This window comes from Sinorhizobium terangae (genome assembly GCF_009601505.1).
Lineage (GTDB): Bacteria > Pseudomonadota > Alphaproteobacteria > Rhizobiales > Rhizobiaceae > Sinorhizobium > Sinorhizobium terangae.
Map to the genome: position 1 here is coordinate 111,866 of NZ_WITC01000121.1, position 56,018 is coordinate 167,883.

46 protein-coding genes, 1 tRNA gene and 1 pseudogene (1 of these 48 cut by a window edge) are annotated in these 56,018 nt (G+C 60.6%); 40 read left to right on the forward strand and 8 right to left on the reverse strand.

What is annotated here, in order from left to right; genetic code table 11:
* The 6 genes in view from bamA to lpxB are tightly spaced (at most 46 nt apart) and all read left to right on the forward strand, a layout consistent with a single transcriptional unit that may run on beyond the window.
* Positions 1 to 1,407, forward strand: partial view of an outer membrane protein assembly factor BamA gene (gene bamA, locus GHK62_RS28865; RefSeq protein ID WP_153442371.1) — the 3' portion only. Its footprint begins 924 nt before the window's first position; the window shows 1,407 of its 2,331 coding nt (coding positions 925-2,331); its start codon lies beyond the left edge, outside the window; the stop codon is at positions 1,405 to 1,407.
* Positions 1,408 to 1,453: 46 nt separating this feature from the next.
* Positions 1,454 to 2,518, forward strand: a complete 1,065-nt coding sequence (gene lpxD, locus GHK62_RS28870) for a UDP-3-O-(3-hydroxymyristoyl)glucosamine N-acyltransferase (protein WP_153442372.1) — start codon at positions 1,454 to 1,456, stop codon at positions 2,516 to 2,518.
* Positions 2,511 to 2,975: a 3-hydroxyacyl-ACP dehydratase FabZ gene (gene fabZ / locus GHK62_RS28875; protein WP_153442373.1), complete on the forward strand. Its 465-nt coding sequence runs from the start codon at positions 2,511 to 2,513 to the stop codon at positions 2,973 to 2,975. Before lpxD ends, fabZ begins: the two co-directional genes overlap by 8 nt.
* 2 nt (positions 2,976 to 2,977) lie before the next feature.
* Positions 2,978 to 3,790, forward strand: coding sequence for an acyl-ACP--UDP-N-acetylglucosamine O-acyltransferase (gene lpxA, locus GHK62_RS28880; protein ID WP_153442374.1), 813 nt, complete (start codon positions 2,978 to 2,980; stop codon positions 3,788 to 3,790).
* Positions 3,791 to 3,795: 5 nt separating this feature from the next.
* On the forward strand, positions 3,796 to 4,677 hold the full coding sequence (locus GHK62_RS28885; protein WP_184108819.1) for an LpxI family protein: 882 nt from the start codon (positions 3,796 to 3,798) through the stop codon (positions 4,675 to 4,677).
* Entirely contained in the window at positions 4,674 to 5,858 is a 1,185-nt protein-coding gene (lpxB, locus tag GHK62_RS28890; RefSeq protein ID WP_153442375.1) for a lipid-A-disaccharide synthase, read from the forward strand. The genes GHK62_RS28885 and lpxB overlap by 4 nt, the downstream gene beginning before the upstream one ends.
* A gap of 30 nt (positions 5,859 to 5,888) precedes the next feature.
* On the opposite strand, the gene gltA is transcribed toward lpxB, so the two are convergent.
* Entirely contained in the window at positions 5,889 to 7,178 is a 1,290-nt protein-coding gene (gene gltA / locus GHK62_RS28895; protein ID WP_153442376.1) for a citrate synthase, read from the reverse strand.
* Positions 7,179 to 7,500: 322 nt separating this feature from the next.
* Between gltA and GHK62_RS28900 the strand changes: the two are divergent.
* From GHK62_RS28900 to exoR, 9 genes and pseudogenes are all read left to right on the forward strand, one after another.
* Positions 7,501 to 9,925: pseudogene (locus GHK62_RS28900) on the forward strand (ComEC/Rec2 family competence protein).
* 184 nt (positions 9,926 to 10,109) lie between these two features.
* Entirely contained in the window at positions 10,110 to 11,108 is a 999-nt protein-coding gene (gene exbB / locus GHK62_RS28905) for a tonB-system energizer ExbB (RefSeq protein ID WP_153442377.1), read from the forward strand.
* A gap of 4 nt (positions 11,109 to 11,112) precedes the next feature.
* Entirely contained in the window at positions 11,113 to 11,538 is a 426-nt protein-coding gene (gene exbD, locus GHK62_RS28910; RefSeq protein ID WP_153442378.1) for a TonB system transport protein ExbD, read from the forward strand.
* 301 nt (positions 11,539 to 11,839) lie between these two features.
* The gene (locus GHK62_RS28915; RefSeq protein WP_153442379.1) at positions 11,840 to 12,499 is read left to right on the forward strand and encodes a protein-L-isoaspartate O-methyltransferase family protein; all 660 of its coding nucleotides are present in this window, start codon (positions 11,840 to 11,842) and stop codon (positions 12,497 to 12,499) included.
* Between the two features lie 279 nt (positions 12,500 to 12,778).
* Positions 12,779 to 14,149 carry an outer membrane channel protein TolC gene (tolC, locus tag GHK62_RS28920; RefSeq protein ID WP_153442380.1) on the forward strand — a complete coding sequence of 457 codons (1,371 nt, stop codon included), beginning with the start codon at positions 12,779 to 12,781 and terminating at the stop codon, positions 14,147 to 14,149.
* Between the two features lie 276 nt (positions 14,150 to 14,425).
* Complete coding sequence (locus tag GHK62_RS28925) at positions 14,426 to 15,226, forward strand: PopZ family protein (RefSeq protein ID WP_153442381.1); 801 nt, start codon at positions 14,426 to 14,428, stop codon at positions 15,224 to 15,226.
* A gap of 232 nt (positions 15,227 to 15,458) precedes the next feature.
* The gene (locus tag GHK62_RS28930; RefSeq protein WP_153442382.1) at positions 15,459 to 18,302 is read left to right on the forward strand and encodes a valine--tRNA ligase; all 2,844 of its coding nucleotides are present in this window, start codon (positions 15,459 to 15,461) and stop codon (positions 18,300 to 18,302) included.
* A gap of 461 nt (positions 18,303 to 18,763) precedes the next feature.
* Positions 18,764 to 20,044, forward strand: a complete 1,281-nt coding sequence (locus tag GHK62_RS28935; protein WP_153442383.1) for an OmpP1/FadL family transporter — start codon at positions 18,764 to 18,766, stop codon at positions 20,042 to 20,044.
* Between the two features lie 476 nt (positions 20,045 to 20,520).
* The gene (gene exoR, locus GHK62_RS28940; protein WP_153442384.1) at positions 20,521 to 21,327 is read left to right on the forward strand and encodes an exopolysaccharide production regulator ExoR; all 807 of its coding nucleotides are present in this window, start codon (positions 20,521 to 20,523) and stop codon (positions 21,325 to 21,327) included.
* A gap of 29 nt (positions 21,328 to 21,356) precedes the next feature.
* Here exoR and xth read toward each other — a convergent pair whose 3' ends face one another.
* Positions 21,357 to 22,148, reverse strand: coding sequence for an exodeoxyribonuclease III (xth, locus tag GHK62_RS28945; protein WP_153442385.1), 792 nt, complete (start codon positions 22,146 to 22,148; stop codon positions 21,357 to 21,359).
* A 206-nt stretch (positions 22,149 to 22,354) separates the two neighbouring features.
* On the opposite strand from xth, the gene GHK62_RS28950 reads away from it, so the two are divergent.
* Entirely contained in the window at positions 22,355 to 23,818 is a 1,464-nt protein-coding gene (locus GHK62_RS28950) for a phospholipase D-like domain-containing protein (RefSeq protein ID WP_153442386.1), read from the forward strand.
* A 33-nt stretch (positions 23,819 to 23,851) separates the two neighbouring features.
* Here the strand turns inward: GHK62_RS28950 and erpA are convergent, their stop codons facing one another.
* Positions 23,852 to 24,184 (reverse strand): iron-sulfur cluster insertion protein ErpA, encoded by a 333-nt coding sequence (gene erpA, locus GHK62_RS28955; protein WP_153442387.1) that lies wholly within the window; start codon positions 24,182 to 24,184, stop codon positions 23,852 to 23,854.
* A gap of 215 nt (positions 24,185 to 24,399) precedes the next feature.
* On the opposite strand from erpA, the gene GHK62_RS28960 reads away from it, so the two are divergent.
* The 15 genes from GHK62_RS28960 (at position 24,400) to GHK62_RS29030 (ending at position 41,818) form a co-directional block, all read left to right on the forward strand.
* Positions 24,400 to 25,617: a deoxyguanosinetriphosphate triphosphohydrolase gene (locus tag GHK62_RS28960; RefSeq protein WP_153442388.1), complete on the forward strand. Its 1,218-nt coding sequence runs from the start codon at positions 24,400 to 24,402 to the stop codon at positions 25,615 to 25,617.
* A gap of 97 nt (positions 25,618 to 25,714) precedes the next feature.
* Positions 25,715 to 27,475, forward strand: coding sequence for an arginine--tRNA ligase (gene argS, locus GHK62_RS28965; RefSeq protein WP_153442389.1), 1,761 nt, complete (start codon positions 25,715 to 25,717; stop codon positions 27,473 to 27,475).
* Between the two features lie 63 nt (positions 27,476 to 27,538).
* Positions 27,539 to 30,457 carry an SPOR domain-containing protein gene (locus GHK62_RS28970; RefSeq protein WP_153442390.1) on the forward strand — a complete coding sequence of 973 codons (2,919 nt, stop codon included), beginning with the start codon at positions 27,539 to 27,541 and terminating at the stop codon, positions 30,455 to 30,457.
* Positions 30,458 to 30,598: 141 nt separating this feature from the next.
* Positions 30,599 to 31,615, forward strand: a complete 1,017-nt coding sequence (gene nagZ / locus GHK62_RS28975) for a beta-N-acetylhexosaminidase (protein ID WP_153442391.1) — start codon at positions 30,599 to 30,601, stop codon at positions 31,613 to 31,615.
* 90 nt (positions 31,616 to 31,705) lie between these two features.
* The gene (locus tag GHK62_RS28980; RefSeq protein ID WP_153442421.1) at positions 31,706 to 32,524 is read left to right on the forward strand and encodes a segregation and condensation protein A; all 819 of its coding nucleotides are present in this window, start codon (positions 31,706 to 31,708) and stop codon (positions 32,522 to 32,524) included.
* Positions 32,517 to 33,245 carry an SMC-Scp complex subunit ScpB gene (scpB, locus tag GHK62_RS28985; RefSeq protein WP_184108821.1) on the forward strand — a complete coding sequence of 243 codons (729 nt, stop codon included), beginning with the start codon at positions 32,517 to 32,519 and terminating at the stop codon, positions 33,243 to 33,245. Before GHK62_RS28980 ends, scpB begins: the two co-directional genes overlap by 8 nt.
* Before the next feature lie 80 nt (positions 33,246 to 33,325).
* Complete coding sequence (locus GHK62_RS28990; protein ID WP_153442392.1) at positions 33,326 to 34,435, forward strand: ABC transporter ATP-binding protein; 1,110 nt, start codon at positions 33,326 to 33,328, stop codon at positions 34,433 to 34,435.
* A 92-nt stretch (positions 34,436 to 34,527) separates the two neighbouring features.
* Positions 34,528 to 34,734 carry a twin-arginine translocase TatA/TatE family subunit gene (locus GHK62_RS28995; RefSeq protein WP_153442393.1) on the forward strand — a complete coding sequence of 69 codons (207 nt, stop codon included), beginning with the start codon at positions 34,528 to 34,530 and terminating at the stop codon, positions 34,732 to 34,734.
* A 74-nt stretch (positions 34,735 to 34,808) separates the two neighbouring features.
* On the forward strand, positions 34,809 to 35,435 hold the full coding sequence (gene tatB, locus GHK62_RS29000) for a Sec-independent protein translocase protein TatB (protein WP_153442394.1): 627 nt from the start codon (positions 34,809 to 34,811) through the stop codon (positions 35,433 to 35,435).
* Entirely contained in the window at positions 35,432 to 36,274 is an 843-nt protein-coding gene (gene tatC, locus GHK62_RS29005) for a twin-arginine translocase subunit TatC (protein ID WP_153442395.1), read from the forward strand. Before tatB ends, tatC begins: the two co-directional genes overlap by 4 nt.
* A 152-nt stretch (positions 36,275 to 36,426) precedes the next feature.
* Positions 36,427 to 37,710: a serine--tRNA ligase gene (gene serS, locus GHK62_RS29010; RefSeq protein ID WP_153442396.1), complete on the forward strand. Its 1,284-nt coding sequence runs from the start codon at positions 36,427 to 36,429 to the stop codon at positions 37,708 to 37,710.
* A gap of 26 nt (positions 37,711 to 37,736) precedes the next feature.
* Positions 37,737 to 38,507, forward strand: a complete 771-nt coding sequence (gene surE / locus GHK62_RS29015; RefSeq protein ID WP_153442422.1) for a 5'/3'-nucleotidase SurE — start codon at positions 37,737 to 37,739, stop codon at positions 38,505 to 38,507.
* On the forward strand, positions 38,504 to 39,157 hold the full coding sequence (locus GHK62_RS29020) for a protein-L-isoaspartate(D-aspartate) O-methyltransferase (protein ID WP_153442397.1): 654 nt from the start codon (positions 38,504 to 38,506) through the stop codon (positions 39,155 to 39,157). Before surE ends, GHK62_RS29020 begins: the two co-directional genes overlap by 4 nt.
* 217 nt (positions 39,158 to 39,374) lie before the next feature.
* The gene (locus tag GHK62_RS29025) at positions 39,375 to 40,025 is read left to right on the forward strand and encodes a biotin biosynthesis protein BioC (protein WP_153442398.1); all 651 of its coding nucleotides are present in this window, start codon (positions 39,375 to 39,377) and stop codon (positions 40,023 to 40,025) included.
* Positions 40,026 to 40,279: 254 nt separating this feature from the next.
* On the forward strand, positions 40,280 to 41,818 hold the full coding sequence (locus GHK62_RS29030; RefSeq protein WP_153442399.1) for a LysM peptidoglycan-binding domain-containing M23 family metallopeptidase: 1,539 nt from the start codon (positions 40,280 to 40,282) through the stop codon (positions 41,816 to 41,818).
* Positions 41,819 to 41,850: 32 nt separating this feature from the next.
* Here the strand turns inward: GHK62_RS29030 and GHK62_RS29035 are convergent, their stop codons facing one another.
* On the reverse strand, positions 41,851 to 42,726 hold the full coding sequence (locus tag GHK62_RS29035) for an ATP-binding protein (protein WP_153442400.1): 876 nt from the start codon (positions 42,724 to 42,726) through the stop codon (positions 41,851 to 41,853).
* Between the two features lie 314 nt (positions 42,727 to 43,040).
* Between GHK62_RS29035 and yajC the strand changes: the two genes are divergently transcribed.
* From yajC to GHK62_RS29060, 5 genes are all read left to right on the forward strand, one after another.
* Positions 43,041 to 43,373 (forward strand): preprotein translocase subunit YajC, encoded by a 333-nt coding sequence (yajC, locus tag GHK62_RS29040; protein WP_153442401.1) that lies wholly within the window; start codon positions 43,041 to 43,043, stop codon positions 43,371 to 43,373.
* Positions 43,374 to 43,423: 50 nt separating this feature from the next.
* Positions 43,424 to 45,985, forward strand: a complete 2,562-nt coding sequence (secDF, locus tag GHK62_RS29045; protein ID WP_153442402.1) for a protein translocase subunit SecDF — start codon at positions 43,424 to 43,426, stop codon at positions 45,983 to 45,985.
* Positions 45,986 to 45,987: 2 nt separating this feature from the next.
* Positions 45,988 to 46,374 carry an Mth938-like domain-containing protein gene (locus GHK62_RS29050; RefSeq protein ID WP_153442403.1) on the forward strand — a complete coding sequence of 129 codons (387 nt, stop codon included), beginning with the start codon at positions 45,988 to 45,990 and terminating at the stop codon, positions 46,372 to 46,374.
* Between the two features lie 18 nt (positions 46,375 to 46,392).
* A complete protein-coding gene (locus GHK62_RS29055) occupies positions 46,393 to 47,235 on the forward strand; it encodes a phytoene/squalene synthase family protein (protein WP_184108823.1) in 843 nt (280 codons plus the stop codon).
* Between the two features lie 96 nt (positions 47,236 to 47,331).
* Positions 47,332 to 47,808: a hypothetical protein gene (locus GHK62_RS29060; protein WP_153442404.1), complete on the forward strand. Its 477-nt coding sequence runs from the start codon at positions 47,332 to 47,334 to the stop codon at positions 47,806 to 47,808.
* Positions 47,809 to 47,993: 185 nt separating this feature from the next.
* Here GHK62_RS29060 and trmFO read toward each other — a convergent pair whose 3' ends face one another.
* The 3 genes from trmFO to GHK62_RS29075 all read right to left on the reverse strand — a co-directional run bounded on the left by trmFO (position 47,994) and on the right by GHK62_RS29075 (position 50,225).
* The gene (trmFO, locus tag GHK62_RS29065; RefSeq protein WP_153442405.1) at positions 47,994 to 49,421 is read right to left on the reverse strand and encodes a methylenetetrahydrofolate--tRNA-(uracil(54)-C(5))-methyltransferase (FADH(2)-oxidizing) TrmFO; all 1,428 of its coding nucleotides are present in this window, start codon (positions 49,419 to 49,421) and stop codon (positions 47,994 to 47,996) included.
* Positions 49,422 to 49,519: 98 nt separating this feature from the next.
* Positions 49,520 to 49,663 (reverse strand): DUF1127 domain-containing protein, encoded by a 144-nt coding sequence (locus GHK62_RS35305; RefSeq protein ID WP_136504522.1) that lies wholly within the window; start codon positions 49,661 to 49,663, stop codon positions 49,520 to 49,522.
* Positions 49,664 to 50,081: 418 nt separating this feature from the next.
* A complete protein-coding gene (locus GHK62_RS29075) occupies positions 50,082 to 50,225 on the reverse strand; it encodes a DUF1127 domain-containing protein (RefSeq protein WP_167528387.1) in 144 nt (47 codons plus the stop codon).
* Positions 50,226 to 51,191: 966 nt separating this feature from the next.
* Here GHK62_RS29075 and GHK62_RS29080 point away from each other — a divergent pair.
* The 4 genes from GHK62_RS29080 to tig all read left to right on the forward strand — a co-directional run bounded on the left by GHK62_RS29080 (position 51,192) and on the right by tig (position 54,869).
* Positions 51,192 to 52,295, forward strand: a complete 1,104-nt coding sequence (locus GHK62_RS29080; RefSeq protein ID WP_153442406.1) for a DUF2157 domain-containing protein — start codon at positions 51,192 to 51,194, stop codon at positions 52,293 to 52,295.
* A complete protein-coding gene (locus tag GHK62_RS29085) occupies positions 52,292 to 52,885 on the forward strand; it encodes a GDYXXLXY domain-containing protein (RefSeq protein WP_153442407.1) in 594 nt (197 codons plus the stop codon). The genes GHK62_RS29080 and GHK62_RS29085 overlap by 4 nt, the downstream gene beginning before the upstream one ends.
* Positions 52,886 to 53,126: 241 nt before the next feature.
* Positions 53,127 to 53,211 (forward strand) — tRNA-Leu (locus GHK62_RS29090).
* Positions 53,212 to 53,387: 176 nt separating this feature from the next.
* Positions 53,388 to 54,869: a trigger factor gene (gene tig, locus GHK62_RS29095; RefSeq protein WP_153442408.1), complete on the forward strand. Its 1,482-nt coding sequence runs from the start codon at positions 53,388 to 53,390 to the stop codon at positions 54,867 to 54,869.
* A gap of 143 nt (positions 54,870 to 55,012) precedes the next feature.
* Here the strand turns inward: tig and GHK62_RS29100 are convergent.
* Positions 55,013 to 55,958 (reverse strand): IS630 family transposase gene (locus GHK62_RS29100; RefSeq protein WP_167528167.1). Its coding sequence is split into 2 segments (ribosomal slippage): positions 55,013 to 55,618 and positions 55,620 to 55,958, totalling 945 coding nucleotides; the frame shifts between segments, so codons are not numbered across the junction.
* Between the last annotated feature and the right edge of the window lie 60 nt (positions 55,959 to 56,018).

Below are 56,018 nucleotides of genomic sequence, written 5' to 3' on the forward strand. Positions count from 1 at the left end.
TATAAGGCGAAGGATGTTCAGGACACGATGCGCGAAATTTCGAAGCGTGTTGCTTCGGAGGGCTATCCGTTCGCTCGCGTCACGCCGCGCGGCAACCGTGACCTTGCCAATCACACGATCGCCGTCGACTATCTGGTCGACCAGGGTGAGCGCGCCTACGTTGAGCGCATTGAGATCCGTGGCAACACGCGCACGCGTGACTACGTTATTCGCCGTGAGTTCGATGTCGGCGAAGGCGATGCCTTCAACCAGGAAATGATCGCTCGGGCAAAGCGCCGGCTCGAGGCTCTCGGCTATTTCTCGAGCGTGAATATTTCGACCCAGCCGGGCAGTGCCGCAGACCGGGTTGTGATTGTCGTCGATGTGCAGGACCAGTCGACCGGTTCGTTCGGCATCGGTGGCGGTTATTCCGCCGGCAGTGGTGGCGGCTTCCTCGTCGAGGCCTCGATCGAGGAGAAGAACTTCCTTGGTCGCGGACAATATATTCGCCTTGCCGCCGGCAAGGGTGAAGACAGCCAAACCTATAACGTTTCGTTCACCGAGCCTTATTTCCTCGGTTATCGTCTGGCCGCGGGCTTCGATCTTTTCAAGAACGAAAACGACTTTGACGACGATCACTACAGCTACAACGATCAGGGTTTCAGTCTGCGCGTGACAGCGCCGATCACCGAGGCTCTGTCAACGACGCTGCGCTATAACTACACGGAGTTCGAATACTTCGGCGACAAGGACGAATTGTCGACTCCCTATGACCGTGCAATCGACGGCAGCCCGTGGACCCGCTCGTCGGTCTCTCAGTCGATCACCTACAACACACTGGACGACGCGCAGCTCCCGCACGAGGGCATTCTCGCCTCGGTCACGCAGGAGTTCGCCGGCTTGGGTGGCTCGTCCGATTTCTACAAGCTGACGGGTAAGGCCAAGTGGTACTACACGGTGAACGACGAGGCGGACATCATCGCGTCGCTTGGCGGAAGTGCAGGACACTTGTTCAAGACGTCCGGTTCAATGGAAGTCTTCGACCAGTTCCAGTTGGGGAGCAACGATATCCGTGGCTTTGAGCGCAACGGCCTTGGTCCGCGCGTCAACAACGGCGACGCGCTCGGTGGAACGACCTACTTTACAGCCTCTGCGGAAACGTCGTTCCCGCTGCCGGGTCTCCCGCGTGATAGCGGCTTCCGCGGTGCGCTCTTCGTCGATGCGGGCACGCTTTATGGCAACGATGTCGCCGTTGGCCCCGGAGAGTCCGTTCGCGGCGAGGATGCCTCCTTGCGCGCCTCCGTCGGCGTCGGCCTGATCTGGGCCTCGCCCTTCGGGCCGCTGCGTGTGGATTACGCCGTGCCGGTTGCGAAGGAAGATTTCGACGAAATCCAGAACTTCAAGTTCGGCATTAACTCGTCGTTCTGATAAAGAGCAGTCCAGAACTGCTGTCCAAAATCGTTCTGGAGTGTCTATGGAACAGAACTGGTTTTTTCCGCCCCATCAGGGGATTCGCTTGGGTGACTTGGCGAATCGAATTGGGGCGGAGTTGTCGGATGCCGCTGCGGCGGATCGCTTGATCCACGCGGTCGCACCGGTTTACCGCGCCAAATCGGGCGATGTTTGTTATATGCTCTCGCGTAAGAACCGCGACGAGTTAAATGATTGTCATGCCTCGGCAATCATCTGCGACAAGGCGATTGCGTCAATCGTTCCGGATAACATCCCGGTTCTCTTGACTGCGAAACCGCATACGGCCTTCGCGCTCGTGGGCGCTCTGCTTCACGAAATGGCCATGCGACCATCCTACAATACAAGCGAGCGCGGCATTGCTGCGGGCACGTTTGTCGATCCAACCGCCCGACTTGAGGGTGGTGTCGAGATCGAACCGATGGCTGTCATCGGTGCCGGCGCCGAGATCGGCAGCGGAACGCGGATTGGGGCGGGAGCCGTCATCGGGCCGAATGTCCGAATCGGCCGCGATTGCACGATTTCCGCCGGAGCCAGCATCCTTTGCGCGCTGATAGGCAACAACGTCATCATTCATCCCGGTGCGCGCATTGGCCAGGACGGCTTCGGCTACGCGCCAGGCCCCAAGGGCGGAATGATCAAGATCGTTCAGGTCGGTCGCGTGATCATCCAGGATGACGTCGAGATCGGTGCGAACACGACAATCGATCGCGGCACCATGGATGACACCGTGATCGGCGAGGGCACGAAGATCGACAACCTCGTCCAGATCGGACACAACGTCCGCATCGGTCGCTATTGCGGCATCGTCAGCCAGGTCGGCATCGCCGGCAGTACGAAGATTGGCGACGGCGTGATGATCGGCGGCGGAAGCGGTGTCAATGGCCACATTGCCATCGGAGATGGCGTGCAGATCGCCGCGATGAGCGGTGTGGCGAGCGATGTGCCGGCCGGCGAGCGTTACGGTGGGATCCCCGCACGCCCGATGCGGGATTTTCTGCGCGACATTGCCGAGATGGCGATGCGCGCCAGCGAAAGACAGAAGAAGAAGGGTGGCAAGGATGAATGAGGCTGCAACGGTACTCGGCACGGCGGATATTCAGGAAATCCTGACCCTTCTTCCCCATCGCTACCCGTTCCTGCTTGTCGACCGCATCATAGCGATCGACGCCGACAATTCGGCGATCGGGATCAAGAACGTGACGGCGAACGAACCGCATTTCACGGGACATTTCCCCGGAAAGCCGATTATGCCGGGCGTGTTGCTGATCGAAGGCATGGCGCAGACCGCTGGCGCCATCTGCGCCCGCAAGACCGGGATCGGCGACAATCTCGTCTACTTCATGACCATCGACAATGCCCGATTCCGCAAGCCTGTCGTGCCGGGAGACCGGGTCGAATTCCATGTCGTGAAACAGAAGCAACGTGGCAATATCTGGAAGTTTCACTGTGATGCAAAAGTTGACGGGCAACTTGTCGCGGAAGCTGATATCGGCGCGATGATTGTCAGCAAGGAAGACGCCTGAAAATGATTGCATCGACTGCGAAGATCCACCCGTCATCCGTTATCGAGGATGGGGCGGTGATCGGGGAGAACGCGAAGGTCGGTCCTTTTTGCCATATCGGGCCGAATGTCGTTCTGGGAGGCGACGTCGAACTCCTGAGCCATGTCGTCGTCATCGGGCGCACGACCGTCGGCAAGGGGACGAAGATCTTCCCGTCCGCCGTCATCGGCGGCGATTCGCAAAGCGTGCATCACAGCGCCCTGAATACGACGCTGGTCATCGGCGAGAACTGCACCATCCGCGAAGGTGTGACGATGAACACGGGCACCGTCGAGCATGGGGGCAGCACGATCGTCGGCAACAACAACCTGTTTCTGGCCAATTCCCACGTTGCGCATGATTGCCGGCTCGGAAACAACATCATCCTGTCCAACAACGTGATGCTGGCGGGGCACGTGATCGTTGACGACCGCGCCATTCTCGGCGGCGGTTCGGCGGTTCACCAGTTCACGCGCATTGGCAGGCAGGCCTTTATCGGCGGGCTCTCGGCGGTAAGCTACGACGTCATTCCCTATGGCATGCTCAACGGCAATCCCGGCGTTCTGAGCGGTCTCAATGTCGTCGGCATGACGCGCGCTGGCATCGACCGCGCGACGATCCATGCGGTGCGGCGGGCGTACAAGCAGATTTTCGAGGGACCGGAATCTATCCGCGCCAATGCTGCGGCAATCCGGCCGGAGTATCTCGATTGCCCGCCGGCGCTCGAGATCCTCGATTTCATTGCGGCAGACAGCGACCGCGCGCTGTCGTCGCCCAACCGCGGCAACAGAGGTTGACTGCAGTGGTAGCCCGCAGCCTGCCGGGTACGGGGGGCAGGTTGGCGATCATTGCCGGCGCCGGTGCGCTGCCGCATCACGTCGCGGAGGCCGCGCGGCGACAGGGCGAAGACCCTTTCATCATTGCGCTGTCGCGCGAAGCGGACGCCGATTGGACGGGGTTCGACTACGCCGTTCTGGCCATCGGTGATTTTGCCGCGATCAGCCGAACCTTCGAGAAGGAGGGCATTGACCGTGTTGTGCTCTCCGGCGGAGTTCGGCGTCGACCGGAATGGCGTGATATCCGCCCCACGCTGAGGACGCTCGCCAAGGTACCGAGTGTGCTTCGGACTCTGGTGTCCGGTGGTGACGACGCGGTTTTGAGGATGGCGATGGATCTCATCGAAGCGAGCGGCGCCCGCGTCATCGGCGCACAGGAAGTCGTCCCCAATCTCCTCGCAGACACCGGCCCGCTTGGGGCCCACACGCCAACGGATGACGATCGGCGGGACATTGAAGCTGGGATCGCCGCTGCCAACGCCTTGGGAGCGCTCGATGTCGGGCAGGGCGCCGTCGCGGTCGGCGGCCGGGTGATCGCGCTCGAGGGTGCTGAAGGCACCGACGCCATGCTGGCGCGCGTTGCCGCGCTGAAGGTGGAGGGTCGGGTCTCGACCCGTCGTCGCGGCGTGCTCGTCAAGCTTTGCAAGCCGCAGCAGGACGAACGCGCTGATCTGCCCTCTATCGGTCCTTCCACAGTTGCGGGCGCCGAGGCAGCGGGCCTTGCAGGCATTGCCGTCGAAGCGGGCAGGGCACTTGTGCTCGAGCGGTCGCAGCTTGTCGAAAGGGCCGACAAAAGCGGCCTGTTCATCCTGGGTGTTGAGCGTGGGAGGTATGGCAGCCGCCGATGACGGGCAAGGGCTACAAACTGGCTGTGATAGCCGGGGAGGTCTCGGGTGACTTGCTCGGTGCCGATCTGGTACGCGCCCTTCGCCCGCGTCTCGCAGGCCCGCTTGAACTCGTCGGTGTCGGTGGCGAGGCGCTCGAAGCCGAGGGGCTGGCATCGCTGTTCGACTATTCCGAATTGTCGATCATGGGCTTTTCGCAGGTGCTTGCACGATTGCCGAAGCTCATTCTGCGCATCCGCCAGACAGCGCGCGCAATCATCGCGGCCCGGCCGGACGCATTGCTCATCATCGACAGCCCGGATTTCACCCATCGCGTAGCGCGGCGCGTGCGCGCGGCGCTACCACATCTGCCGGTGATCAATTACGTCTGCCCGAGCGTCTGGGCGTGGAAACCCGAGCGCGCGCCGCGCATGCGTGCCTATGTCGACCATGTGCTTGCGGTTCTGCCGTTCGAGCCGGAGGTGATGCGCACGCTCGATGGTCCGTCGACAACCTATGTCGGGCATCGCCTTGCGTCCGACATCAATGTCTTGTCGGTTCGTGCCCGGCGGCGCGAAAGGCAGCGCGCCGAACGGCCGCTGGAGCCGGCGACCTGTCTCCTGCTTCCGGGATCCCGCGGGAGTGAAGTCAGCCGCTTGCTTCCGATTTTCGGCGAGACCGTCGAGGAACTCGCGGCGCGCCATCAAGGCATGCGCTTTCTTTTGCCGACTGTTCCCCGGCAGGAGCGGCGGGTGAAGGAACTGACGGCGTCGTGGAAGGTGCAGCCCGAGATATCGGTTGCAACCGACAGGAAGTGGGAGGCCTTTGAAAAGGCCGACGCCGCACTTGCAGCTTCAGGGACGGTCATTCTCGAGCTTGCGCTTGCCGGTATCCCCGTCGTTTCAACCTACAAAGCCGATTGGCTCGTCAGCTTCCTGCATTCTCGGATTCGGATATGGACTGCGGCACTTCCGAACCTGATCGCCGATTTTCCAGTCGTACCGGAATATTTCAACAAGATGATCCGGCCGGCGGTGCTGACACGCTGGTTCGAGCGGCTTTCGAGCGACACGCCGCAACGCCGTGCCATGCTTGACGGCTTTGCCATCGTGCAGGAGCGCATGGCGACCGACCGGCCGCCCGGCGAGAAGGCCGCGGAAATCGTCTTCGATTATCTCCAACAGAAAAAGCCCGGCCGTCTCTGACCGGGCTTCTTGATGTGACGGGATGTCCGCTCAGCGCTTTGAGACCGGGACGTAATCGCGCTGCGATGCGCCGACATAGAGCTGACGCGGGCGACCGATGCGCTGCTCCGGATCCTCGATCATTTCGTTCCACTGCGCGATCCAGCCGACAGTGCGGGCAAGCGCGAAGAGCACCGTGAACATGGTGGTGGGGAAGCCCAGCGCCTTCAGCGTGATGCCGGAATAGAAGTCGATATTCGGATAGAGCTTCTTTTCGATGAAATATTCGTCGGTCAGCGCAATGCGCTCGAGTTCCATTGCCACTTCGAGCAGCGGATCGTCCTTGTGGCCGAGCTCGGCGAGAACTTCATGCGTGGTCTTCTGCATGATCTTCGCGCGCGGGTCGTAATGCTTGTAGACGCGATGGCCAAAGCCCATCAGGCGGAACGGATCGTTCTTGTCTTTGGCCCTGGCAATATATTCCGGGATGCGGTCGACCGTGCCGATTTCCGCGAGCATGTTGAGCGCGGCTTCGTTGGCGCCGCCGTGAGCGGGTCCCCAGAGGCAGGCGATGCCGGCCGCGATACATGCAAACGGGTTTGCGCCCGACGAGCCGGCGAGGCGGACGGTCGAGGTCGATGCATTCTGCTCGTGATCGGCGTGCAGGATGAAGATCCGGTCCATCGCGCGCGAGAGAACCGGGTTCACGACATACTCCTCGCAGGGAACTGCAAAGCACATGCGCAGGAAGTTCGACGCGTAGTCGAGGTCGTTCTTCGGGTAAACGAACGGCTGGCCGACATGATATTTATAAGCCATGGCGGCAATCGTCGGCATCTTCGCGATCATGCGCAGCGACGCGACCATGCGCTGATGCGGATCAGTGATATCTGTCGAGTCGTGATAGAAGGCCGACAGCGCGCCGACGCACCCGCACATGACGGCCATCGGGTGGGCGTCGCGGCGGAAACCGGTGAAGAAGCGCGACATCTGTTCATGGACCATCGTGTGGTGGGTCACGCGATAGTCGAAATCGTCCTTCTGAGCCTTGGTCGGCAGTTCGCCGTAGAGGAGCAGATAGCACACTTCGAGGAAGTCGCCGTGTTCGGCCAGTTGCTCGATCGGATAGCCACGATGAAGCAGCACGCCCTCGTCACCATCGATATAGGTGATCTTGGATTCACAAGACGCCGTCGACGTAAAGCCGGGATCGTAGGTGAACATCTTCGTCTGCTTGTAGAGCGATCCGATATCCACGACGTCCGGCCCGATGGATCCCGATCGCACTGGCAGTTCCGCCGATTTTCCATCGAATGTTACAACCGCGCTTTTTTCTGTCATGGGAGCCTCCGTCTTATGGCAACGTGGCATAGAAAAATGCCACGAAATTGAACGTTGCGAATTTGCTATATGATTTATTTTCGACTGCCAAGCTGTACGAAAGGCAAATTGGTGCGATGCGAAAATGTGCATATGGCGACGCAATAATCGCACGATATGGCCAGATGTCCAAGCGGACCAATGATCGTTAATCTGATAATGCGGTACCATTCTATATAGCTCTGCTGATTTTTTGTGCAGTTTATCTTCTGGTTGCAATGCGGCGAAGTTGGTTGCAGGATCGGCCGAGAGCCGCAGAGGGGCAGAGCGGGCAGCAATGGGGATGGAAGAGCGAGGACCGACGACGCTCGATGCGCTGCATCGCGCATCGCCTTTCATCGGCAGCCAAGTCTCCGTTCACGCCGCCGATACCCCGGTAGCGCAGGCCGGGCGCCGGCTGCGACGGCCACTGAATGGTTCGGCGCTGGATCACAGGGTCCCTGCGGCTGCCGCCTCGGTCATCCGGCGATTGCGCGCGGCCGCGGAGGAGGAGGCTGATTTTGGGCACGGCTTCGTACTGATCCCGGTGCTTCTAGCGCTCGGCTCCCTCGTTTGGTTCACACTGGCGTATGACGTCGGAATTGCCAAACTTGCAGCGCTGCTTTGCGTTTTCGGCATATCGGCGCTCCTCTGCCAAGGGCGTTTCGCACCTTGGCGGCCGATAGCGATCGCGCCTTTCATCTTCGTTGCTGGTATGTTGCTGTCCGCGGCGGAGACCGCACGCCTCGGCACGGTCGTTCTCGATGGCCCGGTGACGACGAACCTTCGCGGACGCGTGTTGTCGCGCGAACAGGATGACAAGGGGCGCTGGCGATATCTGGCCGAGATCACCGAAACTTCCAGGCCTCGGCTTCGCAGACCACCCTCCAAAGCAACACTGCTGGCGCGAAGTCAGCACCAAGGATTTCCGGTCGGGGCTATCATCGAGGGCAAGGTGCGCCTTTCCCCGCCTTCGGGACCCGCGCTGCCTGGGTTGAACGACTTTGCCTTCGACGCTTTTTTCAAAGGCGTTGGAGCGGTCGGATTCTTCTACGGCGCTCCACGACTGGTACCATATGCGGACGTTGCCGCATCGCGCACCGATACGTCCCTGTTTGCGCGAGGCAAGGCCTTCCTTGCTGACATGCGTGAAGCCGTTGGAGAGAGGATCCGGACGGTGGTCGGCGGCGATACGGGAGCGATCGCGGCGGCGCTCATCACTGCGGAAGAGCGAGCCATCAGCCGCGAGACAGTCGAAACGCTGCGAGCCGCCGGCCTGTCGCATGTTTTGGCTATTTCGGGGCTGAACATGGTTCTGGCGGCGGGGACCTTTCTTGTCGGAGCGCGGACACTGTTGAGTCTGGTTCCGGGCCTGGCCGAACGGCTGCCGATCAAGAAGATCGCCGCTGCGGGGGCGCTGGTGATGGTCCTGCTCTACATCCTGATCGCCGGTGGCGCAGTCTCGGCGCTTCGTTCCTGGATCATGATCTCCATCATGCTCATAGCCGTCTTTTTCGACAGGGTTTCGATCAGCCTGCGGAATGTCGCTCTGGCGGCAATTATCATTATCGCCTGGACACCGTCGGCGGTTGCCGGGCCAGGATTTCAAATGTCCTTCGCCGCCACCCTGGCTCTGGTCGCAGGCTATGCCCGCTGGCGCGAACATCGAATGCGGGAGCGGGAACGAGCAACTGGCGAGCGCCGCTGGGAGCCGGCGTCCAATTTTGCCATTGGCACCGTCGCCACATCTCTCATTGGTGGCTTGGCGACGGCAGTCTACGCCGCCGCCCATTTTCATCGGCTTCCGGCCTATGGATTGATCGCCAACGTCCTCACCACGCCATTGATCAGCATCCTCATCATGCCGTTCGGCTTGTTCGCCATGCTGCTAATGCCGTTCGGGCTTGAATATTATCCCCTGGTGGTGATGGGGCAGGGGCTCGATTGGATGCTCGCGGTAGCGCGCTACGTGGCTTCGTTCAATGGCGAATGGGTGACGGGTCGGGTGGGTGCGACCGGTTTTGCGCCGGCGGCGTTCGGCGGAATCGTGCTGTGTGTGCTGCGAACGCGGCTGGCGCTCATTGGAGCAGTATTGATCGTGTTCGGCGGCGCGGCGATCGCATGGGAGCGCCAGGCGCAACATCCCTCGGTGGTAATATCCGAAGACGGCCAACTGATTGGGCTGATTACAGAAGACGCCATCGCCACCAACCGGACCCGCCCGCCGGGCTTTATCTTCTCGCAATGGCAGCGGGCGCTTGCCGCCTCCAATCATGTTGCCCCGGTCATCGAACGTGCCTCAAAGATGGAACCACGCGATCTTGCGGCAAGCGCGGTGAATGCGGCTGAAATCCTGTCATCTGTGAAACCTGGAGGCTTTATCTGCCGCAAGGGCGAATGGTGCGCCGGCCGCAGCCGTGAAGGCTGGACCATCGTCATCGTCGACGCCCCCGAATTCTTTCCGTCCTTATGCGAGACCGCTGACCTCGTCATCGCAGCCGGCCGGCGGCCCTTACCGGCGTGCAAATCGAGCCGGGCACTGATTGTGACGGCTGAGACTCTGCGGAGTAGCGGCGCGATCGGAAATTTACGCCGATGAGAAGCAGACTGGAGCGCCGCTCCACATGCGGATCGTGAGGTCGTTCACGTCCACGGGGAGGCCGTGGCAACGTCATCGCCGGTACGACTGGCGTAGCGATGACTTCTCACCCGACGAAGGCAGCTTCTGAATTCGCCTGATAAGTGGTCGTAAGAATGCGACACCGCCCTTATTCTTGATTATTTTACTCCACAAATCCTTGCCATTCGGTCATAGTTCGTCGTAAAGAACCTGCGAAAGCATGCGGGCTTGCTCGTCCCGGGGTTGCATCGCAGTCAGGCGACAAGACAGGCACACAATATGTGAGGAACGAGATGTCACACCGGACCCGGCCGCAATTGAGTGTGTTGTTTGCGGCAACGCTCGCCATTTCACTTGCCGGAGCGGTTTCGGCAGGCTTCGCCCAAACAATACAGCAAGATCCCTCCGCCGCGGTTGCCGGGCAGGCGCAGGGCGCGGCGGCGCCCGCCGTTACGGCACCTACTGCCGGCGAGAGCCAAGCGAATTTCACCGCGCCGCCGGAACTGCCTGCACCTGTCGACGCCCCGACGCCGGGCGCTAGCGGAAACCCAGTCCTTCCGCACGATCTTTCGCCGCTCGGCATGTTTCTCGCCGCCGATATCGTCGTCAAGAGCGTGATGATCGGCCTGGCGCTGGCATCCGTCATCACATGGGCGATCTTCCTGGTGAAGACGATAGAGCTCATTGGCGCAAAATCGCGGTTGAACCGCGCGGTGCGGATGCTCTCCGCAGCGAACGGGCTCGCCGACGTCAAGGCCGCGCTTGACCGCAAGGCGGGCGTTGCCGCGGAAATGGTGGCGGCGGCTGATGACGAAATGGCCCGTTCGGAGGCGGTTCTGGACCACGCCCCGGCTAGCGGTACCAAGGAGCGCGTGTCGTCGCTGCTCGGCCGTATCGAGGTTCGTGCCGGCAAGCGGATGAGCGGTGGCACCGGCATTCTGGCCTCAATCGGCTCGGTTGGTCCCTTCGTCGGGCTGTTTGGCACGGTCTGGGGAATCATGAATTCGTTTATCGGCATCAGCAAAGCGCAGACGACCAACCTCGCCATCGTCGCGCCCGGTATCGCCGAGGCTTTGCTGGCAACGGCCATTGGTCTCGTCGCGGCCATCCCCGCGGTGGTGATCTACAACTACTTCGCCCGGTCTGTAGGCGGCTACAAGCTGATACTGGCGGATGCGGCGGCCGCAGTGGAGCGATTGGTGAGCCGGGACCTCGACCATCGGCACATGCGCAGGACCCAGCCGCACAGGCGCGACGGCCATGTCGACGCTTCGATAGCCAGGATCGGATAAGGCGATGGCGGCAAAGATATCTGAAAGTGGCGGCGATCTCGATGAGAACAGCGAGATCAACGTAACACCCTTCATCGACGTCATGCTCGTCCTGCTGATCATCTTCATGGTTGCTGCACCCTTGGCGACCGTCGACATGAAGGTCGATCTGCCGCAATCCGTGGCCAAGCCCGCGCCAAGAGACGACAAGCCGGTTTTCGTGACGCTGAAGGCAGACTTGACGCTGGCAATCGGCAACGAGAAAACGGCCCGCGAGAGCTTCGTTTCCGAACTCAACCGGATGACGAACGGGAACACGGAAACACGCGTGCTGCTGCGCGCGGATCGTCTGGTCGATTACGGCGAGCTGATGACGGTCATGAATCTCATTCGAGGCGCGGGCTACGGCAAGATCGCGCTTGTCGGTCTCGAGGCGGCGCCCGCGCGGTAGCTGCCTGCAGCCGCTGGTTTGAAGATTTGTCGTGACGCTTTTGCGGGACTGCCTGTCTTGCAGACGACACCCGATCAGCCGGCGCGTCTTTGCCCTCTTCTGTTCTGGAAGTGATGCGGCTCTGTCGTGAGCCGTTGCCACCGTTCCCTTTTTGCTTGCCGAAATGTCGCTGTCGCTTGAAACCGGCGGTGCGGCGATTTATGAGCTTAAGCAACAGGCTGCGCTTCGGCAGCCAGATGCAAGATCGCGCGGATTTCCAGGACACCGGCGCCGCGCCTATCCGGGACACGAGGGCAGTACCATGAACTTCGAAGCAGCGCGCAATAAGATGGTGGACAATCAGGTCCGGACCACGGACGTGACCTCCCATTCGGTCCTGTCCGCCTTCCTTTCCGTGCCTCGCGAGGAGTTCGTGCCCGCGAAATTGAAGGAACTGGCCTACATCGATGCCGACATCGAACTCGTTGGCGGGGCCGAGCCACGCTATCTGATGGAGCCATCGCCGCTCGCGAAGCTGTTGCAGCTCGCCGGAATTTCCAAGTCCGATGTCGTGCTTGAGATCGGCTGCGGGACGGGTTACGCCTCGGCACTGCTATCTCTGATTGCCGGCTCTGTTGTCGCACTGGAGAGCGACGAGGGGCTCGCCGCGACGGCGACGGCAACGCTCGCGCGCCTCGGCTATGACAACATTGCAGTGGTGACCGGCAACCTTGCCGAAGGCTACGCCGCAGAATCGCCCTATGATGTGATTTTCATTAATGGCGCGGTGGAAACGATCCCCGAGGGCCTTTTCGGGCAACTTCGCGACGGCGGGCGTCTCGTGACGGTGGAAGGATTTAGTAACGCATCTCGTGCGAAACTTTATGTGCGCGGATTCGGCAGGGTCTCGGAGCGGTCGGACTTTAACACGGCCGTTAAACCTCTTCCCGGATTTCGCCGCGAGCGTTCTTTTGTTTTCTGAGGCACCTCATATTGGTGGCGCTCAGCATAGAAGCGTTGTTACCAAAATCGCAATGTTGCCAATTGGCAACGTATCCTTTGTTTCTTTTTGAAATGGCTGCTGAGAGCGTCAGTGGACAGTTGTCGCAGGACCGAATCCGGGTTTCAAAGAGCGCAGGGGTAGTGATTTGCTCGCCAACGGGTGGCACGAGCACGTCACCACAGTCGTTGTGCAGGTCGCCAGAGCGGACTTGCTGATAATTGCGGGGCAGCACTGCTGCCTCGGTTGATCGGAGGGAAGATGGTGTCGATTGTCCGCAAAGCAGCCTTGTGGGCGGCTGTCTCGACCAGTGTACTGATCGCGCCGCACGCGGCGCTCGCAGAGACGATCGCCGGCGCAATGGCCAAGGCCTATGCGAACAACCCAGATCTCAATGCCGCACGTGCCGGCCTTCGCGCCACCGATGAAGGAGTTCCGATCGCCAAGTCCGGATTCCGGCCTCAGATTTCGGCCTCTGCGACGGGTACGCTAACCCGCACTGACATCGAGAAAACCGGCACGCGCGATTTTCACAGCGGGCAGATCGGTATCAGCATCACCCAGATGATTTTCGACGGGTTTCAGACACTGAACAACGTCAGAGCCGCTGAATCGAATGTCTTTTCCAGTCGTGAATCGCTGAAGGCGAATGAAATCCAGATCCTTCTTGCGGCAGCGCAGGCCTACGCCAATATCGCGCGCGACCAGCAGGTCGTTTCAATTCGCAGGCAGAACCTGGCGTTCCTGAGGGAACAGTTGAACGCCTCACAAGCTCGCCTCGAGGTAGGTGAAGGAACGCGCACGGACGTGAGCCAGGCGGAGGCCCAACTCGCCGACGCGCAGTCCTTGCTGGTAAGCGCGATCGCTCAGTTGAAGCAGAGCGAAGCGGTCTACGTGCAGATCGTTGGCGCGGCTCCGACAGGAATCAGGCAGCCAGCGCCGGCCAGCAAGAGCATGCCGAGATCCCTCGATCAGGCGGTGGCTACAGGCTTGCGGGAAAATCCGCAGATTCTGGCTGCGCAGTATGCTGTCGACTCGGCAGGCTTCCAGGTGAAGTCGGCCGAAGGCACGATGCTGCCCGGTGTCGTCCTCCAGGGGGCAGTAACCCGCAACACCGGAAATGCCGGGACAGGCCTTGACGATACGACAGCGAGCGTCACCGCTCGGCTGGAAGTGCCGATCTATCAGGGCGGCGTTGAATACGGGCAGATTCGTCAAGCCAAGGAAGTTCTGGGCCAGCAGCGGATCCTCGTCGATTCCGCGCGTGCTTCGGTTCAGCAGACCGTCGTTTCGGCCTACGCCCAGCTTGACTCCGCGCTTGCGCGAATTACCGCAAGCCGGTCGCAGATTTCTGCCGCCAACCTGGCGCTCGAGGGCGTCATCGAGGAGCGCAAGGTCGGTCAGCGCACGACCCTCGACGTTCTCGATTCGCAGCAGGACGTTCTGGACGCGCAGGAGTCGCTCGCCGGCGCACAGCGCGATGCCGTCGTGGCGAGCTATTCGCTGCTTGCCGCCATGGGCCGGCTGACGGTCAAGACGCAGGGTCTCGCCGTTGCCGAATATCGCTCCGAAGAGCACTACGAAGCCGTCAAGGACAAGTGGTTCGGTCTGCGGACCGTCGACGGCCGCTGACCGCGAGAGCTAGAGCCACTGCGCGTCTTATCAGGCGCGCAAAGGACGCTGTAACGCTTTGAACCGCTGCATGATCTTATCCTTGAATCGGCACGATTTAAGGAAGCATGCAGTTGGCGGGGCAGACGGCATCTGCCCCGAAAAACAAATCTGTGCAAGAATCCCCGTGGTTGATTCGTGACGTTTGTTTCGTCCGCGAACTCACTTAAGGTCTGTTTGAAATCGGCACATGGAGGCATCTTAAGCCCGTCTTTGCCGCACCAAACGAGGATGGAAATGGCACAGCTCAATGTCGCGCGTGAACCTTCGATGGACGAGATTCTGGCGTCCATTCGCAAGATCATCGAGAACAACGAGCCTGGGCAGATCGGATCCTCTGTCCGGCAGGAGTTCGAAGACGAAGCCGGTGACGAGATCGAACTGACAATCGACTCGGAAATCGAGGCCGTTGCGTTCCGCGCATCCGAAGAGCCTCGCCTTTCATCAAACACACCGTCATATGTGTCGCCGGCTGAAGCAACCGGCGATGCCGCAGAAACGCAGACTTCGCCGCAGCCACCGCTTTCGCTCGCCGATGTCGCGGCAAGGGTGCGAGCCGCTTCAGAACGTCACGCGGTGAACTATGCGCCAAAGGATCAGGTCGGCCCGGCCCCGATGCCTCCGGTGCAGGATAATCCGGTCGTCACCTCACGAATGGCGGCGATCTCTTCGCCGGCGGCCCCGGTGAACGCAGGCGCCAGAAAAGTGGAAGACGAGGCCGTCCGGGATGTTGCCACAGAACGGATGGTTCCCGAGCCCAGCGCGTCGTCACAGGCAACTGTTAGGGAGAAAGTGGCCGACAGCGAAGAAACGCCGCTGGGCGCTATCGTTTCGCCGGCCGTCAGCCGCCAGGTAGCGCGCTCATTCAAAGACCTTGCCCACGCAGTCGAGCAGGGCCCCAGGCGTTCCTTCGACGAGATTGCGGAAGCGATGCTTCGGCCGATGCTGCAGGAGTGGCTGGATGACAATCTGCCCACCCTGGTCGAGCGCTTGGTGCGCGAGGAAATCGAACGCGTCGCGCGCGGCCCTCGTCGCTGAGGCGCACTTTTGCGGAGAGCTACCGCATGATTCCTTGATCGGAATCGATTTAAGGACAAAATCATGCAGCACTTCAGAGTGCTACAGCGACCTTAGCGCGTCCATAGGACGCGACGCGCTGTAAAGTCGCGAGCGTAATCGCTTGCGGCTTTTTCGCCGTTTGTGTTGACTTGGGCTGGGCCTTCCGGTTTACAAAAACGCTGACATCAATCTCCAAAATACTGGCCGAAAAATGCTTGATAAGACCTACGATTCCGCAGCCGTCGACCCGCGTATCGCCAAGAAGTGGGACGAAGAAAACGCGTTTCGTGCAGGCGCCGGCGCAAAGCCTGGCGCTGACAGCTTCTGCATTGTGATTCCGCCACCGAACGTGACTGGCTCGTTGCATATGGGCCACGCGCTGAACAACACGCTGCAGGACATCATGGTGCGTTTCGAGCGCATGCGCGGCAAGGATGTTCTCTGGCAGCCAGGTATGGACCACGCCGGCATCGCCACGCAGATGGTCGTCGAACGCCAACTCGCGCAGAGACAGCTGCCCGGCCGGCGCGAGATGGGACGCGAGGCCTTCGTCGAGAAGGTCTGGGAGTGGAAAGCCGAATCCGGTGGTCTGATCTTCAACCAGTTGAAGCGGCTGGGGGCATCGTGCGACTGGTCGCGCGAGCGCTTCACGATGGATGAAGGTTTGTCCGAAGCCGTCATTGAGGTTTTTGTCAGCCTGTATAGGGAAGGCCTGATCTATCGCGACAAGCGTCTCGTGAACTGGGACCCGAAGCTGCAGACGGCGATTTCGGATATCGAAGTCGAGCAGGTCGAGGTTAATGGCCATCTCTGGCACCTGCGGTATCCTCTCGAAGAGGGCGTCACCTATCGGCATCCGGTCGCATTCGATGAAGACGGCAACGCAACGGAATGGGAGATCCGCGACTATCTCGTCGTTGCCACGACGCGTCCGGAGACGATGCTCGGCGATACCGGCGTTGCGGTCCATCCGGATGACGTCCGCTACAAGGGTATTGTCGGCAAGCACGCGATCCTGCCGATCGTCGGGCGGCGGATCCCGATCGTTGCGGATGAGTACCCGGATCCGGCGACTGGTACCGGCGCGGTCAAGATGACGCCGGCCCACGACTTCAACGATTTTGATGTCGGCAAGCGGAGAGGGCTTCGCCAGGTCAACGTCCTGACTGCGGATGGACGGATCACGATCAAGAACAACGACGACTTCCTTGAAGGACTCGATCACCCGGCCGCGCTCCACGGCGCCTGGGATGAGCTCGAAGGCAAGGATCGTTTCGAGGCACGCAGGCTGATCGTCGAGATCCTCGAAGAGGCGGGGCTCGTCGATCACATCGAACCGCATAGGCACGCCGTGCCGCATGGCGACCGCGGTGGTGTACCGATCGAGCCGCGCCTGACCGAGCAATGGTATGTCGACGCCAAGACCTTGGCCAAGCCAGCGATCGCCGCGGTCAAGGAGGGCCGGACCAGCTTCGTTCCGAAGAACTGGGAAAAGACCTATTTCGAATGGATGGAGAACATCCAGCCCTGGTGCATTTCACGCCAGCTTTGGTGGGGGCATCAGATACCCGCGTGGTACGGTCCCGACGGCCAGGTCTTCGTCGAGAAGACCGAGGAAGAGGCGCTGCATGCCGCGATCCAGCATTATCTTGCGCATGAAGGGCCGATGAAGGCCTATGTCGAAGACCTTCTCGAAAACTTCAAACCGGGAGAAATCCTGACCCGCGACGAAGACGTTCTCGACACCTGGTTCTCGTCTGCCCTCTGGCCGTTTTCGACGCTCGGCTGGCCGAACGAGACGCCGGAACTCGAAAGATATTATCAGACCGATGTTCTGGTGACGGGCTTCGACATCATCTTCTTCTGGGTCGCCCGCATGATGATGATGGGCCTTCATTTCATGAAGGACGCCGACGGCACGCCTGTCGAGCCGTTCCACACTGTTTACGTCCATGCGCTCGTTCGCGATAAGAACGGCCAGAAGATGTCGAAGTCGAAGGGCAACGTCATCGATCCTTTGGAACTGATGGACGAATATGGCGCCGACGCGCTGCGCTTCACTTTGGCGATCATGGCGGCGCAGGGGCGTGACGTGAAGCTCGACCCGGCCCGCATTGCCGGCTACCGCAATTTCGGCACCAAGCTCTGGAACGCCACGCGTTTCGCCGAAATGAACGGCGTGACGAACAGCGAAGGGTTCATTCCCGAAGCGACGGCGCTGACGATCAACCGCTGGATCTTGACCGAGCTTTCGCGAACGATCCGCGACGTCAGTGAAGCAATCGAGGGCTACCGCTTCAATGAGGCGGCCGGTGGTCTCTATCGTTTTGTCTGGAATCAGTTCTGCGACTGGTATCTCGAACTGCTGAAGCCGGTCTTCAACGGCGACGACCAGGAGGCCAAACGGGAGTCGCAGGCCTGCGTCGCTTACGTGCTGGACGAGATCTACAAGCTCTTGCATCCCTTCATGCCCTTCATGACGGAGGAGCTTTGGGAGAAGACTGCTGGCCCCGGACGCGAGCGTGAGACACTGCTGTGCCACACGGAATGGCCCTCCGCCTTCTACGCGGATGACGCTGCAGCCGATGAAATCAACTGGTTGATCGATCTCGTCTCCGGCATTCGATCGGTGCGCGCCGAAATGAACGTTCCGCCGGCGGCGACGGCACCGCTGGTGATCATCGGTGCAAATGGACTGACGAGCGAGCGGCTCGACCGGCACGCCTCGGCGATAAAGCGCCTGGCAAGAGTGGAAAGCATCGAGCATGCGGCGGTGGCGCCGCGCGGCAGCGCCCAGATCGTCATCGCCGAAGCGACCGCCTGCCTTCCGCTCGGCAACCTTATCGATCTTTCAGCAGAGAAAATCCGGCTGGAGAAAGCAATCGCCAAGGTCGAGGTCGAGCGCGAGAGAATTCTCGGCAAACTCGCCAACGAGAAGTTCGTCGCCAATGCGAAGGCCGAATTGGTCGAGGCAGAGCGCGAAAGATTGATCGAGTTAGATCTGCAAAAGGATTCGCTCGGGGTCGCTCTCAGCCGCGTGTCGGAAGCGGGTTAAAGCAAAGCGAAGGCGCACGCCTTTGCGACGAAGAACAAATTACAATCCGCGGTAGAAATGCCGCGGATTTTTCTATTATGTGGCCCGAAACTTCGAATCAGACGTCGATCCGACGCGATGGAACGACGCAATACACGCTTTGGTTTTATTGGCGAACTGCACAAAGATGCTTGCAGCTAAAGGGCGCAAAAAGCGAAATTGTTGTTCCCCGGTCACACTTCGCCGTAGAAGTGGAATATTATTTTCAACCACCTGGAACGCTTGGCGTTCGTTGGAAAAACGTTCCAGGATTCTGAATTTGTGTCTTAATCTTGAAATTCTTACGTAAATCTTATGGCCGATCCGACGGCCACTCCCGCGAGTCCGCGGTTTGCCATTTCACGCAATCGTGAGGATACTCTCCGCGCCAAGCGCGACATGAGATGGATTGTCGCACACGGAGAGTGCAGGGGAGGAGCTTAATGGCTCAAGGTGGAATGAAGAAGGGCATTTTGGCGGTCGTCGCCGGAATGCTCGTGGTATCGGCTGCGCATGCTGGGGGGCTTGAGCGCAGCGGATATAATATCGATCTGCTGTTCGATCCGTCAGACTATGCCGCCGAAGCGACGGCAATGTATGTTAATCCACAGCGTGAATTGAAGAATGTTAAGGATACGGATACGACAACGGGACTTGCGCCTGTCGGTTCTCCGGCTTTCGGCTCCGGTGGCGGTAACCTGAATAATCGTCCAAATAGCGTCGAGGACACGGAAAGTTATTGGGCGCCCCGCATCGGCGTAAAGGCTGCTTTGGGTGACAGTATTGACTGTATGGCGGACTACTCGCAGCCTTGGGGCGCCCACACCAATCCCGGCCAAAACTGGGCCGGCGCCAACAACAACATCGAAACGAAGGTCGAGAGCGATAACTACGCGGCAACATGCTCCTACAAATGGGACATGGGACCTGGCATAGTTCGCGTTATTGGCGGTGCCTTCTACCAAGAAGTTGGCGGCTTCAAGGAACGGCTTGTGCAGGATTTCAGCGGCGTACCGCCGATCCTGACCGGCGGCCTTTCCGGCGTTGGCAGGCTTGACCTAGACGGTGATGGTTGGGGTTGGCGGACTGGCGTCGCTTACGAAATCCCGGAATACGCAATGCGAGCAAGCCTCGTATATAATAGCGCCGTCGATCTGGACAACCTTGCCGGCACCATTGACCTGCGGGATGTCCGTGGTCCAGCGCCAGTAAACTTTTACGGTGTATCCGGCTCGGCTTCGATGCCGGATTCGTTGGAGTTGAAGGTCCAGTCCGGCATCGCACCTGGTTGGCTGGCATTTGGCTCGGTCAAATGGACGGACTGGAGCCAACTGCAGGTATTGGAATTCTGCCCGGCTGGCGGCGGGAGTGTTGCGCAACCGTGCACGACGCTCGACCTCCTTTATCGCGACGGCTGGACGGTCACCGGCGGTATTGGTCACAAGTTCAACGATCAGTGGAGCGGTGCAGTAAGCGTCACCTGGGATCGCGGGACGAGCCATGGATATGGCTCGCAGACCGACACTTGGACGTTCGGTACGGGGGTCTCCTATGCCCCGACACAGAACGTTGAGCTCCGCCTTGCCGGCGTCGTCGGGATCATGACCAGCGGAAGCTCGGGACCGGTCACATTCGACGGACAGGTCATCGGCGACGACGTGAGCTACGACTTCGACAACGATTTCGTAGGAGCAATCTCAACATCGCTAAAGGTCAAGTTCTGATCCCATCGACGGTGTATTTGAGGCCCGGTTTTCGCCGGGCTTTCCTTTTATCTGCGCTGGTCTCTTCGGCTGACGGCACCATTTTATGAGCATTCATGAATGTGACGATTCAGCAACACATTTGCTGCTATGGTTTGCTAGTATCGTGGCCGGTTCAACTATGTCCATTTCCCGCCACAAAATGAGAGCAGCGATGATAGCAGCAAATGTGCGATCGAGTGCCGTACCTGCGTTTTGAGGTGAATCGAGTTTGTGCGCTGTCATGACATCCCGTCGCAATTGGCATCAAACGCCTGGCCGATCCGTAATCGGCTTTGGGGGAGGAGATGCGCGGGAAAATCTAGCGACAGGTACGCATGGTTCTAGCCTTGCTGGGAAGCTGTGAGCGCTCGAATGGCAAGCGACCGTGCATGGATTGGTGTTTGCAGCGGTGGTGAGTTCGGCGTGGCCGGCTGGAACGGAAGAAATTGGTTGTGATGCTCGCGGGTGAATTCAAGTCGCTTAGGGTTGCGGTGCTCGGTGTGTCGCTGGCGGTTGGTGCCTCCACCGCGGGGCCTGCGCGAGCGTTCGATCCGGGAGCGGGCGTTTCCAAGGAATCAGGCCCGTTCGCCCTCTTCAAGTTCGGCTTTTCCGCTTACAAGAACGGCAGGAAGGACGAGGCCGTCGAGGCCTATCGCTATGCCGCCGAAAAGGGTCATACCGGATCCCGCTGGGCACTGGCCAATATGTACGCCTATGGTGACGGGGTCACCGAAAACGATCTAGAGGCGTTCAAGATCTACAGTGAAATTGCCCAGCAGGGCGTCGAACCCGGGTCTGAAGACACGGGTTATTTCGTCAATGCGCTGATTTCGCTGGCCGGCTACTATCGACGCGGCATTCCCGACAGCCCGGTGAAGGTCGATTTGGCGCAGGCGCGGCAGTTGTATTTCCAGGCGGCATCGACGTTTGGTGTCGCGGAGGCGCAGTTCCAACTGGCGCGGATGCTGCTTTCGGGCGAGGGCGGCACCGTCAATGTTCAACAGGCCAAAAAGTGGTTGAACCGCGCACGCAAGAATGGCCATGCCGGAGCCATGGGCGTCTTCGGAAACGTCATCTTTCAGGAAGGCCAGACCGTTCGTGGCCTCGCCTACATGACCGCGGCGCTCGACCAGTGTTCGCCGAAGGACAGGCCCTGGCTGCAGTCGATGCAGGAGCAGGCTTTCTCGCTGGCGACCGAAGACGATCGCCGCGTGGCGATCACCATGTCGCAGAACATGCACCTGCAGGCTGACGACGACTAGCTACGATTTAACGGAATATGCAGTAACGACTACGCCAGTTCGAAGGCGAATTCGCCCGCGACGGGGACGTGGTCGGACGGTTTTTCCCAAGAGCGCACGTGTTTTTCTATCGACGTGGACACGAGCTTGTCGGCAGCTTCGGGCGACATCATCAGGTGATCGATGCGAATGCCGAAATTTTTCGGCCAGCATCCGGCCTGATAGTCCCAAAATGAATAAAGCGGCACCTCGTCCGAGGTGGCGCGCACTGCGTCCGTGAATCCGAGATTGCGAAGACGCCGGAAAGCCGCCCGCGTTTGCGGCAGGAAGAGCGCGTCGTTCTGCCATACCTTGACGTCCCAGCAATCGTGGGCTTCCGGGATGACGTTGTAGTCGCCGGCGAGGATGAGCGGTTCTTCGAGCCTCAGCCTCTGCTCCGCGAAGGCCGCAAGACGCTGCATCCAGGCAAGCTTGTAGGGATATTTTTCGCTGTCGACGGGATTTCCGTTCGGCAGGTAAAGGCAGCATACGCGGATCGCGCCGTCCTTGACCGAGAAAACGCCCTCGATGAAGCGTGCCTGCTCGTCCATATCGTCTCCCGGCAGGCCGCGAGTGACCTCGTCCGGCCGCAATTTCGAGAGCAGTGCAACGCCGTTGAAGCCCTTCTGGCCGTGCGTTTCGACGTGGTACCCGAGCGCTTCGATCTCACTCCTCGGAAATGCCTCGTCCACTGACTTGATTTCCTGCAGGCAGGCGATGTCCGGGTTCGATTCCTTCAGCCAGGCGACGAGGCCGTCGAGGCGCGCCTTGGCGCCGTTGATGTTCCAGGTGGCAATCTTCATGGGCCGGCATCGCCTTTCTTATCGGTTGATCCTCGCGGACGATTCGTTGTAGCGGCTGCGAATTCTTTTGACAAATCCGATACCTGCAACGTCGGTGGCGTCGAGGGACGCGATCAGACGCGGCGCGATCTCGCTCTCAGCGCAGCACGTTTCCGCTGACGGTTGCAGGAATTGATTCCGCCCTGTCTGGCTCTATAGTCCCCCGCATGATCGAGTTCGTCGAAAACTATTGGCCGCATTTTCTGGCGCTGCTCTCCTTCGCCTTGGGCATACCGGCGATCGTCCACGCGGCAATGACCAAGGACGATGTGCGCGCCGCCGCCGGCTGGGTCGGCGTCGTCCTCCTGTCGCCAGTAATAGGGGCGGTGGTCTACGCGGTCGCCGGCATCAATCGCATTCGTCGCACGTCCATCGGCCTGCAGCGCTCGTTGTTGCGGCCGCGAGGTGCAGATCAATTCGGCCGGTACGACGTGACCCATGACGAAATCGCCATCCGCTTCGGACATCGCTTCGCCGCGATGAAGATGCTTGGCGACAGGGTCGCGCGCCATGCGATGTCGACGGGAAACCACATCACCATGCTGGAAGGTGGTGACACTGTCTACACGTCGATGCTCGAGGAAATTGCCGGCGCGCGCCGCAGCATCCTCATCGAAAGCTACATCTTCGACAGGGACCCGATCGGCCTGCGCTTTGCCGATGCGCTGATTGCCGCAATGAAGCGCGGCGTCAGCGTCAGGGTTTTGATCGATGCGGTCGGGGCACGCTATTCGGTGCCGAGCATTGTCAGCTACCTGAAGGAGGGCGGGGTACCGACGGCGGTCTTCAACGGCAACATCATCATCGGGCTGAGACTACCCTATGCCAACCTCAGAACCCACCGGAAGATTCTGGTGGTCGATGGCGTCGTCGCTTTCGCCGGCGGCATGAACATTCGCGCCGGCTTCACGACCGAAATGGCGGGAAAGGCGGCCTCCTTCGACACGCATTTCCGTGTCACCGGACCGGTCGTTGCCGACATTTTCCAGGTCGCCGCGGAGGACTGGCAATTTTCAAGCGGAGAGAGCCTCGAAGGCGACGAATGGAAGATCGGGGTGCCGGATGAGATCCCGGACGCGCCTCCGGTCCTCATTCGCGCCGTCCCGTCAGGCCCGGACAGCACGAACGAGACCAATCACAAGATGCTGATGGGCGCCTTCTCGGTTGCGCGCAAGCACATCCGCCTGATGTCGCCGTATTTTCTTCCGGACAAGGAACTGGTCAGCGCTTTGGTGACCGCCGCCCGCAGGGGCGTGGACGTGGACATCGTCGTGCCGGCAGTCAACAATCTGACCCTCATCGACCGGGCGATGACGGCCCAGTTCGACCAGGTGCTCAAGGGCCATTGCCGGGTGTGGCGGGCGCAGGGAGCGTTCAATCATTCCAAGCTGATGGTCATTGACGAGCGTTGGGTCTATGTCGGTTCGAGCAATCTCGACCCACGCTCGTTGCGCCTCAATTTCGAGTTCGATCTCGAGGTCCTCGACGATGCTTTTGCGCAGGCGGTCAGCAACAAGATCTGCGCGACGTTGACGTTGGCGGAGGAAGTTACCCTTGCGGGATTGCGCAAGCAGCCCTTCGCAAATCGACTGGCGAACCGCCTTCTCTGGCTGGGGTCACCTTATCTTTAGCGAGAGCTTGCTTGCGAAACGTGAAGCGCTTCGTCAGATCGAAAAGCTCGTGCCGCAGCCGCAGCTTGCAACGGCATTCGGATTCTTGATCTGAAACGACTGGCCGAGCAGGTTGTCGACGAAATCGATTTCCGAGCCGCCCATATAGATGAGGGAGAGGCTGTCGATCAGGACCTTGGCGCTTCCCTTTTCGAGAACCAGATCGTCCTCGTTTTCAGCGTCGACCAGATCGAATTTGTAGGAAAAGCCGGAACAGCCGCCACCTTCGACGGAGACGCGCATCGCGCTTTTGTTCTTCTCCGTCTGGAGGATCGCGGCGATGCGCTTGGCAGCCGCATCGGAAAGGGTGACTGTTTCCTGTGTCATAGGTGCCTCCTGCCGGGGTCAAGAACCGGAGAGATTCGTTCTCGCGCTTGGCATTGCCAGGAATCAAGCCGGAAAATCAGCCTGAAAACCCGCAGCCAAACCATTGATCTGTCTTCAGGACCCTCTCGACAGTTCGCCGCGGCTTTCCTGTAGCGTACACTATAGGTATGAAGGCTTGAATGTCCCGTCAATGGGACGGCCGGCACAGGTGAGAAATGACCTTCGACAGACAGGCCCTCGGTTTCGGTTACGGCCAGCATGCCGCCTTCGCGTCGGACCCGTGGGCTACGCGCGGCAGGCTCCACGCTGAGGCGGGCAGCCCGACACGCTCCGACTTCCAGCGCGACCGCGACCGCATCGTCCACACGACTGCGTTTCGCCGGTTGAAGCACAAGACGCAGGTATTCATCGCTGCGGATGGCGACCACTACCGCACCCGCCTTACCCATACGATCGAGGTCGCGCAGATTGCACGCGCGCTGGCACGCGCCCTGAAGCTGGACGAGGATCTCGCCGAGGGCGTCGCCCTTGTGCACGACTTCGGTCACACGCCCTTCGGACATACCGGCGAGGACGCTCTGCACGAGGTGCTCGAGCCCTATGGCGGTTTCGATCACAACGCGCAGTCGCTGCGCATCGTCACAAAGCTGGAGCGGCGCTACGCGGAATTCGACGGGCTGAACCTCACCTGGGAAAGCCTCGAAGGCCTCGTCAAGCACAATGGCCCGCTGATGACGGCGGCGGGCGAGGGCACGCGCGGTCCTGTCCCGCAACCGATCCTCGATTATTGCGCCATTCACGATCTCGAGCTCGCGAGCTTTGCAAGTCTAGAGGCTCAGGTCGCGGCGATTGCCGACGACATCGCCTATAATACCCATGACATAGACGATGGGTTGCGGGCGGGATATCTCACTTTCCCGATGCTGGAGGAAGTTCCGTTCCTCGCGCGGTTGATGCGCGAGGTCCATGATCGCTATCCCGGACTGGAAAGCAGCCGCTTCACCCACGAGATCATGCGGCGGCAGATCACGGCAATGGTGGAGGACGTCATTGGCGTGGCTCAGGCGCGGCTTCGTGAAATCCGGCCGCAAAGTGTGGGCGAAGTGCGGCAGGCGGGCAGGGTGATCGCCACCTTCTCGGAGGAGATGAGCGAAACCGACCGGCAGATCAAGCACCTTCTGATGACCCGAATCTACCGCCATCCTGAAGTGATGCGGGTGCGGCAGGGTGCAGCCTCGATCGTCACCGATCTCTACCGCGCCTTCATGGCCGATCCGCTTTTGATGAAGGAACACTACTGGATCGACCAGATAGTCGGGATGTCGGAACCGGCCCGGGCGCGCCACGTGGGAGACTATCTCGCCGGGATGACGGACACTTTCGCGATCAGTGCGCATCGGCGCTTGTTTGACCATACGCCTGATTTGCGCTAGTGACGCCCCGCCCGGAGGCTGCAGGTTCACAGGAACCCGGCCTCCTTTTGAGTTTTGCGCCATTCTCCAGTTTGGCTGGAAAAAGCGGACGGATCAGATGAACCTTTTCACAGACTTCGAATCAAGAATTAAGAATATTCTGGAAGCGCTTGATATCGTGCGTGAAAAGCGATCTGAAGTTGATTTCGGACGCATCAATATCGAGCCGCCCCGCGATGCAAGTCACGGCGATGTGGCGACGAATGCGGCGATGGTTCTCGCCAAATCGCTGGGGATGAATCCGCGTGCGCTTGCCGACCTCATCGTCGAGAAGCTGCGGCAGGATCCGGAAATCACAGAGGTTACCGTTGCCGGACCGGGCTTCATCAACGTCCGCCTGTCGGTTGCCTATTGGCAGAAGCTCCTGGCCTCCGTGGTGAGGGCCGGCACCGACTACGGCCGCAGCACGGTCGGCGCGGGACGCAAGGTGAATGTCGAATACGTCTCCGCCAACCCGACCGGGCCGATGCACGTTGGGCATTGCCGCGGCGCGGTCGTCGGCGATGCGCTGGCCAATCTTCTCGCCTTTGCCGGCTACGACGTGACCAAGGAATATTACATCAATGATGCGGGCTCGCAGATCGACGTTCTGGCGCGCTCGGCGTTCCTGCGCTATCGGCAGGCGCTCGGCGAGGACATCGGAGAGATCCCGCCGGGTCTCTATCCCGGTGATTATCTCGTGCCGGTGGGCGAGGCGCTGGCGGATGAATTCGGCACAAGCCTCCGGATCATGCCAGACGACAAGTGGATGCCGCTCGTCAAGGAGCGCGTGATCGACGCGATGATGGCGATGATCCGCGAGGATCTGGCTGCGCTGAACGTCCATCACGATGTCTTCTTCTCCGAACGGACGCTGCACGACAACAACGCAACGCGTATCCGTACGGCGATCAACGACCTGACTTTCAAGGGGCATGTCTACAAGGGCACGCTGCCGCCTCCGAAGGGGCAGTTGCCGGAGGACTGGGAAGACCGCGAGCAGACGCTGTTTCGTTCGACGGAAGTCGGCGACGACATCGACCGCCCGCTGATCAAGTCAGACGGCAGTTATACCTATTTCGCGGCCGACGTTGCTTACTTCAAGGACAAGTTCGACCGCGGCTTCAACGAGATGATCTATGTGCTTGGCGCCGACCACGGCGGCTATGTCAAGCGGCTGGAAGCACTGGCGCGCGCCGTGTCAGGTGGGACGGCGAAGCTGACGGTGCTGCTTTGCCAGCTCGTCAAGCTCTACCGCGGCGGCGAGCCGGTCAAGATGTCCAAGCGGTCCGGCGACTTCGTGACGCTGCGCGACGTCGTCGATGAGGTCGGCCGGGATCCCGTTCGCTTCATGATGATCTATCGGAAGAACACCGAGCCCCTCGACTTCGACTTTGCCAAGGTGACCGAACAGTCGAAGGATAACCCGGTCTTCTACGTACAATATGCGCATGCTCGTTGCAGCTCCGTGTTCCGGCAGGCGGCGGAAGCGTTCCCTGATCTTGATTTCTCGTCGCTTGATCTTGCCGCGGCAGTGACGGGAGCGATCGTTGATCCTGCCGAGATGCAGATTGTCGCGAAGCTCGCAGAATATCCCCGCGTCGTCGAGGCTGCGGCACTCTCGCAGGAACCTCACCGAATCGCTTTTTATCTGTATGATCTTGCCGCAGCCTTCCATGGACACTGGAACAAAGGTAAAGAAAATCCGGCATTACGTTTTGTTAACGATAAGAACAGAGAATTAAGCATTGCCAGACTCGGGCTGGTGCATGCTGTCGCCTCGGTACTGAAGTCGGGCCTGTCTATTACGGGCACCTCAGCGCCGGAAGAGATGCGGTAAGTATTGTCACCATTTCCCCACAATGCACTGGCAAACGAACGCAGGCAATTGTGAGTGGAGAGTATGGCAGACAAACAATTCGCACGAAGCGGGCCGGCAGAATTCGATGTATTGGCCGACGATGATCCGTTGAGCGAACTTGCCCGCATTGTCGGTTACGATGCTCGGCCAGCCGTTCAGCAATTGCAAGAACTGCAGCGGCATCAGGAAGCCGTCCGGCGGGATCCTGCCTTCGATCTCGAGGAAGAACTCCTTCGCGAGTTCGATAGCTACGATGCTCCGCGTGCCGTTGCGGTTCACCCGGACAGTGGGCTTGTCGAGCATCCGGTCGCCGGCGGCGCGACGGAGGAGTATGAATCCGACGCTTCTCCTGCCGTCGAGCCGGTTGCCGAGTCCGCCGTCGCCGCTGTCGAAGATCGCGTTTCTCCAATTCCCGAACCAGCCGAAGACGGGCATAGCGACATTGCTGCTCCGATTGCGGATGCGGTGGCGCCGGCCGATCTCGATGCCGCCAATGTCGCCGAGTTCGCCGAAAACGATCCGGCAGCCGATCTGGAGCGCGAGCTCGAACTCTCGCTCGGCTACGAGGATCTGTCGCTTCCGCAGGATTCGGGCGCTTCCGAAGCCAGCCACGCGGGCGGTGGCTCTCAGTTGCACTCGTTCGAAGCGCCGGCCTTTGACTCCATGCACGTGCCGCTTACGCTTCACGCGGCCGTCGCTCGGGCCGCCGAACCTCCAGCGAGCTCGGATGCGCTCTTTATCGACATGGCGGATGAGCTCGCCAGCCGCAGTGAGGAAACGGTCAAGCCAGTCGACAAAAAAGTCGTAGCACCGGCTGCGGCCTCCTCCGCTTCCCAGGGCGGGGTCGACCAACTGCTTGCTGACGTCGAGCGTTTTCCCGTGCCGGTCGCGACAGGTCTGGTCGCTGCGGCCATTGAGGCCCACCCGGCGATCCAGGCGGTCCCGGGGGCGCCGGTCAAGAAGAGCAGTTATCCTTTCAAGCCCACCTTCAGCCGGGCGACGCCGGTTGCGTCTCCCTCCGGCGCATCGCAGCAGCGCGCCTTCGCCGCGCCGATCGCCGAACCCGTCGTCGCAAAAATTCCTGCCGCGCCAGCCGTTTCGCCAGTGCCAACGCCGGAGCCCATTCAGGACGTGGCAGCGGTCGAGCCGGAACCGAGCTTCGACATCGAGGATTTCGAGCTGGAATTGTCGGATCTCGCCCTGGATATCGACCCGCCGAAGGCAGATGCACGGCAAGACCTTGAAGCTGCAGTCGAGGGGCCGGTCGTTGCGCATCCTGCATTGGTCGAGCCGGCCGCACAGCCCTTCCTGCAGGCGCTGTCCGTTCCGGCGGAAGCCGAAGTCCGCCGCGACCAGCCGCAGGCAACGACGGCGGATATAGAGGAAGAAATACCGGCCGAAAGTGCGCTGCCCTTCGATCCCACAATGATCGCCGAGCCGGAAAGCGGCGTGGCGCCGATCGCGGACGTCGACGTGCCGCAATTGCCGGTGCTGGAAGTCGAAGAAAAACCAGCGGCCTTTGCGACCGACTACGACCTCGATATCGACGCTGAAATGGCGCAACTTTTCAGTACGCCGGCGCCCCGGGGCGGTGCGCGCGTCGACGATCGCCGCGCCGATGCCGCAGCGGCGAAGCCAAATCCCCAAGCCTTGGTGGTCGATGATTTCGACGAATTTGAAAAGGCGATGGAAGAAGACTTCCAGCGTGCGATGGCCGAGCGACAGAACGCAGCCGAAGACACGGAAAGCCTGGCGGCGCCGAAGCTGGATCGCGCCGCGGAATACAGTGAGCAGGGTTATGGCCGTCGCCCCCAGCGCACGATGCTTTTGGCCGCCAGCGTAGCGGGCGTCATCATCCTCGGCGGTGCCGGGGTCTATGCGTGGATGGGAGGCAGCAGTGCCGCCCTGACTGGCGACGGCCCGAAGATCATCCTGGCTGACAAGAATCCGGTAAAGGTCGTCCCGGAAGAGAAGGGCGGCAAGACCGTACCGAACCAGGACAAGGCCGTCTACGATCGGGTTGCCGGAGCTCAGGGCGATGTACCGCGCCAGGAGGCGCTGGTCTCCTCGACCGAAGAGCCGATGGATGTTGTTCAGAGAACGTTGACGCCAGAGACTTTGCCTCTGGAAGGCAGCGATGAAGGTGAGGCAGTGACGGCCACTTCTCCGGCGGATGAGGAAGAAGTGGCACGCCTGCTGCCTGAGGAAGACGCGAGCGATGCCGCGGCGGCTGAGGAGGAAAAAGCTCCTGCCGTGGCGCCGCGCAAGGTCCGTACGATGATCGTCAAGCCCGACGGCACGCTGGTCGCCCGCGAAGAACCGGCGGCTCCGCCGACGAATGACGAGACGGCAAGCGTTGGCGAGCAGTCCATTCCGGCGACCGCTTCCGGTCAGGCTGCGGCCTCGGGGTCCAAGGGTGCTGCGACCGCGGCGGATGCCGGGTCAGAGCTGCGTGCCAGCGGGCAACCGGCGGCCGGTGTCGAAAAGGTTGCCCTGGCTGCGCCAAGCGACGCTCCCCTCGAGGAGGTCGCAGTTCGTAGCGTGAAGACAACGGCGGTCGGCGGCGAACCGGCGCCTGTGCCGCAGGCGCGTCCGACGGGCCAATCCGATGCCGGTGCCACGGCGAATGCGGCGAAACAGCCGGTGGCAAACAAACCCGCGACGGAAACGGCAAATGCAGCGCCGGCCGCGCCGCTTGCGACCGCCTCCGTGCCAGCCGGCAGCTACGTGATCCAGGTAGCCTCGCTGCCTTCTGAAGCCGAAGCGCAGAAGAGCTACAACAGCCTCTCCGTGAAGTTCGCCAGCGTCATCGGCGGCCGCGGCGTCGATATTCGCAAGGCTGAGATCGCCGGTAAGGGGACCTACTATCGCGTGCGTATTCCAGCCGGCTCGCGGGAGGAAGCAAATGCACTTTGCTCTCGCTACAAGAGCGCCGGCGGAAGCTGCCTGGTTACGAAGTAAGTCGGCGGAAAGATCAACGGAACGGGGCGCGGCAGAATTGTCGCGCTCTTTTCTTTATGGAGCGGCGCTTTGTCTGTGAATGGTCGAGGAAGTGCGGCTTTGTGACTTCGCGCCGAACGATGCGCGCACTATGATTTTCACATGAGCGAATCAAAAGCATTTATCTCCGGCTGCAAAGGCCTTTCCCTGACCGAGGAAGAGCGCAGGTTCTTTGACGGCGAGCGCCCCTGGGGCTTCATCCTTTTCGGCCGCAACATTGGCGAGGAAAATCAGATCTCCGATCTCGTCGCTGGGCTGCGCGATAGCATCGGCAATCCGAATGCACCGGTGCTTATCGACCAGGAAGGCGGCCGGGTCCAGCGCATCCGGCCGCCGCTCGTCCAGCAATATCCGAACGGTGCCGCGATCGGCGAGATCTATCGCCGGGACCGGGAGCAAGGTGTGCGCGCCGCGTGGCTCATGGGGCGCCTCCATGCCTTCGACCTGATGCGGTTCGGCATCACGGTCGATTGCCTGCCGGTTCTCGACGTGCCGGTGCCGGGGAGCCATGACGTCATCGGTAACCGGGCCTATGGGCATGATCCGCAGACGGTGACCGCGATTGGTCGTGCAATGAGCGAGGGACTGAAAGCGGGCGGCGTGCTGCCGGTGATGAAGCATATGCCAGGTCACGGCCGCACATTCGTGGATTCACACCACAACCTGCCCGTCGTGGAAGCCGGTATCCAGGAATTGCAGCGAAGCGACTTTCTTCCCTTCATCGCTATGAAGGACCAAGTCATGGCCATGTCGGCGCATATCGTTTTCACAGCGATTGATCCCGACAATCCAGCCACGACCTCGCCGAAGGTCGTCAGCGAAATCATTCGCGGCCATATCGGTTTCGATGGGCTCTTGATGTCGGATGATGTTTCGATGAATGCGCTTGCCGGGGATATGGCCGCTCGCGCCCGCGGCATTATTGGCGCCGGCCTTGATCTCGTCTTGCATTGTCATGGCATAATGGAAGAAATGAGGGCCGTCGCGGATGTGGTTCCGGTCCTGTCGGGCGATCGGCTGCGTCGGGCAAGGGCCGCGGAGGCCGCGTTCCAAAAACCGGACAATGCGGACCAAGATGCGTTGAGGGCGGAGTTCAACGCCATGTTTGCCCTGGCGTAGAGCATCCCGCTTAAAAGGGTAAGGCGGCGGAAAGGCAAGTTGGTGAGCAATACGGGCGAATGGCAGGGACAAGCTGGAGCAAGGGCACCGATGGAGCCTTTGTGGGAGGGCGAGGCTGCCGATCGCGGACTGCATGAGGAAGCCCTCGTCGTCGATCTTGCCGGATTCGAAGGCCCGCTCGATCTGCTCCTGCATCTTGCGCGCAGTCAGCGCGTCGATCTTTCCCGCATCTCCGTGCTAGCGCTGGCGGAACAATACATCGCCTTCATCGAGCGCGCCCGCTCGATCCGCATCGAGCTTGCTGCCGACTATCTCGTCATGGCCGCGTGGCTTGCCTTTCTCAAGTCTCGCCTGCTGCTCCCCCAACAGGCGAAGGATGAGGGGCCCTCCGGCGAGGAGATGGCTTCGGCGCTGGCGTTCCGGCTGAAGCGCCTTGAAGCCATGCGCGATGCCGCAACAAGGCTCGTCAACAGAAACCGGCTCGGCCGCGATGTCTTCGCGCGCGGGGCGCCGGAACACATCGTTGCCGAAAAGAAATCGGGTTACGACGCGTCCCTCTATGACCTGCTGACCGCCTATGCGAGCCTCAGGCAGCGTCAGGCGATAACGCAGGTGACGATCGAAAAGCGCCATGTCTGGTCGTTGGCCGATGCGCGGCTGATTCTGGCGCGGATGATCGGCAGTCTCGACGATTGGACTGCGCTCGATCATTTTCTCATCCGCTACATGACGAACCCGAAAGAACGCGCAACAGCGATTGCGAGTTCGTTCGCCGCGTCGCTCGAGATGGTTCGCGAAGGAAGGTTGGAGATCCGGCAGGAGGGTGCCTTCGCGCCGATCTATCTGCGGCGCGGTCCAAAACCGATCGATGCGGCAACGCTAGCGGAAATGGAGGCAGCGCGTGGCTGAAGCGCAGAAGTATTTGCCGGGGATGCCCGACGAAGAGGAGGCGCACGAGGCGGTTACCCTGGATCCGAGGCTCGAGCGGGACGCGGAACGGATCGCGGAGGCGCTGGTCTTCGCATCGGCTCAGCCCGTTTCTGAAACCTATATCGCGAGCCGGCTTCCCCGTGGCGCCGACGTCGGGCGGATCATGGCACGGCTGAAGGCACTTTATGCCTCGCGCGGCGTCAATCTTGTGCAGGTTGCCGATCACTGGGCGTTCCGCACGGCTGCCGATCTCTCCTTCGTCGTTCAGACGGACGAACAGGAAGTGAGGAAATTGTCGCGGGCGGCACTCGAGGTGCTGGCGATCATCTCCTATCATCAGCCGGTGACGCGCGCGGAAATTGAGGACATACGCGGCGTGCAGACATCGAAGGGGACGCTCGACGTGCTGATGGAGGCGGGCTGGGTGCGCTTTCGCGGGCGCAGGCGAACCCCTGGACGGCCGGTCACATTCGGAACGACGCGGGATTTCCTCGATCATTTCGGGCTGGAGGAAATTCGCGATCTCCCCGGTATCGAAGAATTGAAGGGCGCCGGCCTCCTGTCCGGGCGTATCCCCTCTAACCTGCACATACCAGTTCCCGCCGGAGAGGACGAACTCTCTGAGAACGAGGATCCTATTACGCAAATGGACCTTGAAGAACTCGGCCTCTTGACACCGAAGGCTGAAGAAGACGATTAAAATCCTGACTAGGAATATCGGCTTTAGACCCGGGTGCCGGCATTTTGCCGCCAAGCCTCCGGTTCAAGGAATGAATGAGCATGGTTTCAGACGCATACAACGGCGCCGTCATGGCAACGCGACGGTCCGGAGTGTCTTTCGCGGCGAGCCTGGCATTCGAGGATATCAGCCACCGCTATCATTCCAAGGAAACGATCAAGGGCGTCACGCTCACGGCCAAAGCCGGCGAGGTGCTGTGCCTGCTCGGCCCATCGGGATCGGGAAAGACGACATTGCTGCGCATCGCTGCAGGCATCGAGATGCAGACCGGCGGCCGTCTCCTCCTGAACGGACAGGAAATTTCCGGCCCTTCGGTCTTTCTTCCGCCCGAGAAGCGCGGCGTCGGGCTGATGTTCCAGGACTTCGCGCTTTTTCCTCATATGACGATCCGCGACAACGTCTGCTTTGGATTGACGGCGCTACCAAAGAAGGAAGCGTTGGTACAGGCGGATGCGGCACTGGAGCGCGTCGGCCTGCTGCATTACGCCGACCGTTACCCCCATGTGCTTTCGGGCGGCGAGCAGCAGCGCGTCGCACTTGCCCGCGCGCTTGCGCCGCGGCCCGCGGTCCTGCTGATGGACGAGCCCTTCTCGGGCCTCGACTCTCGCCTCAAGGATTCAATCCGCGCGGACACGCTCGCCATCCTGCGCGAGACGCGCGCCACCGCAATCGTCGTGACGCATGACGCCGAGGAGGCGATGCGCATGGCCGATCGCATCGCCTTGTTGAAGGACGGGCGCCTGGTTCAGGTCGGTACGGCCGATGAGCTTTATCGCAAGCCGCGCGATCTCTTTGCGGCCGGGTTCTTTTCCGAGATAAATGTCTTTGATGCGCGTGTGCGGGACGGCCGCGTCGAAACGCCCCTCGGGGACGTGCCCGCGGGACATTACAAAGAGGGACAGCCCTTGAGCGTCGCAGTCAGGCTCTCCGGCGTCCACCTCAAGGAGGAGGGCGGCGACATTCCTGCGCGCATCCTGTCGAGACGCTTTCTGGGCGTTGTCGAACTGTTGGAGCTTGCCGTCCCGCAATTCGAGCGTACAGTGCGGGCACGTATCCGCGCCGATCTATTGCCGCAAGGATTGCGTGACGTAACGCTTTCCGTTAGTGAGCGCGACATATTGCTGTTTGAAAAAGACGCCTCAACATCCTAGGGTCCATCAGGAATGAGGGCTTGCCGGCGGCACGCCTGAAAAATGACAACGTGATGGGCTCTGATTGAATCAGGCCCTAAGGGAGTAAGTGCATGGGTTCCTTTAGCATCTGGCATTGGCTGATCGTCCTGGTGGTGATCCTGCTGCTGTTCGGCCGCGGCAAGATTCCGGAACTGATGGGTGATGTCGCCAAGGGCATCAAGAGCTTCAAGAAGGGTATGAGCGAAGACGACGCCGATCCGACCGATAAGACGATCGACGGCAAGACCGTCGAGCACAAGTCTGACGAAGTCCGCTAACGAGCAAAAGCTGGCGAGACCGGGCGGACTGTACCACCCGGTCGATCGCGACACGGTTTTTTAGGGCACGTTGGATGTTTGATATCGGCTGGACCGAGCTTGTTGTTATCGCAATCGTCCTGATTGTCGTCGTTGGACCGAAGGATCTGCCGCCGATGCTGCGGGCTTTTGGGCGCATGACGTCCAAGATGCGCGGGATGGCGGCGGATTTCCGCCACCAATTCGACGAGGCCTTGCGCGAAGCCGATCTGGATGAAGTGCGCAAGACGATCAGCGATGCGCAAAGTCTCAATCCGACCGCGGCGCTGCGGGACGCGATGAATCCGCTGCGCCAGCTCGGAAACGAGATCAAGTCCGATCTGCAGAAGGCGACAACGCCAGACAAGCCGGCGCCACCGGAACCGGTGCAGCCTGCGGTCGAGGCGGTGAAGGCCGAAGCTCCCGTGGAAGCCGTGGCGGAGCCCGCAGAGATTCCTACTGCAACGGCAACCGAAAAGAAGATAGAAGCAAAAACGGCGAAGAGCGTCGGCAAGACGAAAGCCGCGCCTGCGCCGTCGAAGAAGCCAGCTGCCGCAACAACCAAGAAGGCGGCGACCAAGCCGCCGGCAAAGAAAACTTCGCCGACCGGCGAGGGGCGGGCTGAGGCCAAGGCCAAGACGCAGAAGGCGCGTGCGACTTCGCGCAAGAAAGGTGACGCATGAGCGGCGATATCGAGGACCGGCCGCAGCCACTGATCGAGCACCTCATCGAGTTGCGTACAAGGCTGATGTGGGCGATTGGCGCATTTTTTGTCGCCTTTCTTGTATGCTTCTATTTTGCCAAGCAACTGTTCAACTTCCTCGTCCTGCCGTTCAAGTGGGCGGTGAGCTGGGCCGGCCTCAGCCACCGCAACGTTGAGCTCATTTACACTGCGCCGCAGGAATTCTTCTTCACGCAGATCAAGGTTGCGATGTTCGGCGCTCTCGTGATCGCCTTTCCGGTGATTGCCTCGCAGATCTACAAATTTGTCGCGCCTGGCCTCTACAAGAACGAGCGCGCTGCATTCCTGCCTTTCCTGATCGCTTCGCCGGTTCTGTTTCTCATCGGCGGCGCGCTGGTCTATTTCTTCTTCACGCCGATGGTCATGTGGTTCTTCCTGGCCATGGAGCAGGGCGGCGGCGAGGGACAGGTTTCAATCCAGCTCCTGCCGAAGGTATCGGAATATCTCAGCTTGATCATGTCGTTGGTATTCGCCTTCGGTCTGGTCTTCCAGTTGCCCGTCATCACCACGCTGCTTGCGCGCGTCGGTTTCGTCACGGCCCAGGGGCTCGCCGAAAAGCGCAAATATGCGATCGTCATCGCCTTCGTCGTCGCTGCCGTTTTGACGCCGCCCGATCCCGTGTCCCAGATCGGTCTTGCGCTGCCAGCCATCCTTCTCTACGAAATTTCCATCTATACGGCGCGACTCGTCGAAAGACAGCGCGAGAGAGACGCTCTCGCAAGCGAGATCGCTTCTTCGCAGGAAAGTTCCTCCGAGACGGCCGGACCCGCGAAGGGCTGACTGTCTGACGTTTTCGCGCCGTGACCTACAGCACCGCGCATCCATTCGGACGCGCAAAGGTCGCTGTAGCACTTTGAATCGTTGCAAGAGTTCTCCTCAGATCGGATCCGGTTTGAGGAGAACTCGTGCTGTAAACAACGCGTGGGACGATTATGCTCGATATCAAATGGATCCGTGAGAATGCCGATGTGCTCGACGCCGCCCTGGCGAAGCGGGGCGCGGAGCCGTTGTCTGCGTCCTTGATCGCGCTCGATGAGCGTCGTCGCGCCATCCTTCAATCACTGCAGGACATGCAGTCGCGTCGCAATGCCGCCTCCAAGGAAATCGGCGCGGCGATGGCGCAAAAGAACAGCGAACTGGCCGAAAAGCTGAAGGCCGAAGTCGCTGATCTCAAGAACACCATGCCCGCGGCCGAGGAAGAAAGCCGCCGCATCGAGGCCGAGCTCGCGGATGCCTTGTCGCGCATTCCGAACGTCCCGCTCGACGATGTTCCTGTCGGTGCCGACGAGGCGGCCAATGTCGTGACCCGGATCGTCGGCGCAAAACCGACCTGGAACCACAAGCCGCTCGAGCATTTCGAAATCGGTGAGGCGTTGGGGCTCATGGATTTCGAAGGCGCCGCGCGGATCGCCGGCTCGCGCTTCACCATCGTGAAGGGGCCGCTTGCCCGCCTCGAACGGGCGCTCGGCCAATTCATGCTCGACCTGCACACGCAGGAACACGGATATGTCGAGGTGCAGCCGCCGCTGCTCGTCCGTGACGATGCGATGTACGGGACCGGGCAGCTGCCGAAGTTTGCAGAGGATCTCTTCCGCACGACGGATGAACGTTGGCTGATCCCGACGGCGGAAGTTCCGTTGACGAACATGGTTCGCGAGCAGATCCTCGAAGGAGAAAAGCTGCCGTTGCGTTTCACCGCCTTGACACCATGCTTCCGTTCGGAGGCCGGTTCTGCCGGACGCGATACCCGTGGCATGCTGCGTCAGCACCAGTTCAACAAGGTGGAGCTGGTCTCGATCACCGATGCGGAAAGCTCGATTGACGAACACGAGCGGATGACCGCCTGCGCCGAGGAGGTGTTGAAGCGCCTGGGACTGCACTATCGGGTGATGACGCTTTCGACCGGCGACATGGGCTTCGGCGCGCGCAAGACCTACGACCTTGAGGTCTGGTTGCCGGGCCAGGATACCTACCGCGAAATCTCGTCCTGCTCGGTCTGCGGGGATTTCCAGGCGCGCCGCATGAACGCGCGCTACCGCACGAAGGAGGAGAAGGGAACGAAGTTCGTTCACACGTTGAACGGCTCCGGCGTTGCGGTTGGCCGCGCGCTGATAGCTGTTATCGAAAATTACCTGAACGACGATGGCTCCGTAACAGTGCCGGACGTTCTTGTTCCCTACATGGGCGGCCAGCGGCGCATCGAAAAAGCCGCCTGAACGCGAGGAAGCGGATGAAAACTGGAATGCGCATCCTGCTGACGAACGACGACGGCATTCACGCCGAGGGGATTTCCGTGCTGGAGCGGATCGCACGGACGATATCCGACGATGTGTGGGTCGTCGCTCCCGAGGTGGATCAGAGTGGTCTCGCCCATTCGCTGACGCTCTCCGAGCCTCTGCGCCTGCGCCAGGTTTCGGAACGGCATTTTGCCCTTCGGGGGACGCCGACGGATTGCGTGATCATGGCAGTGCGGCAAATTCTCGACCGCAAGCCGGACCTCGTCCTTTCGGGCGTGAACGTCGGAGCGAACCTTGCCGACGACGTCACCTATTCCGGAACCGTGGCTGGCGCGATCGAAGGCACACTGCAGGGGATCCGTTCGATCGCGCTCAGCCAAGCCTATCAGCATACGATTGACAGGGCCGTACCATGGGACGTGGTCGAAAGCCATGCGCCGGCGCTCATCCGTACGCTGATGGATATTGAGCTGCCCGATGGAACATTGATCAATCTGAATTTCCCCAATTGTCCGGCCGACGCGGTGGCCGGAACGGACGTCACATCACAGGGGAAGCTCGAATTCGGATTGAGCATCGACGAGCGCGTCGACGGCCGGGGATTTCCCTATTTCTGGCTGCGCTTCGGTGAGCGCGCCGGCGATTTCCGAGACGGAACCGACATTCACGCTTTGCGCGAGAACAAGATCTCGGTAACTCCGCTTAAACTGGATATGACTGACTATACCGTCCAGGATCGCATCGCACGCGCATTGCGGGAAGGGACTGTCGCTTGAACGGACGCGTTTCGCAGCAGGAAGGCTTCGCGGCGATGATGCTGCGACTGCGCGGCGAAGGAATGGCGAATCATGACCTGCTGAAGGCGGTCGAACAGACGCCGCGCAGCCAGTTTGCCCCGCCGCAATACCAGGCCGAGGCCTATTCCCAGCGATTGATACCGCTCGATTGCGGGTCGTTCATGGAAGGCTACGATTTCGCCGTCCGGCTGCTGCACTGCCTCAACATCAAGCCGGGGCAGCGCATTCTTGAGGTCGGTACCGGCAGCGGCTTCACCGCGGGCGTCATGGGTCGTCTCGCCGAACGCGTCTTGACGATCGATCGATATCAGACGCTGGTGAGTTCGGCGCAAAAGAACCTAGAAAAGTCTGGCATTCGCAACGTCGTCGTGAGGCAGGCCGACGGCAGTGCAGGAGTGCCGGGCGAGGGCACGTTCGACCGCATCCTCATCACCGCGGCATTCAACAGCCTGCCCCGCATGTTTTCCGACCATCTGGTCTCCGGCGGAACCTTGCTGGTCCCAATCATGATGAGCGAAACGCTCTGCCGGATCGTTCGCGTCAATCGCACCGGCAGCCGGTTCGATCGCGAGGATCTATTCGACGCGCCTTACCTCCCGATCGTACCGCAACTCGCATCATTCCTCTGACGCGCATGGCCGCCCCGATCTACGCGCCCTTTGCGCGTCTGATCAGACGCGCGGCGCTGTAGGTCGCTCGCCCCTTTCCCGTATGAAAGGTTAATGGCTTCTTAACCAAATCCAGCCTCGCGCAAGCTTGCCGCCATAGGCCAGAACGGCACGACGGCGCGCGATAGGCGCGTGTTCTGCTTTTCTCGTTAGATCGTGCATATGGCGGAGACGGCGGATGCAGATTGCGAACAGGTTGACTGCGGCAACGGCCGGCGACGGCTTGGGCAATCTCGCCGGGCGTTCGGCGGGCGAGGTTGCGACCGGGAACAAGGATGAGAACGGCGCGCAAGCCTCTCAAACGGGCTTCTTCGATCCAACGCCACGTATCTCTCTTTCGGTTGATGCTCTCCTCTACCTCAGTCGAACGAAAAAATCGCCGGAACGATTGCCGCCTCTGACAAGGGATGAGTGGAACAACAATCCTTCGCCCCAGCTGGCATCGCGCGAATACCAGGCTTTTGGCAGGTTTGCCGAGACCGGTGACTACAAGGCTTATTATGGAGCCTTCATCGATTATTACGATAGTCTGCGTCCGGAGGACCAGAACAGCTTGCGCTACTTCGGGACACGTGAGGCGGCTGTTGCCGGTTTGCGATCACTTGAATACGACGCCGAAAGCGGTCTGGATGTAGACGCCAATTTCCAAGCCCTGGTCAGCGTTTTTCTCGATGAGGATAAGGCAGTTCATGCGGAAAGCCCGCCTTCGGCTCTGCGGGCGGATGGCCGGGGTTTTGACTGGAACAAATCCAACATCAGCTATGAAGATCAGCCGCCTGAGCCCAGATCCGTGTCGGAGATCGAAAGGCTCTATTCCGAGCTCTTCTGAGCGGTGTTGCAAGCGTCCTTCCCTACTGCACGATCCTTAAATCGGAATCGACTTAAGGACAAAACCATGCAGCAATTCAAAGTGCTACAGCGACCTTTGCGCGTCCGATTGGGCGCGCGGCGCTGTAGAGGCAACGAAAGGCGCGCCGGCTATGGTTAGCATTTCGTCAAATTAGGTGCCGCCCTTAACCGAGCGGTAACTCTAATGCGCTTTAATCATTCCACAGCGAGTTGCGTTCGGAGTGGGTAAGCGTCATGCGTAAATTTGTATCTCCCAGTGCAGGGAAGTCCACGATCCGCCTGTGTGCGGCGATCTTGCTGGCAGGCGCTGCTACCGGTTGCAGCTCGGATGTCAGCCGCTTCAACGGGCTTTTTTCAAGATCTGACGACATAACGACCAGTTCCATCCCGCAAAATACGATGCCGGTGCCGCAGGGCGATGTCGCCGGCGGACAGCTTGCGGCGGCTCCGTCGGGCGGAGGGGATGCGTCCTATGGACAGCCGTACCCGGTCGCCGGCCAGAGCGCCGTTTATAACCCGGCGCCCGTCTCCAGCGCGCGTGTCGCCTCTACTCCGATGAGCGTGCAGCGCACAGTGCTGGCAGATCCATCCACGGCGGCGCCGCAGCCGCAGACGCTTCCGGCGCAACGGCAGGCGCAACCCGTTGCTGTCGCCAAGGCTGAGACTCTGTCTGCAGCGCCCAGGGAGACGGCGAGCAAGGGCGGTTGGGGCACGCAGAACGCGCCCGCGGTTCTGGTTCGCCAAGGCGATACAGTCGCCTCCCTTGCCAAGCGCTTCGGAGTTCCGGAGAAGGAAATACTGAGGGTGAACGGGCTGAAGTCGGCTGGCCAGGTAGAACCCGGTCAGCGTCTTGTCATCCCGACGTTCGGAGTTGCGAGCAGTGCCGCGAAAGCGGCTGCCTCCAACTCAATCGCCGACATCGATGGCGGCCAGCAGCGGCCGTTGCCACTGCCGGCGGACAAGCGCGAAGCGGCGATCCTTCCCGGCCAATCGCAGTCGCGTGAAAAGAACGAAAGCCGCAGCGATGTTGCCGCAGGCAAGCTTGCCTCCAAGGGAGAAGGTAGTGGCGGCGACGGCCTCTACACCGTCAAGCCGGGTGACTCGCTGAACCGCATTGCCAAGGCGAATGGCGTATCGGTCAGCGCTTTGAAGCAGGCAAACGGTCTGAACGCCGAGGCGATCCGCGTCGGCCAAAAGCTGAAGATGCCGGGTGCCGCGACTCCCGCGACCGATGCGATGGCAACGGCGTCAGTGCCGACCAAGAAGGCGGAGACCAAGGTTGCTTCGCTCGATCAGAGCAAACCTGCCGAATATAAGCCACCGGTCGCCAGGGAGAGCGTTTCGGAAGTCGCGACCAAGACGACGGACACTGATGAGGACCTGCCGAAGTCCACCGGTATCAGCAAGTATCGTTGGCCGGTGCGCGGCGCGGTCGTTGCCGGGTACGGCGCGAATGTCGACGGCAACCGCAACGACGGCATCAACATCTCCGCACCGGAAGGCACTCCGATCAAGGCGGCCGAAAACGGTGTGGTCATTTACTCCGGCAGCAGCCTGAAGGAACTGGGCAACGCCGTTCTGGTGCGCCACGACGACGGCACGGTCACGGTCTACGGCAATGCCTCGGAACTCAAGGTCCAGCGCGGACAGAAGGTGCAGCGCGGACAGACGCTTGCCGCCTCCGGCATGACCGGCAAGGCGACCCAGCCGCAGGTGCATTTCGAGGTGCGCAAAAACGCTACCCCGGTGAACCCCACAACCTATCTCGAATAGAGAATTTCAGGAATTGATCCGGACCGGCAAAACTATGCCGGGTCGCCGAGTTGTCGACGCAGCCGGCCGGCCAGATCCTGAATGAACTGCCAGGCGACGCGGCCGGATCTCGATCCGCGCGTCGTTGCCCATTCCAGCGCATCAGCGTGGAGCGTCTCTCGGTCGACCTTCAAGTCGTAGTAACGGGCGTATCCGTCGATCATCGCGAGGTAATCGTCCTGGCTGCACTTGTAAAAGCCCAGCCAAAGACCGAAACGGTCAGACAACGAAACCTTCTCCTCTACCGCCTCCGACGGGTTTATCGCGGTCGATTGCTCGTTTTCCATCATGTTGCGCGGCAGCAGGTGCCGGCGGTTGGAGGTGGCGTAGAGCAAGACGTTGGCGGGGCGGCCTTCCACACCGCCGTCGAGAACCGCTTTCAGCGACTTATAGGACGTGTCGTCGTGGTCGAAGGAAAGGTCGTCGCAGAAGACGATGACCGGCATCGGTGCCGCTTTCAGGATCTCCATCAGAGCTGGCAGGGTCGCGATGTCTTCGCGGTGCACTTCGACAAGTTTCAATGACGTGCCGGTTTCGTGCGCGACCCGCGCGTGGACCGCCTTGACCAGCGAAGACTTGCCCATGCCGCGCGCACCCCAAAGAAGCACGTTGTTTGCTGGATAGCCCTCAGCGAAACGAAGCGTGTTGTCGAAAAGGATGTCGCGAACGTGATCGACGCCGGTGATCAGTGCGAGGTCGATGCGGTTCGGCTTTGCGACCGGCTGCAGATGGCGATTGCTCGGGGCCCAGACGAAGCATTCCGCCTGGCTCCAGTCGTTCACGGCCGGCGCCGGGCCCGCGATCCGCTCGATAGCCGCCGAAAGCTTCTGCATCTCATTGATCAGTGTGTCGATCTTGTTTTCCTGCATCGGCCTGCCTCCGGTATTCGCCCTGCGCTTGCGGTCGCGCTGAGTGCGTCTTTAATTCTTTGAATTGCCGTAGGGTTTGCCTCCGGAAATCGTCCGTGGAGGAAGCCGCGCGGCAGCTTTTTTCCGGTAGCACGGCGGTTTGCGCTGGAAAAGGCCAAGCGCGCGTGTTCAGGGGGTTCTCCTCCCGCGGAATTTGTGTCAGAGGCAGGGGAAACGGATAGGGGCAGGCGATTTGCGTCGTGGCATCGCACCCCTATATTCCGGCCGATTTCGCGCGGGGAGGATCCGCGCAATTTGAACTTAAGGAGCGATCGATGTTCATTACCGAAGCTTTTGCGCAGACCGGTGCCCCAAGCGCGGGCGGCGCAGACATTTTGATGTCTATTCTGCCCTTCCTCCTGATCTTCGTTGTTATGTATTTCCTGATCATCCGCCCGCAGCGTGCGCAGATGAAGCGTCGCGAAGAGTTGCTGAAAAACATTCGTCGCGGGGATCAGGTCGTCACCGGCGGCGGCATTGTTGGCAAAGTTACCAAGGTCGTCGATGATGCGGAACTCGAAGTCGAGATCGCCGACGGCATCAAGGTTCGCGTCGTCCGCAGCGGGGTTTCCGAGGTCCGCGTGAAGGGCGAACCGGTCAAGGAATAATCCGGGCACGAACCGCAACCGGCAGAGCCGGCGCATGGAGCATTTAGAGCATGCCCAAGTTGTCGCCGCTGAAAATCGCGATTATTTGGCTCGTCGTTCTGGCCGGCTTTGTTTTTGCCCTACCGAACCTTTTTTCAAAGGAAGAGCTTGCGGAATGGCCCGATTGGGTGCCGCAACGGCAAGTGCCGCTCGGGCTTGATCTCCAGGGCGGTTCCGATTTCACACTGAGAGTGGTCCGCGATGACATCATCGCCGAACGGCTCGAAACCACGATCGACGCGATCGGCAAGGCGCTGAGGAATGCCGACATCGCCTACGCCGGCCTGTCGGGCAGCGGGCAGGCGATCCAGTTCCGCCTTCGCGATGCGACGAAAATGGCGGCTGCGCGCGATGCATTGCGCCAACTGACCGCTCCCGTCGATAGCGCCGGCCTCGTTCGCAATCAGATACAGGAACTGGTTCCGGAAGGGGCGGAGCAGGGCGATGTCGTTCGCCTGCGGCTCACCAACGAGGGGATAGACCTCAGGATGGCCTCGGCTATGACCGAAGCCATCGACGTCGTGCGCCGGCGCATTGCTGAAGTCAGTATCGCGGATCCGTTGATAAGGCGCCGCGGCAATGATCGTCTTGTCGTTCAGGTGCCTGGGTTGGACGATCCGCAACGGTTGAAGGATTTTCTGAGTCAGCGCGCCGAGCTCACCTTCCGGTGGCTCGACCCATCGATGCCGGTGCAACAGGCGGTTGATACGAGGCCGCCAGCGGCAAGTGAGATCCTCTATTCGCTTGATGATCCACCGATTCCCTATCTGGTCGAAAGGCGGGCCTTCGTTGCGGCCGAGGATTTCGCCGACGCGCAGCCTGATTACGATCCGCCAACCGGTGAGCCCGTTGTCAGCTTTAAGCTCAACGCCGACGCGCTGGCGCGCATCACGCCGCTTGTGGAGGCCGATTCAAAAAGGCAGTTCGCGATCGTGCTTGATGGGCAGGTGGTGTCGACGCCACGGCTTGCCGAGGCGGTTACCGGCGGCACCGGCCGGATCGCCGGAAATCTGTCCGAGGACGGTGCCAAGAACCTCGCGGCCTTGCTGCGCGCGGGACCGCTACCGGCGAACCTGACCGTGGTCGAGGAGCGTACCGTCGGCCCTGGTGTCGGAACCGACGCGATCGCAAGCGCGCTCAAGGCCGGCACGATCGCCGCGCTCGCCGTCGCAGCGTGCATGATCGCATTCTATGGCTTCTTTGGCGCAATTGCGGTGGTCGCCGTCATCGTGAATGTAGTGCTGATCGTTGCGGTGCTCTCTCTTGTCGGCGCGACTTTGACCTTGCCGGGGATCGCGGGGATCATTCTCACCATCGGCGTGGCAGTCGATTCGAACGTTCTCATCTACGAGCGCCTTCGTGAGGAGGCGCGCGGCCCCGGACCCTTGCGAAAAGCGCTCGACACCGGCTTTTCGCGCGTCTTCAGCAGCATCGTCGACGCCAACCTGACGATGGCGATAGCCGGCGCCATTCTGTTCTATTTCGGCTCCGGCGCCTTCCGCGGTTTTGCCGTAACGCTCGCGATCGGAAGCGTGACGACGATCCTGACAGCCCACAGCCTGACACGCCGCTTGGTCCGCGGATGGTATCGCCGCCGCCGGCCCACGCGATTGCCCCGGGGCATTCGCACAGGCTTCTTCAGCGAGGCGGACATCCGGTTCATGGCGATCCGCAATCCGGTTTTTATTCTGATGGCAGCGCTCTCGCTTGCTTCGCTGATCTTGATGGTCAGCCTGGGCCCCAACTTTGGGGCAGATTTCAAGGGCGGATCGATAATCGAGCTTCGCGCGAAGTCCGGTGTGGCCGACAGCGCGGACATCCGCGCTCGTCTTGACGAGCTGAACCTCGGGGAAGTCCGGGTTCAAGAACTCGGCACGGAACGAGATGTCCTCGTCCGCGTTCCTTCACAGGAGGCCGGCGACAATGCTGAGCAAACCGCGATCGGATTGGTGCGGGCTGAACTGGAGGATCAGTACACATTCCGTCGGGTGGAGGTTGTCGGACCGGCCGCTTCCGACGAACTGACACGCGCCAGCAGCCTGGGTATTGGCGCGGCCGTCCTGGCCATTCTGCTCTATGTCTGGATCCGGTTCGAATGGCGATTTGCGCTCGCTGCAATGATAGCAATCTTTCATGACGTCTTGCTGACCGTCGGCTTCCTTGTCGTAACGCGTATCGAGTTCAACCTTGCGAGCATTGCCGCCTTGCTGACCATCGTCTGTTATTCGTTGAACGATACCGTCGTGATTTACGATCGCATTCGTGAGAATTATGTGCGCTATCAAAAGATGTCGCTTTCGGTACTGATCGATGCGTCGATCAACCAGACACTTTCGCGCACTGTTCTGACGGCTCTAACGACGATATTGGCGCTTGCGGCGCTCTACCTGTTCGGCGACGGTTTGCTTCGCTCCTTCAGCATGACGTTGCTTTTCGGCGTGGTTGTCGGGACGCTCTCGTCGATCTATATCGCGGGCCCGGTTCTCATCCTATTCAACCGCCGGGGCGGCCGCGGGCAGGATCCCGCTCGCGGCGGCGAAGAGCCGGCGGACACAGCAGCAGGGACGGCCTGACCATGGCAAAAGGCATCGAAATTCGCGAAGCGCACTTTCCCGGGCGGGCGCCGATAGACGCCTATGGAAACGGCGGCTTCCGGTTTGCAGACATGTCTCACCGCGGCTCGGTCCTGATGTTGCCGTCCGGCATCTATGCCTGGGATACAGTCGAGGGTGATCCGCTTTCGGTGGACAAATTCAAACGTGTGTTGGACGAAGCGCGTGAGATCGAAGTGCTGCTTGTGGGGACGGGGCGCGAAATCCGACCCTTGCCGGCCGAGCTGAAGGCGGCCATGCGCGCTCAGAACGTCTCCTCCGATCCGATGAGCACCGGGGCGGCGGTCAGAACCTATAACGTGATGCTCGCCGAATCGCGCGCCGTTGCCGCGGCCCTGATCGCGGTGTGATTTCGAAGGAAGCTCAGCGTGCAAAAGGCCGATACCGAGATTCTCGCAACCTTGCGGGACACAGATCGCGATCGTTACCTGGCTTGCCTGCTTTCCCCACCTGAAAAGCGACGTTCGCTCGCAGCTCTCTATGCCTTCTACGCCGAAATCGCCCGCGTGCGCGACTTGATACACGAGCCGCTTCCCGGCGAAATCCGCTTGCAATGGTGGCGTGACATTCTGTCGAACGAGCAATCGAGCGGCGAGGGACATCCGCTGGCCGAGGCGCTTTTGGAGTGCATTCGCGAACATCATCTGCCCGCTGCAGTGCTCGAGAACATGGTCGATGCGCGGATTTTCGATCTTTACGACGATCCGATGCAGGACAGATCGGCGCTGGAAGGCTACGCCGGTGAAACGGCGTCCGCCCTTATACAGCTTTCCTCGTTGATCCTTGATCCGCCGAACGCCGCCAAGTCGGCAGAGGCCGCCGGACATGCCGGAGTCGCACAGACGATCGCCGGCCTCCTTTTGCTCCTGCCAATTCATCATCGGCGTGGCCAGGTCTACCTTCCTGCAGATCTCTTGCGTGCGACCGGGCTGGACCGGGATACGTTTTTGGCAGCCGACGACAGCGAAGCCATAGGTAGAGCGATTCACGCATTCTGTGGCTTGGGCAGAGATCATCTTGCCAAGGCGCGGCAAGGCATCGGCTCGATCTCTCCGCAGAATTTCCTCGCTTTCACCCCGGTGGCGTTGGCCGAGCCGGTGTTCGACCGGGCGGAAAAAGCAGGCGCGCGTCTGCTTCGGCAGCCTTTCCAGCCGCCCCAATGGCAGCGGCAATGGCGGATGTGGCGCGCGATCCGTCGCAAGCGGTTCTGAACCGGCGCCGGAGTTGCATTTGGTCAAGCTGGCGCAAGTCTCACATCGTATAGGCAGGAGCTACCGGATTCATGCCGTCCGAAAGGGGCTTGTGTGATGTTGTGGCTGTTGCTCATCGCGGTGGTCGTCGCCGTCGGAGCGTTCTACATGCGGATGAACGCCCGTGCCGAACGGGATTTCGAAAATCCTGACGCAGGCTCCGCAATGGTCGAGTTTGGCCGCGCTTTCCCTGACGAAGCAATCCGGGCCTTGCACTCGACAATCGACAGGAAGGCGATCTTCCTTCGGCTGCACGACGGCAAGGCGGGTTTTATCCAGTCGCACGGCACCCACTACGTTTGCCACGTTATCCATCCTGGCAAGGTGCGGGTGAACAGTTCCGAAAGCGGACGCGGATTGATCGTGCACTTTCCGGATTTCGCCTATCTGGATAACGCGTTTGAGTTCCGGACCGCCGAAGAGGCGGCAGAGGTCTCGCTCTGGCTGCTCGGCAGCTTCAGCCCTCAGTCGGACTTCAGCGATGAGCCATCGGTGCAGGCGGCCCAGGCGAACGACCACTGCGTGATTCCTTAAATCGGAATCGATTTAAGGACAAAAATCATGCAGCAACTCAAAGTGCTACAGCGACCTTTGCGCGTCCGATTGGACGCGCGGCGCTGTAGTGTATGTCGCCCGAAAGTGTGCAGCGGTTTCGGGGCAACGAATGCATGAAAAAACGTAAAGCACGTCGCATGCCTCGAGATTGAATGCGACGTGCTTTAAGCAGTCTTGAGGGCCGGAAGGGCGAGCCAGTTTGCGCAATCGCTGAGAGCCCGCGAAGCCGTCGCCTGCTTCTTTGCAAGCGCCTTCTCTTTGCCGCGAAAACGCTTGGCGCCATCCGGCTTCGTCAGAGCGCCCGGCTCCAGCGGCGGAAACAGGCCGAAATTGACGTTCATCGGCTGGAAGGAGCGCTTGCCCGGTTCGTCGTCGGAGACGATGTGTCCGCCGGTAATGTGATTGAGAAGCGCGCCGAAGGCGGTTGTCTCCGGTGGCGGCACTGGGGTTTCGCCCTTTCGCTCGGCTGCCGCGAACCGGCCGGCAAGGAGGCCGATGCTGGCGCTCTCCACATAGCCCTCGCAACCGGTGATCTGGCCGGCAAACCGTAGGCCCGGTCGAGACTTGAGCGTCAAGGTCGCATCGAGCAGCGTCGGCGAATTGATGTAGGTGTTGCGATGCAGGCCACCGAGGCGGGCGAACTCGGCCTTTTCAAGCCCGGGGATCATCCGGAAGACTTCCGCCTGCGTGCCGTATTTCAGCTTCGTCTGGAAGCCGACCATGTTGTAGAGCGTGCCGAGCGCATTGTCCTGGCGAAGCTGTACGACGGCATAGGGCTTGACGGCAGGATTGTGCGCATTGGTCAGCCCCATAGGCTTCATCGGACCGTGACGCAGCGTTTCGCGGCCGCGTTCGGCCATGACCTCGATCGGCAGGCAGCCGTCGAAATAGGGCGTGCCTTCCCATTCCTTGAAACCGGTCTTGTCGCCGGCGATTAAGGCGTCGACAAAGGCGTTGTACTGCTCCTCGGTCATTGGACAGTTGATATAGTCCTTGCCGGTGCCGCCAGGGCCGACCTTGTCGTAGCGCGACTGGTGCCAGCAGATATCCATGTCGATCGTATCGGTGTAGACGATCGGAGCGATCGCGTCGAAAAACGCGAGTGCATCAGCGCCGGTTTCCTCGCGGATCGCCTCGGCGAGAGCCGGCGCGGTGAGGGGACCGGTGGCGATGATCGCAAGATCCCATTCCTTCGGCGGCAGCCCGGTGATCTCCTCGCGGACGACTGTGATCAAAGGGTGACTGTCGATCGCGGCGCTGACGGCTGCAGAGAAGCCGTCGCGATCGACGGCGAGCGCTCCACCGGCGGGCACCTGGTTGCGATCGGCAGCCTCCATGATCAGCGAGCCCGCGAGTCGCATTTCCGCATGCAGCACGCCCACAGCATTGCTGGTCGCGTCGTCGGAACGGAACGAGTTGGAGCACACGAGTTCGGCAAGACCGTCGGTCTTGTGGGCATCGGTGCCGCGCACGCCGCGCATTTCATGCAGGATCACCGGCACGCCGGCTTGGGCAATCTGCCACGCGGCTTCTGATCCGGCGAGGCCGCCGCCGACGACATGAATGGGGGAATAGGAAGTGTTTGCAGTCATGGGCGGCTTCCTATCACAGCCGCGTTCTGGTTCCAATTGCGAAGAAACGAAAACGGCGCCATCAGGCGCCGTCTTGGATGTTTGGATGTTCGTTCCGATTAGCGGAAGGAACGGGCCGCAATGTTGCGGATATCGTAGCGGGTAATGCCGATATCGCTGAGCGCGTGGTTCGAGAGGCTGCCGAGCTCGGCAACGGTGCGGCGATAGTTGATCCAGCTTTTTGCAATGCGAATCGGGTTCATGGTCGTATCCTCAAGATCGGTTTGTCGCGACAGTGATTTGTCTGCGTCGTTGAGGTTCTTATACGCTTGTCTAATTGGAAGATGGAGTGCAAAGAAAATGCATCTGCTATGCGTTTGTGCAGTGCATCGCCGATTTCGTGAGCACCGCACTCCCGCCGCTCGAAAACGCGTCAGAAGTTAACAGTGCCTAAATTCCACGGCTGCGCGTTAAACTCTTGGGGTTTTAAACAGTTTTTCGTGCTGCGCCGGCACTGAAGAGCTTGCGAACCCGAGCAGTCGATGGGCGCTCGATTGGGCGTCGAGAACCGCTTTCGCACGTGCGAAGCGGGCGCTTTCACGCGATGGTCGAGGACGAAAGAAAAAACGCCCTCCGGGTGGCCGGAGGGCGTTTCAGAAATGGGGTATTCGGTGCTCGGGCTTACTTGACGGCCTGGCGCGCGACATAAGGAATGTCGCTGCGGCCGATGCCGAGGTCGTTCAGCTCACGGTCGCTCATGCGGCCGAGTTCGTTGCAGGTCTGACGATACTTGCGCCAGTTGTTGAAAGAACGTGCGAGGTCCATGATCCTATCCTTTCTAGGGTCGTTTGCCAGCGCTCTATCTCTCTTGCTGGCCGTCATCTGATGGTCTGAAATATAATCGATTTGATCGGCAGATACAGAGACAATGCTGCATCGCACCCATGCGCCGATTGCAATCCTTCGTCTGGCCGTTGACTCGCCCCTGACGGCAACCGTGGGCTCGGCGTCGCCGACCTGCATCGACGGTCGCAGGTGCATGAATCCAACAGCGAAAAGAGGCGCAAAAAGCAACGCCCGCTGGGGGAGGAGGTCCAGCGGGCGTTGCTTTGTTCTGATTGGCAACCGGGAGGAGGAGTGTCGCCAATCCGTATCGGGGTGCGCTGGGAGGAGGAGTGCGCCGCCCCGATCGATGGTTGTAAGGTAAGCTGCGATACGCGTTTTGTGTAGAGGCGCGCACCGAATGGCACCCATGCATAATGCGCATGGCTTGAGAGCGCAATGCCGTGGAACTGCTTCAATATTGTGCAAATGGGCTCTCGCGAGCTAATGGTCAGGCGGAGCGGCAAACAGCAAAACGCCCGCTGGGGGAGGAGGTCCAGCGGGCGTCATGTAAGTGATTGGCAACCGGGAGGAGGAGTGTTGCCAATCTTATCGGAGAAGCGTTGGGAGGAGGAGTACGCTGCTCCGAATTCGTCGAGCTTTCGCTCGGGTCTTTCCGGGGTTTCCGGAGGCGGGCGACCAGTCCCGCCAGCGTCCGTTCGGCTCGTCACCTCTCGTCGCCTTTGATGATTTGAATATAGCCATCTTAAATCGATTTGTGCAGTGCAATATCCGCATGGAAGATATGCGGCGCGCGCAATCCCGCTACGGGGCCCCCGACAAGTGAAATCATCTCGCGGCAGGGAAATAGCTCCGTTGATTTTTCTCGCCATTTTCACCGATTTGCTGTTCTCTAAAACCGGCCGGGCGTCGGGAAGGCGTCGCCGAGAGTACGGATCCGGAGGTGGGATGTATCGCGGACGCATGGAACGAGATCTGAAGCGCTGGGTGGATCTCGGCCTGCTTCCGCATTCCTCCGCAATTGCAATGCTTGCGGAATATGATGCGCGCGAATCCACGTTCAGCGTCGGCCGGGTCCTCCTGGCGCTGGCAGCGCTTCTGCTATCGGCCTCGCTCTTGCTGCTCGTCGCGGCGAACTGGGAAGCATTGCCGCGTCTTGCCAGGGTCGCAGGCGTTGTCCTGTTGATCTGGCTCTTCCATTTTCTCGCCGCCTATTTCCTCGGGCGCGGAGCCAAGGCGGTCGGCGCGGCTCTGCTTATTCTCGGCACGATGTCCTTTGGTGCCGGCATCGCGCTGGTCGGGCAGATGTATCATCTCTCTGGCGACGCGGCGGATGCGATGCTTCTCTGGTTCGCCGGGGCATGCCTGTCGGCGGCGGCCTTCGCGTCGGCTGCGGTCACGACGATTGCCGCGTGCCTTGCCTGGGCGTTTCTCATTACGCTGTTCGAAAGCGGAGGACTTGTTCCGGCGATCGAATCTTATTTCTGGCTCGTGCCGGTCCTGGCGGTCATCGTGCTCACGCTGGTCCGGTATACCGATGCGGGGCGCACGCGCCATTTGGCATATCTTCTCTGCGTTGCATGGCTCGGCGCGCTCTACGTCGACAACCCGGAGCTCTGGCTCGCAATCACCTTCTTCGCCGCCGGGTTCATTGCCTTTCTGCTCGCGTCGCTGCCGCGATCGCCGTTTTACCGTCTGGCGTCCGAGACCGGTTCCGCGCCTTCGTTCTACTCCTTCGCAGTCGCCGTCATCGGCCTTGTGGCCCTGCAAAGCGAAGCAGAAGGCGCGTGGGCGGAGACCGCCGTCGGCGTCGGCCTGCTTGCCTTGGCCCTCGTAGGCATCGGTCTTGCGGGCGCGCGTAACGGGGCAATTCGTTATTTGGCCTACGCGGTATTTGCAGCGGAGATCTTGTATCTAGCGTTCGAGACGCTCGGATCGATCCTCGGAACATCGGGATTCTTCCTGATTTCAGGGGTGGTCGTTGCACTTGTGGCGTGGCTCGTCATCCGTGTCGAGCGCAGGCTTGGGCGAGTGGGGGAGGCTTCTCAATGAGCGGTGCTTTGCCTGTCTTCCGCTGGCGCAATCCCTTCGTTGCGGCCCTGGTGGTCGCTGTGCTGCAGACCGCCGTGCTTGGATACATGATCGAAAGCCGCGCTTCGATCCTGCGCAACGGCAAGGATGTGCTCCTGCGGAGCGCACCTATCGACCCGCGCGATCTCCTGCGCGGCGAATGTGTAACCCTGACATACGATATTTCCCGCATTTCGCCCGACATCATTGTGGCCGGTTTGCCTGACGAGGCTGTGAAGGCGGAGCTGTTCGTGCGGCTAAAGCAGCAGCCGGATGGTTTCTGGGGTCCGGTAGAGGCATCGTTTGGGCCGCTCGCGCAAACTGCGGACAGCATCGTCATCAGATCACTACCGTTCTCTTACTATCCGTCAAATGGCGCGCCGCCGCCAACGCTCTATCCGAATTTCGGTATCGAGCGCTATTACGTGCCGGAAGGAGAGGGCCGCGTCCTCGAAACGGCACGCAGTGCCCATGCGCTTTCCGTCAACGTGCGTGTGGATTCGGATGGGCGTGCACAGGTCCGGAAGGTTTCCATAGATGGAACACAGGTCTACGAGGAGCCGCTCTATTAATGGTCCGCGTTACCGCGAAAGAACTTCATTTTATTGCCGGTTTCTTGGTGGAGAATAATCAAGGCAACGGCGAAGACGCGGGCGTGCATTATCGCGCATTTTCTCTTTGATCCGGCAAAAACGAGTGATATAGAGACGCCGCGCTCGGGAAAGCCCGAACCCTTCGCATGTCCAGAATATCCGCGGTGCTCCCGCTGGTTGTCTTGCGGGAAATGCGATCAGGCGGTGTGGTTGTCTGAACGCGGGTATGGTGAAATTGGTAGACACGCCAGATTTAGGTTCTGGTGCCGCAAGGCGTGGGAGTTCAAGTCTCTCTACCCGCACCAGGACAACAACTTGCCAAACGTCGGAATTCGGCGGTGAAGAGGGTAGGCGGAGTGCCATTTTGCTTGCAAAACGGTCAAGGAATTGCGTAAAGCCACTCCCGGCAAATGGATCGGCTCACGTGCTCGCCAAGCCTTTCGAGGCAAGAGCACTGTCAACGTGAAGTGAAGGTTTGAACATGCAGGTTATCGAAACGCTCGCTCAAGGGCTGAAGCGCGAACTCAAGGTCGTTATCCCGGCCAAGGACATGGAAGCTCGTATGAATGAGCGTCTGGCCGAAGTGAAGGACCGCGTCCGCATCAACGGCTTCCGTCCGGGCAAGGTGCCGGTCGCGCATCTGAAGAAGGTCTACGGCAAGTCGATCATGGCTGATCTGGTCAACGAGATCGTTCGTGAGAAGCCGACCGAAATCCTGACGGAGCGTGGCGAGAAGTCGGCAACCCAGCCGGAAATCGCGATGACCGAGGACGAGGCGGAAGCCAACAAGATCCTCAATGCCGAAGCCGATCTCGAATTCACGGTTGCCTACGAGGTCATCCCGAAGATCGAACTCAAGGATGTGAGCGGCATCAAGGTCGTCCGCGAAGTCGTCGACATCGCCGAAGACGAGGTCAACGACCAGATCCTGCGCATCGCCGAAAGCGCCCGCACCTACGAATCCAAGAAGGGCAAGGCTGCTAACGGCGACCGCGTCACCATCGACTATCTCGGCAAGGTCGACGGCGTCGCCTTCGACGGCGGCAAGGACGAGGATGCCGAACTGGTGCTCGGCTCGAACCGCTTCATCCCGGGCTTCGAAGAGCAACTCGTCGGCGTCAAGGCCGGTGACGAAAAGACGATCACCGTAACCTTCCCGGCCGACTATCCGGCCGCAAACCTCGCCGGCAAAGAAGCGACCTTCGACATTACGGTGAAGGACGTCGCTGCCGCCGCTCCGCTCGAAATCAACGACGAACTCGCCACCAAGCTGGGCCTCGAATCGGCAGACAAGCTGAAGGAAATCGTTCGCGGCCAGATCGAAAGCCAGTACGGATCGGTCACCCGCCAGAAGGTCAAGCGCCAGATCCTCGACCAGCTCGACGAGCTCTACCAGTTCGAGACGCCTGAGCGCCTTGTAGACGCCGAGTTCGAAAACATCTGGCGCCAGATCAACACCGACCTTGAGCAGGCCGGCAAGACCTTCGCCGATGAAGAGACAACGGAAGAGGAAGCTCGCGCCGAGTATCGCAAGCTTGCCGAGCGTCGTGTCCGCCTCGGCCTCGTTCTTTCCGAAATTGGTGAAAAGGCCGGCGTTCAGGTGAGCGACGACGAAATGCAGCGCTCGCTGTTTGAACAGCTGCGCCAGTTCCCGGGCCAGGAAAAGCAGATCCTCGATTACTTCAAGAACACGCCCGGCGCCGCTGCTTCGCTGCGCGCGCCGCTGTTCGAAGAGAAGGTCGTGGACCATCTGCTTTCCGAAATCTCGGTAACCGACAAGTCGGTCTCCAAGGAAGAGCTGATGGCTGACGACGAGGAAGCCGATGGCAAGCCGGCCACCAAGAAGGCGCCCGCCAAGAAGAAGGCTGCGGCAAAGGCCGAAGCTGCTGAAGGCGAGGAAGCTGCCGCACCGAAGAAGAAGGCTCCGGCAAAGAAGAAGGCTGCTGACGAGAGCGCCGAATAATCGGCTTTTCTTCTACGAGAGTTCAAAGGCCGCCTTTCGAGGCGGCCTTTTTCGTTGGGAAAAAGCCGCCGAAACGGCGGCTGACGCGAGCGAATTGCCAAGGGCCAGCTACAGCGCCGTGCGTCCTTTAGAGTCTGTCAGACCTACGTTGAAACGTATCCTGCATGCCTGAGATAGGCGGCGCATTCGTGCGGGCTGAACGCCTTGAGAGCTTCGCCGACGCGCCGCCATGTCGCCTCGACGCTACGCTCGTCGGCCTTGCGCAGCAGGGTCTTGAGTTTGGCGAACATCATCTCGATCGGATTGAGGTCGGGGCTGTAGGGCGGCAGGAAGAACAGATGGGCGCCGGCGTCGCGGATGGCGCTGCGCGCCGGCTTGCCCTTGTGGCTGCCGAGATTGTCGAGGATGACGATATCCCCGGGGTTGAGGGTTGGCGCCAGGCATTGCTCGACCCAGGCGGTGAAGGCAATGCCGTTGATCGGGCCGTCGAGCACGAAGGGTGCGACGATGCGGTCGTGACGCAGCCCGGCGAGGAAGGTCAGCGTCTTCCAATGGCCATGCGGTATTCTGGCGATCAGCGGCTGGCCGCGCTGACACCAGCCGCGGCTGCGCGTCATGTTGGTTTTGACCCAGGTTTCGTCAACGAACACCAGGCGGCGCGGATCAAGTCGATGTTGATGGGTCTTCCAGCGGCTTCGGAAGCGCGCCACCTTCGGCCTGTCCTGCTCGCTGGCGATCAGCGTTTTTTTTAAATGTCTTGCCTTCGCGGCGCAGAAACCGCCAAACGGTGTCATGCGAGACATCGATCCCGGCCGCCTTCAGATCGGCGGCAAGCGCCCGCACCGTCCAATCGGTTTTGGCCGCCAGTCGGCGGTGAACCTCATCGGCCGCCGCGCCCCGCAGCATGGGTTTGACATGGCCCCCCATCTTGGCCGGCGCCAAACCGCGGCCGGACCGGTCGAGCTGGCCGATCCGCACCGCCGTCGCCGCCGATATCCCAAAGCGCAAGGCGGCCGCCCGCACCGTCATGCCTCCGGCCAAAGCGGCGGCGACGCGCTGGCGTAAATCAAGAGAAAGAGGTCGCGCCATCATTGCTGGCCTCCTCACCAGCAATGATCTTGAATCACAATCCCAACAAAAAGGGAATCC

Bases quoted from the DNA above. Each gene is read 5' to 3' on its own strand.
- secDF (WP_153442402.1), top strand. From the start codon at position 43,424: ATGCCCAAGTTGTCGCCGCTGAAAATCGCGATTATTTGGCTCGTCGTT.
- serS (WP_153442396.1), top strand. From the start codon at position 36,427: ATGCTCGATATCAAATGGATCCGTGAGAATGCCGATGTGCTCGACGCC.
- fabZ (WP_153442373.1), top strand. From the start codon at position 2,511: ATGAATGAGGCTGCAACGGTACTCGGCACGGCGGATATTCAGGAAATC.
- tig (WP_153442408.1), top strand. From the start codon at position 53,388: ATGCAGGTTATCGAAACGCTCGCTCAAGGGCTGAAGCGCGAACTCAAG.
- GHK62_RS28980 (WP_153442421.1), top strand. From the start codon at position 31,706: ATGGAGCCTTTGTGGGAGGGCGAGGCTGCCGATCGCGGACTGCATGAG.
- exbB (WP_153442377.1), top strand. From the start codon at position 10,110: ATGTCACACCGGACCCGGCCGCAATTGAGTGTGTTGTTTGCGGCAACG.
- exbD (WP_153442378.1), top strand. From the start codon at position 11,113: ATGGCGGCAAAGATATCTGAAAGTGGCGGCGATCTCGATGAGAACAGC.
- erpA (WP_153442387.1), bottom strand. From the start codon at position 24,184: ATGACACAGGAAACAGTCACCCTTTCCGATGCGGCTGCCAAGCGCATC.
- GHK62_RS28960 (WP_153442388.1), top strand. From the start codon at position 24,400: ATGACCTTCGACAGACAGGCCCTCGGTTTCGGTTACGGCCAGCATGCC.
- tatC (WP_153442395.1), top strand. From the start codon at position 35,432: ATGAGCGGCGATATCGAGGACCGGCCGCAGCCACTGATCGAGCACCTC.
- gltA (WP_153442376.1), bottom strand. From the start codon at position 7,178: ATGACAGAAAAAAGCGCGGTTGTAACATTCGATGGAAAATCGGCGGAA.
- GHK62_RS28995 (WP_153442393.1), top strand. From the start codon at position 34,528: ATGGGTTCCTTTAGCATCTGGCATTGGCTGATCGTCCTGGTGGTGATC.
- GHK62_RS29060 (WP_153442404.1), top strand. From the start codon at position 47,332: ATGTTGTGGCTGTTGCTCATCGCGGTGGTCGTCGCCGTCGGAGCGTTC.
- nagZ (WP_153442391.1), top strand. From the start codon at position 30,599: ATGAGCGAATCAAAAGCATTTATCTCCGGCTGCAAAGGCCTTTCCCTG.
- GHK62_RS28970 (WP_153442390.1), top strand. From the start codon at position 27,539: ATGGCAGACAAACAATTCGCACGAAGCGGGCCGGCAGAATTCGATGTA.
- tolC (WP_153442380.1), top strand. From the start codon at position 12,779: ATGGTGTCGATTGTCCGCAAAGCAGCCTTGTGGGCGGCTGTCTCGACC.
- GHK62_RS29050 (WP_153442403.1), top strand. From the start codon at position 45,988: ATGGCAAAAGGCATCGAAATTCGCGAAGCGCACTTTCCCGGGCGGGCG.
- GHK62_RS29075 (WP_167528387.1), bottom strand. From the start codon at position 50,225: ATGGACCTCGCACGTTCTTTCAACAACTGGCGCAAGTATCGTCAGACC.
- GHK62_RS29025 (WP_153442398.1), top strand. From the start codon at position 39,375: ATGCAGATTGCGAACAGGTTGACTGCGGCAACGGCCGGCGACGGCTTG.
- GHK62_RS29035 (WP_153442400.1), bottom strand. From the start codon at position 42,726: ATGCAGGAAAACAAGATCGACACACTGATCAATGAGATGCAGAAGCTT.
- lpxB (WP_153442375.1), top strand. From the start codon at position 4,674: ATGACGGGCAAGGGCTACAAACTGGCTGTGATAGCCGGGGAGGTCTCG.
- GHK62_RS28935 (WP_153442383.1), top strand. From the start codon at position 18,764: ATGGCTCAAGGTGGAATGAAGAAGGGCATTTTGGCGGTCGTCGCCGGA.
- GHK62_RS28930 (WP_153442382.1), top strand. From the start codon at position 15,459: ATGCTTGATAAGACCTACGATTCCGCAGCCGTCGACCCGCGTATCGCC.
- GHK62_RS28925 (WP_153442381.1), top strand. From the start codon at position 14,426: ATGGCACAGCTCAATGTCGCGCGTGAACCTTCGATGGACGAGATTCTG.
- GHK62_RS29030 (WP_153442399.1), top strand. From the start codon at position 40,280: ATGCGTAAATTTGTATCTCCCAGTGCAGGGAAGTCCACGATCCGCCTG.
- surE (WP_153442422.1), top strand. From the start codon at position 37,737: ATGCGCATCCTGCTGACGAACGACGACGGCATTCACGCCGAGGGGATT.
- tatB (WP_153442394.1), top strand. From the start codon at position 34,809: ATGTTTGATATCGGCTGGACCGAGCTTGTTGTTATCGCAATCGTCCTG.
- GHK62_RS29080 (WP_153442406.1), top strand. From the start codon at position 51,192: ATGTATCGCGGACGCATGGAACGAGATCTGAAGCGCTGGGTGGATCTC.
- lpxA (WP_153442374.1), top strand. From the start codon at position 2,978: ATGATTGCATCGACTGCGAAGATCCACCCGTCATCCGTTATCGAGGAT.
- GHK62_RS35305 (WP_136504522.1), bottom strand. From the start codon at position 49,663: ATGAACCCGATTCGCATTGCAAAAAGCTGGATCAACTATCGCCGCACC.
- xth (WP_153442385.1), bottom strand. From the start codon at position 22,148: ATGAAGATTGCCACCTGGAACATCAACGGCGCCAAGGCGCGCCTCGAC.
- GHK62_RS29085 (WP_153442407.1), top strand. From the start codon at position 52,292: ATGAGCGGTGCTTTGCCTGTCTTCCGCTGGCGCAATCCCTTCGTTGCG.
- GHK62_RS28990 (WP_153442392.1), top strand. From the start codon at position 33,326: ATGGTTTCAGACGCATACAACGGCGCCGTCATGGCAACGCGACGGTCC.
- argS (WP_153442389.1), top strand. From the start codon at position 25,715: ATGAACCTTTTCACAGACTTCGAATCAAGAATTAAGAATATTCTGGAA.
- GHK62_RS28950 (WP_153442386.1), top strand. From the start codon at position 22,355: ATGATCGAGTTCGTCGAAAACTATTGGCCGCATTTTCTGGCGCTGCTC.
- yajC (WP_153442401.1), top strand. From the start codon at position 43,041: ATGTTCATTACCGAAGCTTTTGCGCAGACCGGTGCCCCAAGCGCGGGC.
- lpxD (WP_153442372.1), top strand. From the start codon at position 1,454: ATGGAACAGAACTGGTTTTTTCCGCCCCATCAGGGGATTCGCTTGGGT.
- trmFO (WP_153442405.1), bottom strand. From the start codon at position 49,421: ATGACTGCAAACACTTCCTATTCCCCCATTCATGTCGTCGGCGGCGGC.
- GHK62_RS28915 (WP_153442379.1), top strand. From the start codon at position 11,840: ATGAACTTCGAAGCAGCGCGCAATAAGATGGTGGACAATCAGGTCCGG.
- exoR (WP_153442384.1), top strand. From the start codon at position 20,521: ATGCTCGCGGGTGAATTCAAGTCGCTTAGGGTTGCGGTGCTCGGTGTG.